Below are 57,632 nucleotides of genomic sequence, written 5' to 3'. Positions count from 1 at the left end.
CTCGCCATCAAACGCCCACGCTTATCGGCTGTATATTTTTAAGGATCCCAACAAAACAAATCAGACCAAAATCTTCTTCATTTTGCAAACCTCGCTGCGATCAGCGAAGCCTTGAATTCTAGCACAGTTTTTGAAGAACTGTCAAACTTTTGCTTTCTTTTTTCACCCTGCTTCAACGATCATCTGCAATCCGCAGCAACCATCTCCACCGAGCGAAGCCTTGTATTCTATACCGGTTTTAACCACCAAGAAGACAAAACCAAACTTTCTTCGCCAACCTTCCGGGCCATCTGCCGCAGCACCTAAGCACCACCACAAACCACCCCATCGACCCCAACACTTTTGCGCTCAGGTCTCAGTAGCGGAGCCTTCAACTATAGCACGACTTTCAGGGCCGGCGAGAAAAATCAGACTCGCCACTTTTCTAGCAGCTTCTCCGGACTCAGGCTGTCGTAGCCCTCAAAGGGCTGATGGATCCAAGGATTGCTCGGCAAAAACTCCACGGAGTAATCTGGGGAAAACGTCGATAGACCCTTCGTCCAGATCACGGCGCTACGTAGCTCGGTGATGGGCGCGTAGTTGGTCTTGAGCATGTTGATCACCGCGTGCAAGGTGTGCCCTGAGTCAGCCAGATCATCGACCAAGAGCACGCGCCCTGCAATTTCACCCTTGGGTGTGGTGATAAAGCGTGCAATATCAAGATGTCCTTGCACCGTTCCTGCCTCGGCACGGTAGGAGCTCGTAGACATGATGGCTAACGGCTTGTCAAAGATACGACTGAGAATGTCACCTGGGCGCAACCCACCGCGCGCGAGACAGAGAATGGTGTCGAACGCCCAACCCGACTGATGAACTTTCAGCGCCAGCTTTTCGATGAGGCTGTGGTACTCGTCATAGCTGACATAGAGGTGTTTTCCGTCTTCGGTCAACATAGTGGATGATTCCTGAATAGTTGGCGTTTACTTGATGGCAGCAAGGCAAAACTGCAGATCAGACGGCGACATAAGGATGGCGCATCATGATCGTATGGTCGCGATCAGGACTGGTTGAGATCATGTCGATCGGAACCCCCGTCACTTCTTCGATACGCTCAAGATAGCGGCGCGCACTTTCGGGCAGTTTGTCGTACTCGGTCACCCCGACGGTGGAATCACTCCAGCCGGGCAGCGTTTCATAAATTGGCGTGCACCGAGCGATGTCCTCAGCGCCCATGGGAAGCAAATCAATACGCTGACCGTCGAGCTCGTAGCCCGTGCACAGCAACAACTCGTTCAACCCGTCCAGCACATCCAGCTTGGTGATGCAAAGGCCAGTAAGACCATTGACTTGGGCGCTGCGCTTCAACAAAGCTGCATCAAACCAGCCACAGCGACGGCTACGCCCCGTTGTCACGCCCTTTTCAGCGCCCACCGTGCTCATGTGATAACCGGGCGTACCAGGCACTTCCCAATCCAACTCTGTAGGGAAAGGCCCGCCACCAACGCGGGTGCAATACGCCTTGGTGATACCGAGGATGTAATGAAGCATGCCCGGCCCCACGCCAGATCCCGCAGCGGCGTTCCCCGCCACGCAGTTACTGGAGGTGACATACGGGTATGTGCCATGGTCTACATCCAGCAGGGTCCCTTGAGCGCCCTCAAACAGAAGATTGGCACCCGCGCGATTGGCCTCATTGAGTTCACGCGACACATCAGCCATCATGGGCTTCAGCAACTCTGCATGGCGCATGGCTTCGGCGTACACGACATCAAACTGCACCTTGCCATCCTGGATGTATGGCTTCAGCGCATCGCCAAAAACGAACTTTGCAGAGCCCAGGTACGTGGTGAGCACATGGTTATGCAAATCCAGCAATTCGCGCAGCTTGGAAGCAAATCGCTCAGGGTACTTCAAGTCCTGTACGCGCAAGGCACGGCGGGCAATCTTGTCCTCGTAAGCTGGACCAATGCCACGGCCGGTGGTACCAATCTTCTCAGCCCCGCCCTGCTCTCGGGCCGCCTCACGCGCAACATCAATTGCCGCGTGGAAAGGCAGGATCAGCGGGCAAGCCTCGCTGATACGCAGGCGCGAACGAACCTCGACACCGGCTTTCTCAAGCCCCTCAATTTCCTCAAACAACTTCGCTGCAGAAAGTACCACGCCATTGCCGATGTAGCACTTGACCCCAGGGCGCATGATGCCGCTCGGGATCAAATGCAGCGCCGTCTTCACACCATTGATCACCAGTGTGTGGCCAGCGTTGTGCCCCCCCTGGAAACGCACAACCCCTTGAGCGCTCTCCGTCAGCCAATCGACCAACTTGCCTTTGCCTTCGTCGCCCCACTGGGTACCGACCACCACTACGTTGCGACCTTTGGTTGCTTTCATCTCAAACCCAATTCAAATGACAATTGCTCAAACAGCCTGCACGACCCAACGGCCCGCAACCTGAACCAGTTCACGATCACAGTGGAACTCATCCACCTCACTCTCGTGCCCTGGCAAAACACACACCACTGTTTCCCCGGCGGACCGAAGCTCTCCAATCGCAGCATTCACATCCGCGGCCTCGCCCCAAGGAGCACGAATGGCGGCTTTCAGCGCACGGGGGGGCACCACGCCAACCACCTGCTTGATGTCCAAACTGAATCCCGCCGCAGGACGATTTCGACCAAACACTGCCCCCACCTCGTCGTACCGGCCGCCGCGCACCAGGGCATCGCTGGCACCGGGCGCATAGATCGCGAAGCGCGCACCGCTGTAGTAGGCATATCCACGCAAATCAGCCAAGTCGAAAGTAACAGAGGCTCCGTCAAGACGCGACGCCAACCACTTCAAATTTGATAGCACTTGAGACACACCAGAAATGCGCTTCAGCGCATTTTCAGCCTCAGCCAGAACAGCGGAGTCTCCATATAACTGGACAAGAGCAAGAAGGCCTTGCCGAGAATCTTCAGGAAAGCCACGCGTCAAGACTGTCAACTCTCCCGCATCCTTGGCCGCCAAAGCAGAATGAATGCCGCTGAGCAGTTGCGGGCTCACGCTCACACCAGCCAACAGGCTGCGGACGATGCGCACGTCCGCAAGATCAATCGTTGTGTCGCGAACATTGGCAACTCGCAAACACTCCCGAGCTAACTGCAAAGCCTCAAGGTCGGCCTCCAGCCCGGTATGCCCATAGATTTCGGCACCAAACTGAAGAGGCTCGCGGGTGGCATGGGGGCGGTCAGGACGCGTGTGCAACACAGGACCACAGTAGCAAAGACGTGTCACACCTTTGCGATTGAGCAAATGCGCATCAATGCGAGCAACCTGCGGAGTCGTATCAGCTCGCAGCCCCATGGAACGACCAGATAGCTGGTCCACCAGTTTGAAGGTTTGCAGATCCAGCGCTTCGCCAGTGCCCGTAAGGAGAGATTCCAGATGCTCCAACAGCGGGGGCATCACCAACTCATAACCATAACAACGGGCTGTATCAAGCAGCCCGCGACGCAATTCTTCGATGTGCCGCGCTTCAGACGGCAAGACATCGGCAATGTGATCCGGAAGGACCCAAGCAGACATGGAGAAAAGGGGAGGCTGTTAAAACCGTGATTCTACCGGGACCGGGCGAGACTCCCCAAGGAATCTCCTAGTCGAGGGGTGTGACAGCGTTCAGAAACAAAGCATCAGGAGACCCGCAGCAAGGGCCAACAATGCGAAAAAGCGTATTTGGCCATCCTGCAATTGAGCGATCTGCGCAACCGTACGTTTCCAAACCTGGGGGGACAAAAAAGGCAAAAAACCCTCAATTACCAGGACCAAGGCAAATGCCGTCCAAAGACTGTCCCACATCATTCACCTCTCACAACCAGCGCCACTTGTTTACTTGCGTGGAGCAACAGGCGCCGATGCAGACGCTGAGCCGCGAAAGACCTTGAAGAAGTCAGAGGACGATGGGTCCAGCACCATCACATCGCTTTTCTTATTGAAACTGCCCTTGTACGCCTCGAGACTGCGATAAAACTGGGCAAATTGAGGATCTTTGCCAAACGCTTCGGCGTAGATGCGGGCCGCTTCCGCGTCGCCCTCACCTTTCAGCTTTTGGGCATCCCGATAGGCATTGGCGATTGTGATCTCGCGCTGACGATCTGCGTCTGCACGAATTTTTTCGCCTTCTGCAGCCCCTGTAGAGCGCAACTCATTGGCCACGCGCTTTCGCTCCGCTTCCATGCGCCGGTACACAGATTCAGTGATGGCTTCCACGTAATCAACACGGGTAATACGCACATCCACCACATCAACCCCCCAGGGCTTGGAACCACGAACTGTCTCCAAGACCTCGCGCTTGACATCAGCCATCAGCGCTTCGCGTTTGAGTGAGAGCAGCTCTTTCACCGTGCGCTTGTTGATTTCCTCCTGGAAAGCATTGCGAACCACCCGATTGAGCTGCATGGCGCCCGCCGTCTCATCCAGCCCAACGTTGCGAATGTACTCAGTGGGCTCGGAAATGCGCCAGCGCACATACCAGTCGATAACGACACGCTGCTTTTCAGCGGTCAACATGGGCTCGGTGTCCGTGCTGTCCAAGGTCAGCAAACGCTTGTCTATGTAGGTGACGTTCTGAAATGGAGGAGGCAGCTTGAAATTGAGGCCAGGCTCCGTGATCACTTCTTTGATCTGACCCAGTGCATACAACACTCCAAACTGCCGCTGGTCCACAACAAAAAGCATGGAGCTCATGAGAGCAAGCACCACCAGAAGGGTAGATGCAATAAAACCGACTCTGTTCACGAACTACTCCTAGCGGGATTCACGTTCACGGGTGCGGCTGGTGTCGCGCGCGCGAGCGTCATTCGAAAAGGTTGGTGCGGGTGTTGCTGGTGCCACCGCTGGAGGCGAGCTGGTGGCCGCAGGGGCATCCAGCGCTCCGGACCCGCTTGCTACGCCTTGCATAATTTTGTCGAGCGGCAGGTACAGCAAATTGGAGCCTTGACGCGACTCCACCAGCACCTTGGTCACGTTGCCATAAATCTGCTGCATCGTGTCCAGATACATACGATCACGGGTTACCTGTGGAGCCTTCTGGTACTCCGCCAAAATAGAAGCAAACCGTTGCGAGTCACCTTGAGCCTGTGCAACGATCCTCGCCTTGTACGCAGCAGCCTCCTCGTTCAGACGAGAGGCAGAGCCCACAGCGCGTGGAATCACATCATTCGCGTAAGCCTGTGCCTCGTTTTTGGCACGCTCGCGCTCCTGTCCAGCTTTGAGGACATCATCGAAGGAGGACTGCACCTGCTCAGGCGGCCGCACACCGCCCTGCTGCAAATTGATGCCAACAACTTCTACGCCAACTTTGTAACGGTCCAATATGGTCTGCATGAGCGCGCGAACGCGAGGCGCAATCTGATCTCGCTCTTCAGCCAATGCCGTGTCCATGCGCATCTTGCCCACCACCTCGCGAACGGCGGTCTCAGCTGCTTGAACCACTGCATCTGAGGGATTCTTGCTTTCGAAAAGCCATGCCCTGGCATCGCTCAGGCGATACTGAACAGCAAACTTGATCTCCACGATGTTTTCGTCTTCGGTCAGCATCGCGGACTCTCTCAAGCCCGTGCTTTTGATGACCGTGTCCCTCCCCACATCAGCGGAGCGAATTTGCGTCACAAAAACGAGCTCATGACGCTCAATTGGGTAAGGCAAGCGCCAGTTAAAACCTGCACCCACGGTGCTTTTGTACTTGCCGAATTGCGTAATGACGGCTTGCTGGCCTTCTTGCACTATGAAGAAACCTGTGCCCATCCAGATCACGAACGCAATGCCAGCAATCAAGCCAACCCCCACACCGGCGCTTTTCATATCAGGTTGAAAGCCACCGCCAGCCCCGCCTCCCGGGCCACGGCCAGAACCATTCTTTCCCCCGAACAGACTGCCAAGCTTGCGATTAAGGTCACGCCAGAGCTCGTCGAGATCAGGCGGCTGCTGGCCATTGCTTGGCCGCTGATCCCCACCCCTCTGACCTGCGGGTGGCGCTGCAGGTCGATCCTCAGGGCGCACGCTACCGTCCTCCGACTTATCATCCCCGCGACCCCAGCGTGGATCGTTCAGATTGAACATGCCCCGAATACGGTCCGGCAATGAAGCCCAGCGTAGGGTGCGAGTATGAAAATTCATGCGCAAAATCTCTGGTTCTCTGATGGCGTCATTCGATCATGCATTGTGCCCAATCAGGGCAACACATCCGGCAATTCAAGGGCGTCTGCTGGGGTCATATCCTCACGCGTAGCCAGCAACCTATCGGCCAAAGCGCGGCGCAGATCATCAAGACCTTCTCCAGATCGAGCACTTACGAACAGACGGGAAAGCGACTGTCCCCCCACTTCGTATTGGTCTACCAGCAGGGAGGGGCGTCGCTCTTCGGGCAATGCGTCAAGCTTGTTGAACACCAGTATCTGCGGGATATCCGACGCACCAATTTCCAGCAACACCCGCTCGACCTGCGCCATCTGCTCCGGGAAATCCGGGTTGGAAGCATCCACCACATGAAGCAGCAGATCTGCATCGACAGCCTCTTGCAGCGTAGCCTGAAAGGCATCCACCAATCCGTGCGGGAGATCCCGGATAAAGCCCACCGTATCGGACAGAGAAACAGATCGCGCCGCATCTGCCAGATACAACTGGCGTGTTGTAGTGTCTAGCGTGGCAAAAAGTTGATCCGCTGCATACGCTCGCGCTTTCACCAGAGCATTAAAAAGCGTGGACTTACCCGCGTTGGTGTACCCAACAAGCGAAATATTGAAGGTATCGCGCCTCTCGCGCTGGCGCCGCTGCGTGGAGCGCTGACGCTTGACCTTGATCAAGCGCTCTCTGGTGCGCTTGATCGCGTCACCAATCATGCGTCGATCCAGCTCGATCTGCTTTTCACCCGGACCGCCCCGGGCGCCGATACCGCCAGTTTGGCGCTCCAGGTGAGACCAGCGCCGCACCAGCCGTGTACTCACATACTGCAGCTTGGCGAGCTCAACCTGAAGCTTGCCTTCGTGGCTTCGCGCACGTTGCGCAAAGATCTCCAGAATCAACAGCGTGCGGTCATTGACTGGAAGCTCGATATGACGTTCCAGATTACGCTGCTGCGCGGGGCTGAGTGATTGGTCAAACAGCACCTCCAATGCCCCATGCATCTGGGCCAAGGTGCGAATTTCATCCGCTTTGCCAGAGCCAATAAAGAGTGCCGCGTCCGGCGCTTTCCGCTTGCACGTAATGCGAGCAACAGGCCGTAAACCCGCCGTCTGGGCGAGCAGTCCCAACTCTTCCAACTCAGCATCGAAGTGGGGGAGACCAAAATCAACGCCCACCAGCAACACCGGCGTCATAGCGGACGAGGATGCGGAAGCCGAACTCAAAGCCAACCACCCTCTCTCTGCTCTACCTCGCTCAGAAAGCGAGCCCCGCTACCAGACAACAACTCAAGAGTTGCTGTTGTCAGCATCAGGGGTTTCTGAGGTAGAGAAATTGACCGCCCGACCTGGAACGATCGTAGAAATCGCGTGTTTGTAAACCATCTGCGTCACCGTATTGCGCAGCAACACCACATACTGGTCGAAAGACTCGATTTGCCCCTGCAGCTTGATCCCGTTGACCAAATAGATGGACACTGGAACATGCTCCCGACGCAATGCGTTAAGGAAGGGGTCTTGCAAAAGCTGGCCTTTATTGCTCACGATATTCTCCGTGTTCAAGTGTTGTTGTAAACCAGCACCTTACCACAGCCAGACGCACGCTCTGGCTTTAACACACATGGCCCCTCGACTGAGGAGCCTTTGTCGTCAGGCCTCGTCTTTGTCCGCAAAAGGATTTTGCGAGGTTTTCATCTCAATGCGCAAAGGGGTCCCCACAAGATCAAACTCCTTGCGGAAGCGCCCTTCCAAGAATCGCTTGTAAGCATCAGTCACGTGCTCCAGCGAGTTACCATGGATCACGATCACGGGCGGATTCATGCCGCCTTGGTGCGCATACCGCATTTTGGGGCGGAACATCCCCGCCCTCTTGGGGCTTTGGAACTGAACGGCCTCCAGCAACAGTCGGGTGAGCACTGGCGTGGACATCTTGCAGGTGGCCGCCCGGTGGGCCTGGGCAATAGATGTCCATAGAGGGCCAAGCCCCTGACGCTTCTTCGCAGAAATGAAGTGCAACGAAGCAAACTTCAGAAACGCTAGCCGCGTCTCAATGGAGCGCTCCAAGAGCTGCCGTTGGTAATCATCCACGGCATCCCATTTGTTCACCGCCAGAACCACAGCGCGGCCACTCTCCAGAATATAGCCCGCGATATGGGCATCCTGGTCCGTTACCCCCTGGGTGGCATCGAGCAATAACAGCACCACATTTGCGGACTCGATGGCTTGGAGCGTTTTCACTACCGAGAATTTTTCGATAGCCTCAAACACCTTCCCTTTGCGGCGCAGTCCTGCAGTATCCACCAGCTCAAAGCGCTGGCCATTGCGCTCAAAAGGCACAGTGATGGCATCGCGGGTCGTGCCGGGCATGTCAAATGCCACCAGTCGCTCTTCGCCAAGCCACGTGTTGATCAGGGTGGACTTACCCACGTTGGGGCGCCCCGCCACGGCAAGCTTGATTACGCCCTTGTCCAACGCCGTATCCGAATCGTCAGGCTCAGGCAGATTGAGCGGCTCCAGCGCAATGTCAACCAAACTGCGTATGCCCTGCCCGTGCGCCGCAGACACAGGATAAACCTCGCCCAGCCCCAGCTCATAGAACTCCGCTAGTTGGACGCCCTGGAGCATGCCCTCCGCTTTGTTCGCGACGAGCACGCAAGGCTTGCCCAAGCGACGCAAGTAATTGGCAATGTCGTGGTCTTGCGCGGAGACACCTGCACGGGCATCCACCACAAAAATCACCACGTCCGCCTCGGCGACCGCCTGCTGAGTTTGTTTGGCCATCTCGCGGTAGATGCCGCTGGAAGCGTCGGGTTCGAAGCCACCGGTATCAATGACGATGTACTCGTGTTTTCCTTGCTTGCCGTTACCGTAGTGCCGGTCACGCGTAAGTCCCGCAAAGTCAGCGACGATAGCGTCGCGCGACTTGGTCAGACGGTTGAAGAGCGTGGACTTGCCGACATTCGGACGCCCCACGAGGGCGATAACTGGCTTCATTGAATAAGACCGATCAATCTGGACGGAATCCGTAAATGCCGCCATTGCGGGTAACAACCACCAGGGTATCTGCAGCCACGACTGGGGCAGCAGCGATGGCAGACCCATCTGTCGCCAGCCTGTTCAGGGGCGAACCATCTGTACGAGACAGCAAATGCACCAAACCCGAGTCGTCACCGACGACTACCGAGCGCCCTAGAAGCAGTGGCGCCGTGAGTTTGCGGTACTTGAGTCGATCGATACCCCACAAGCGTGAACCATCCGCGCGGCGCCACGCGACAAGAGTGCCATTGCTCTCAGAACCAAAAATGGCCTCTGCATCGCCGTGAACGCCTTCTGCTCCGCTAGCAGGCTGCGTCCAGACGGTCGTTCCCCTCGCCGTGTTCACACAACCCACAGCAGCTTGAAAGGATCGAGCGCACACTGTTTCGCCCACACGGCTGGTGCGCCCCACCAACTCGACAAGGCGCTCCACGTCATTGGTGCCCCGTGCGCTGGCAATGGGGGTCTCCCATCGCACACTGCCATTGTCAGGATTCAATCCGACCAAACGGCCTGACAACCCCACCACCAGCGTGTCACCCACAGCGGTCAAGACACCAGCCTGGCGCAATATCAAAGGCTCCCCGGGGCGCTGCTGGGCCCAGAGACGACGACCTGTCGACAGATCAAAGGCAGACACGGATCGATCTGCCGACAACACGAAAACACGACCGCCTGCAACCAGAGGTGGTGTGAATACCTGAGCAGCGAGCGTCTCGCGCCAGCGCTCACGCCCCCCATCAATAACGATCAGTGCATTGTTACGCGAGACCACCGCCGCGAACTTGCCATCGCTACCCACAGCTGCCGACAGAGGCTCAGCCAGCGCTGCTCGCCAGATATCCCCCCCCGTACGCGCATCCAGGGCTGCCACCGCACCATCAGCTGACGCGACGGTCACCACATTGCCAGCAACATGGACCTCCAATGGCAATCCAGCCACATTGCCAACGCGCGCAGTCCATGCTTGCCGCACGCCCAGAACGGCCACATTGGCTCCGAGGTCGGCAGGCACAGGCTTGGACTTGTCGGCGCTCCACAAAGAACAACCGGCCAACGTGGCAGCCACTAGTGCTACCACCAGACCGCGCACAAAAAATTGGTGCCCTGACCTTGCGTTGATAGGCGACGACATGGTTATTTGGACTCCGCAGGTGTTGCGGTTGAAGAGACAGCAGAAGCCACATTCACACCTTGCAGCGAGACACCCAGCGCGTTCAGCTTGATTTCCACCAGACGGCGGTACTCGACACTGTCTTCGAACCCCTTATATGCCTTGGTGTACTCAGCAATCGCGTCCTGACGCTTGTCCTGGAGCATCAGGACGTCACCCTTGCGGTCCGCCACAACAGAGGAGAATTCCGGCGCGAAACTGCTGGATAGTTGCTTGAGTGCTTCGTCATAGTTCTTTTGATCCATGAGCACACCAGCCAATCGCAACTTGGCCAAGGCCTTGAGACCCTCGTCTGACGATTGTTCTGCAACCCACAGAAGCGCCTCTTTGGCGCCTTCGACATTACCAGTGCCCTGCATGGCCTTGGCGAGGGTCAAGCCTGCCTGCCCGGCCTGGACAGTCCCTGCATATTTAGACTTCAGATCGGCAAAAGCTTGTTCCATGCGGACGTTATCGGCAGACCGCGCAGCCACATCCACAGCATCAAACAACGCAGCCGCCTGCGTGGCCTGCCGGGTTTGCCAGTACTGGTAACCGTTCCAAGCAGCCGCTGCACCTGCAACGACGATGACCACGGAGCTGATCAACGTGCCCCAGGTGTTCCAAAAATGCTTGAGCTGGTCTAGCTGCTCTTGTTCTTCAAGGTCGAGATGATTTGCCATGGAATGTGATTGGGTTAGCGGGTGGATTGTAGGGTGGCCGACCATTGGGCGACCAAGTCCAGCGGGCGCTCGGTTTGCTCACCTGCGCCATCACGCAAGGCTTTGACAGTCACCATGCCACGCGACAGCTCATCATCGCCAAACACCAGCGCGTGCATTGCACCACTGGCATCAGCCTTCTTGAATTGCGATTTCATACTGCCCATGCCCTCCAGCGAAGGGGCCGCGTGCATCTGGACACGAACACCATGTTGGCGCAATTGCTCGACAGTAGCCACAGCCCGAGGTAACGCGGCCGCCGAAGGGACAATGGCATAGACGTCCGGAACCAGCAAAGGGGTGGCACTTTGCTGCTCCTTGAGCAACTCCAGTACCCTTTCGACCCCCAACGCCCAACCCACCGCCGGTGCGGCCTTGCCACCGATTTGTTCGATCAAGTAGTCGTAGCGCCCCCCACCGCAGATCGTGCCCTGCGAGCCCAACTGATCCGTCACAAACTCGAACACAGTGAGGTTGTAGTAGTCCATGCCACGCACCAGGCGAGGATTGACAGTCCAAGCTATCCCGTTGGCATCAAGAATGGCCTTGACGGCATTGAAATGCGCCAAAGACTCCTGACCCAGAAAGTCAATCAAACGAGGCGCTGCTTCCACCAGCGACTGCATCGCGGGATTCTTGGTGTCGAGGATGCGCAGAGGGTTGCTGTGCAGCCGCCGACGCGCCTCCTCGTCAAGAGCATCGACGTGCTGTTCCAGATACGCGATCAATGCAGCCCGGTGAGCCTTGCGCTCGTCCGGCTGCCCCAAACTGTTGAGTTCGAGACGCACATTCTGCAGGCCAAGGTCGCGCCACAGGGCACTCGCCAGAAGAATCAACTCGGCATCGACCTCGGCACCCGGAAACCCCAGTGCCTCGGCGCCGATCTGGTGAAACTGGCGGTAGCGTCCGCGTTGGGGACGCTCATGACGAAACATGGGGCCCATGTAGTACAGGCGCTTGCCGCCGTCGTACAACATGGAGTGCTCTGCAACCGCACGCACCACACCAGCTGTCGCTTCGGGGCGAAGCGTCAGCTGCTCCCCATTGAGACGGTCCTCAAACGAGTACATCTCTTTCTCGACAATGTCGGTGACCTCGCCCAATCCACGTACAAACAGCGGTGTGGGTTCGACAATGGGTGTGCGGATATTGCGATAGGCGTAGCGCGCCATCAGGTCGCGCACCTTGGCCTCCAGCCACTCCCAACGGGCAGATTCCGGAGGCAGGATGTCGTTCATGCCCTTCACCGCAACCAGCTTCTCTGGTTTGGACGAGGGACTGCTTTTTTCGTTACTCACAGCGCTTCTTTTCTAGGTCTGGCGGAAATTTACATAAGCTGGACAGACCACCTCCCGAATGCTTCACGGTGAGGGTGGCTGCAGCACTACCGGTCAAGCAGCAGACACCCCGGCGCCAAAACGCTTTTCGATGTACTGCTCGACGATGCGATGGAATTCATTGGCGATATCGTCACCGCGCAGGGTCATTGCCTTCTCGCCATCAATGAAGACAGGGGCGGCAGGCGCCTCACCCGTCCCCGGCAGACTGATTCCAATGTCTGCGTGCTTGCTTTCACCCGGGCCATTGACGATGCAGCCCATGACTGCAACCCGTAGCGATTCCACACCCGGATAACGCACGCGCCACACAGGCATTTGCGCACGCAGGAAATCGTCGATCTGCTTGGCCAGGTCCTGAAAGGTGGTGCTGGTGGTACGGCCACATCCCGGGCAAGCGGTAACGCTGGGCACAAAAACCCGCATGCCCAACGCCTGCAAGATTTCGGATGCCACAACCACCTCTTGGGTACGCGCCTCGCCTGGCTGGGGTGTCAACGACACACGAATCGTGTCGCCAATACCCTCTTGCAACAGCACAGACAATGCGGCCGCCGAAGCGACCGTTCCCTTGGTACCCATACCGGCTTCGGTGAGACCCAGGTGCAAAGCGTAGTCGCAACGGCGTGCCAACTCGCGGTACACCGAAATCAGATCCTGCACTCCGCTGACTTTGCACGACAAGATGATCTGGTTGCCGTCCATCCCCATGGCCTCTGCACGACGCGCAGATTCAATGGCCGATGTGATGAGGGCCTCGTACATGACCTGACGAGCCTCCCATGGAGTGCTGCGGCGCCTGTTCGTATCCATTAGCTCAGCCAGCAACTCCTGATCGAGACTGCCCCAGTTGACACCGATGCGCACAGCCTTGTTCCAGCGCATGGCAGCTTCGATCATCTGCCCAAACTGCTTGTCGCGCTTGTCCCCCTTGCCCACATTGCCAGGGTTGATCCGATACTTGGACAAAGCCTGGGCGCAGTCCGGAAACTCGGTGAGCAGGCGGTGTCCGTTGTAGTGAAAATCGCCCACCAAGGGAACGTTCTCACCCATGCGATCCAGTTGTTCTCGGATGTGCGGTACCGCTGCAGCAGCTTCTGGCGTATTAACGGTGATGCGGACAAACTCCGACCCCGCCTGAGCGAGCTCCTTGACCTGAATCGCGGTCCCAATGGCATCGACGGTGTCGGTGTTGGTCATGGACTGCACGCGCACGGGAGCATCCCCCCCCACGGTCACCACACGCGAACCCCAGACAACTTTCGCTTGGCGCGAACGTCTAGGTAAGGGCGAAGCAATCGCCACCGGCCCAAAATCAATCGGGGAGTTTTCCACTATTTCACCTCGAAACGCGCCACGTTTTCACGGGCGACTGCCGTCAGATCAAACGGCTTTCCTCGAACAATCACTTCCGTCGCGTCCGCGCGACCGACAATCACTGCCAGGGGCGTGGGTGCCGACACCGATACAGACTCTCCCGCCGCCAGATTGCGTTGCAACGCCAGTGCACCATTGGCATCCCGAACTTGCACCCATGACGCACCGCGCGCACGCAGCACCAGGGGACCGGAGGGAGCATCTGCCGCGCCATCAGCGGCCGAAACAGCGCCCGCAGACACGCCACTGCCAGCGGCAGCAGGCGCTGGAGGTGCACCGGCAGGTGGCGCAGCAGACACGGGCACCGAAGCCGCCGAAGCAGCGGCGGGCGATGCAGAAATAGATGCATCGGCGGGGCGCTCCACCGTTGGTGGCACCACGGCAGGTGCAGGCTCGGAGGCATTGGCCGGCAAAGCATCTGGCACCGCAACGGGCACTGGATCGGAAGAATCCCCTGGCGTGGAATGCCGAGGGACAAAGAACAAAACCACCGCTCCCACCAACAGTGCAAGAACGACCAACACCACAGAACGCGAGCCGGAACCGGAACCTGCGAATGACGCCGAAGAGGACGACGAAGATTTGCCGGCACTACCCTTCACAGGTGCATTGATACCCGCACTGTCCACAGACAGACGAGGACTTTGACTTTGGGGAAGCAAAGACAAAATGGGCGCTGGGTCAATTTTGAGGGTACGGCAAACACTCGAAGCCAGCGCGCGCACAAATACGGTGTCAGGCAGCACTGTGTAGTTATCTGCCTCCAGGGCTTCCAACTTGCTGACGGGTACTTTCAACGCAACCGCCAGGGCTGCGATGTGCATGCCTGCCGCCTGCCGGGCCTCCTTGAGCAAGCCGCCCGCCGTCACTCCGCTCTCCACCACCTCACTCATTGAAAGCCCCACGTTCGTATGCACCCAGCTCCCTGGAATCCGGGAAGCGCTTGCGCAACTGAGCAGCCAGTTGCCTCATTGCCACGGTGTCGCCCAAAGCCCGCTCCACCTTGATGCCCAGCCACAACGATTCAGAGTTGGCGAAATCGCTGTTGTTGAGCCGTCGAATGTAAAACTGCGCACGCGACAACTCGTTGCGCCGCAGCAAGAGCGCTGCGAGGTGATAACCGACCACCGGATTCGCAGCATCGAATTCATAGGCCTTCAAGAAAGACTGTTCCGCTTCGGGAAACTGTCCCGCACCTGACTGGCACAGGCCACGGGCCATCCACGTTTTGCCACGCGCTGTATAGGCGGGGTTGGCGATGGCTCGGACAAAATATTGGTCGGCCTCCACATACTTTTGCTGCTGGCACATCAGCCAGCCATAGTTGTGCAGTACGTTGGAGTCATTTGCCCGTAGCGACAAGGCACGGCGGAAACTTTCTTCGGCCTGTGCATAGTCACTCAGGCGCATGTAAATCAGGCCACGCAGATTGAAAGCATCGGCATAAGAAGGATCTGCTGCCAACGACTGCTTGACTTCATCCAGTGCCACCGCCGTTTGCCCCAATTCAAAATAGTTGGAGGCCAACTCCAGCCGGATACGAGCGCGGCGCCGCGACTCAGGCTCATCGGACGGCGTGACCAGGCCTGCATCGGCGTCACTGACTGCAGACGAAGCGTTTGTTACACACCCCTGGAGCGCCCATATGCAAACCACCGCACTGCATGCCGTGAGTGTCCAGCGGCCAATATGCCGCCAGCGTCCAACCATTCCCGCCATGTAGAGCCTCCTTGAAGTTTGCCAACTGCCTGATCAAGTCACCGGTTTGAGCACGATTGTGCGCTGCTTTGCCATGCGTTCTGCGGCCCGGGTACGATCTTTGACATCCCCAGCCAATTGACCGCACGCCGCGTCAATGTCATCACCGCGCGTCTTGCGCACCGTGGTGATGATGCCCGCGTCACTCAGAATCTTGGCAAAGGCCTGCACCTGATTTTGCGGGGACCGCAACAGCCCTGATGCGGGAAACGGATTAAAAGGAATCAGATTGAACTTGCAGCGAATACCACTGCGCTTGACCAACTCGATCAGCTGGCGCGCATGCTCCGCCTGGTCATTGACACCATCAAGCATGCAGTATTCGAACGTGATGAAGTCACGGGGTGCATGCGCCAAATAGCGGTTGCAAGCGTCCAGCAACTCCTCGATCGGATACTTGCGATTGAGCGGAACCAGGTTGTCGCGCAGTGGGTCATTGGGTGCGTGCAGCGACACCGCCAATGCCACGGGACAGTCTTGCGCAAGGCGGTCCATCATGGGCACGACGCCCGATGTAGATACCGTCACGCGGCGGCGCGACAGGCCATACCCGTGATCGTCCAGCATTACTTTGAGCGCAGGGACTAATGCCGAATAGTTTTGCAGCGGCTCCCCCATGCCCATCATGACCACATTCGAGATCACACGGTCTTCAGTCTGCAAGCGCTCGCGCAGGGAGTGCTCTGCAAACCACAGCTGGGCGACGATCTCACCCGTCGTCAGATTGCGACTGAAACCCTGATGGCCTGTAGAACAGAAGCGGCAACCGACAGCGCAGCCCGCCTGCGATGACACACAGAGGGTTCCGCGATCATCCTCCGGAATGAACACGGCTTCCACCGCGTTGCCATCCCCCACATCAAACAGCCACTTCACAGTGCCGTCCGAGGACACATGCTCTGAAATAACGGGCAGTGCCTCGACCTGCGCGCAGCCCTTGAGCTTGTCACGCAAGGCCTTGGCCAAGTCGCTCATGGCGTCGAAATCGCTGGCACCGCGCTGATGAATCCAACGAAACAGCTGGGTGGCGCGGAAGCGCTTTTCCCCCAGCCGCTCGCAAAACGCCGCCAGACCGTCGAGGTCGAATTCCAGCAGATTCGTCGTGCTCATGGTGCCAAACCCACTGGAGACCAAGCATAGCTACCCCCATGACACGGGACTCCCACCAGGGTGGGTACGGGCATGGGGAGCATCACCATCTCAGCGCGAGTAGATATTCAGGCCGGGGAAGAAGAATGCCACTTCGGCCTGTGCAGTTTCAGCGGCGTCGGAGCCGTGCACAGCGTTAGCGTCGATGCTGTCAGCGAAGTCGGCGCGGATGGTGCCAGCTTCTGCCTTCTTGGGGTCGGTTGCGCCCATGAGTTCGCGGTTCTTGAGGATGGCGTTCTCGCCTTCCAGGGCCTGGATCATCACAGGGCCGGAGATCATGAAGTCCACCAGGTCCTTGAAGAAAGGACGCTCTTTGTGCACTGCATAGAACTGCTCGGCTTCCAGGCGCGACAGGTGGGCCATACGGGCTGCCACGACCTTGAGGCCGGCAGCTTCAAAACGAGCGTAGATCTGACCGATGACGTTCTTGGCCACTGCGTCGGGCTTGATGATGGAGAGAGTGCGTTCGATTGCCATGTTGATTTCCTGAATGGTTGTTGCTGTGATTCGTTTGTCCACCGGACAAAGCCCTCGATTCTAACCGGGGAGCGTGAAGGCAGGAGCACTCAGCGCCCACCACCTCCGCGCCGGGGACCGCCGCCACCGGGGCGTCGTTTGTCCTGGCGGTGGCGCGAGAGGCTGTCCATGCCGATGTAGCCCACAGACGTTTTCATCGGATCGGGCTGTGCCGAGCTCTCACGCTGGCGATCGCCCCCTGCAGCGTTGTTGCCACGGGCAGGGCCCTGGCCACCATCGCGGCGCGGCTTCTGGCCACGGGGGCCACCAGGGACGGCCGGCTGCGACATGTCCCGACGCGAGCCATCACCGCGTGGTCCACCACGGCCACGGTTGCGCGGCTTGCCATTGCGCCCGCCAGCACCAGCCCCTTCAGGACGTCCCTCCACAGGCTCGGGGCGCCCAGCACCTGCGGCCTGAACCAGTGCACGGATATCACTCTCGTCCAGTTCCAGCCAGGCTCCGCGCTTGAGGCCGCGCGGCAGCACCATGGCACCGTAGCGGATGCGGATCAGGCGGCTGACCGCATGACCCACCGATTCGAGCATGCGGCGTACTTCCCGGTTGCGGCCTTCGGAGATGGTGACCCGGTACCAGCAGTTGGAACCCTCTCCACCACCGTCCTCGATGGAGCCAAACGATGCCATGCCGTCATCCAGGCGCACGCCGTCCAGCAGTTTTTGTTTTTCCTCGTTGCTCAGAGCACCCAGCACACGAACGGCGTACTCGCGCTCCAACCCAAAGCGTGGATGCATCAGTTTGTTCGCCAGCTCGCCCGAGCTGGTGAACAGCAAGAGACCCTCCGTGTTCAGGTCCAGGCGTCCTACCGACTGCCACTTGCCCTGCATGAGTCGGGGCAGCTTGCGAAAGACGGTGGGTCGATTCTGGGGATCGTCATGGGTCACGACCTCGCCCACAGGTTTGTGATACGCGATTACGCGCGCCGGAGGGGGGTCGATGCGATAGCGGATCGGCTTGCCGTTAACCTTGACCTGATCCCCAAACTGAATGCGCTGTCCGATGTGAGCAGGTTCGTTGTTGACCGAGATCCGCCCCTCCAGGATCAATTGCTCCATCTCCAACCGCGATCCCAGCCCTGCCTGGGCCAGCACCTTGTGCAATTTAGGTGTCTCGACCTGCGGCAGCAGCACCCGCTTCTGCGGCACCACGTCTGCGGAGGCATCTTCTTCGTCGAAACGACCGGACACTACATCCTCAAACTGATAGCCCTCCACGACAGGGGCAGCTCTGCGCTTGTCACGCCCTGCCCCATCAGGACGCTGAGGTCGTTCACGAGATTCACCACGGTGGGGGTGCCCTGTCTGCCGAGTATTGCCCTCGCCTTCGGCCGCCGATACGGCCGCCTCAGGAGATATCGAGTCCATGGCGACCGCCTGCACCTGGGCCACAGGCACCTCTGGCGCTGCAGCTTCCAACACAGGCGCCGACGTACCGACCTGCATCGCCACCACGGCTTCAGGCACCGCTTCCTCGGCAAGGACAGCTTCCGCCTTTTTGCGAGGAGCCCGCTTGGCAGCCGGCTTTTTGGCAGCAGGCACCGTATCAGCGGCATTCAACCCAGGCACTTCGGCCGGATTTTCGGAGGTCGAGTCGTTCATCAAGTATTTCCCTGGATACCACCCGGGGTATCAACATGGTCGTCGCGGAGATCAGTCTCCACATTCTGAAAAAAATCATCCACGGGCCGCTTACTACCCGTATCAGTCACAGCCTCCACAGACTCCACTGGCTCTTGCCCACCGACTTCGTGCGGCAAAACCGCCAGCAGATCAGGCTCACCCCCAATGACTCCCTGGGCGGCGGCTGCCATGGCTTCCAGCACATTCGCATTGCCTGTCGGGTCATCGAGCACCGGCAGTTGGTCCAGAGACTGCAGGCCCATATCGTCAAGAAACTGGCGGGTCGTGGCGAACAACGCCGGGCGCCCCACCGTTTCTCGGTGGCCAATGACCTCCACCCAACCCCGGTCTTCCAACTGTTTGATGATCAGGCTGTTGACCGTCACACCCCGAATGTCCTCGATATCCCCACGCGTGACCGGTTGCCGGTAGGCAATGATGGCCAAGGTTTCCATGGTGGCCCGGGTGTAGCGGGGCGGTTTTTCGGGATGCAGACGGTCCAGGTATTCACGCATTTCAGGACGGCTCTGGAAGCGCCATCCCGTCGCCACCTGTACCAGCTCCACCCCACGCTGCGCCCAATCAAGCTGCAGTTCCTGCAACAGCACCTTGAGGGTGTCGGACCCCAGCGCGTCATTGAACAACACCCGCAACTCGCGCACGGGCACGGGCTGCTGCGCGCAGATCAACGCAGTTTCGAGGACCCTTTTGGCATCCACCGTGTTCATGGTTCAGCGATTCCTGGAAAAGTGCCACGCGTTGCAACGGGTGTCACATCAACAGCAGGGGCAATCATTGGTGCACCGCGCAATGGCGCTGGTGCGTTGGTAGAGCCCGGCGGGATTCCGGCTGCGGGCTAGGGCCGTCACGGCCGTTCAGGGCGCATTGTAGCCCAGGCCCCATTCCGACAGCGCCCGGCGAATATCGTCGGGTACAGGGGCACGGAACTCCAGAGGATCCCCCGTCACCGGATGCGCAAAAGCCAACCGGTAGGCGTGCAGGGCCTGGCGTTGCAAGGCCCCGACCGGCGCGCCACCGTACAAGGCATCGCCCACCAAAGGATGGCGCAGAGACGCCATGTGCACGCGAATCTGGTGCGTGCGCCCGGTGTGCAAGGTGCACTGCACCCAGCAACCACGCTCGCTTCCCTCCAGACACAGGAAATCCGTGCGGGCGGTTTTGCCAGGGTGTACCGCCAAGTCCACCACCGCCATGCGCAGGCGATTGCGAGGGTCCCGCCCGATGGGGGCATCCACCGAGCGGGTCGCCCCCCCCGTCCAGGCACCATGCGCCATGGCCACGTACTGGCGCTTGACCTTGCGCTCGGCAATCAGCGCCACCAGGGCGTCCATGGTCGCACGGTCCCGGGCGACCACCATGAGACCGCTGGTGTCCTTGTCCAGGCGGTGAACGATACCAGCCCGTGGCACCCGCAGTGCCTTGTCGTCGCGGGCCAGCAGGCCGTTGAGCAGGGTGCCGCTCCAGTTGCCTGGCGCAGGGTGCACAACCAAGCCTGCGGGCTTGTTCACCACCAGCAAGTGCTCGTCTTCGTACACCACATCAATCGCCATGGTCTCAGGCCGGAAGGCCTGGCTTTGGAGGGTGGGCCGCATCTCCAGCACCACCAGGTCACCGGCCTTGACCCGCGCGGCTGCCTTGAGAGCAGGCTTGCCATTGAGGCTGACCAGCCCCTGGGCAAGCAATTGCTGAAGATAGCTGCGGGAGAACTCGGGAACCAGCTCCACCAGCGCACGATCCAGCCGCTCGGCGTGCTGGCCTGGGCCCATCTGTAGCGAGCGCAGCTCGCTGTCCGCGTCGGCCAGGGCTTCCGACTCATCGGCCAGCAGGAGGGAATCGCCCTCCTGCGCTGTCGTCGCCTCAGACGCTTCGGGACCACCGCCCGGCGAGTGATCCGCCATCGGACTCAACGGGATGGCAGATAGCGTGTGGGATCGACAGGCTTGCCCTGCCGGCGGATTTCAAAGTGCAACTTGACGCGGTCTGCGTCGGTGTTGCCCATCTCGGCGATCTTCTGGCCCTTGCGTACCGCCTGGTCTTCCTTGACCAACAGGGTCTGGTTGTGTGCGTAAGCGGTGAGGAACGTGTTGTTGTGCTTCAGGATGACCAGGTTGCCATAGCCGCGCAGACCGGCTCCGGCATAGACCACGCGGCCATCCGCTGCCGCCAGTACCGGGTCACCCGCCTTGCCGGCAATATCGAAGCCCTTGTTGCGTGCCTCGTCAAACCCGGCAATCAGCGAACCCGATGCAGGCCAGATGAACGCCAACTCATCCTCGCCCGCTGGCGCTGCCGCAGGTGCCGGCGTGGCTGGCGCCACCGCCACCACCGTGCCCGACGCAGCAGAGGCAGCAGGCTTGGCGCCGCTGGCGGCCGATGCAGGAGCCGCAGCGGGCGTGCTGGCTGGAGCGACGGAGGATGATGTGACCGGGCGTGTCACCACCCCGCTCTCAGAGGCCACCACCGCCGGGGCAGCGGACGGAGGAAGTACGCGCAGCACCTGACCGACTTCGATCAGGTTGGCGTTTTCCAGATTGTTCCAGCGGGCGATGTCTTTCCAGCTCTGCCCAGACTCCAGGCCGATGCGAATCAGGGTATCCCCAGGCTTGACCGTGTAGTAACCCGGCTTGCCGGCGTTTTCTGCACCAGGCAGAGGCTTGACGGGGGTACCCACCACCACGCCCGGCTGTGCTGCGGGCGCTGGGGCAGAAGACGACGAAGAGGTGCCCCGATCTTCCACAGGAGCCTTGTTCATGCGGGTGCCACAGCCGGAGAGCACCAGCCCCGCCATTGCCACGGTAAAACCCACCACAAGACCACGCGATACGAACATAAGCAATTCCCTTTACGCAATCCCCGATTTTAGGGGGACAAAATGCACGGGTTCGAGCACGTTTTGTTTCAATCCGTGCGGGGTTTTGTCGATCACCAGCAACATTTGCTGCCCGCCCGTCAGTGCCATGGGTGCCACCAGACGCCCCCCCACGGCCAATTGATCACACCAGGCCAGGGGCACAGCATCGCCCCCGGCTGCGGCAATGATGGCCGCGTACGGAGCACCTTTGGCATAGCCGAGCATGCCGTCGCCAAACAGCAGGTGCACGTTGGCCAGGCGGAACGGCCGCAAGTTGTCGCGCGCCTTGTCGTGCAGGCCACGCAGGCGCTCCAGCGTGTACACCTCGCGGGCCAGCAGGCTCAGCACTGCAGCCTGGTAGCCGCAGCCCGTCCCAATTTCCAGCACACGGCCCAGCCCGCCATGGCGTGCGCTCTCTGCGCCCAGCAGCAGCTCACACATGCGAGCCACCACGCTGGGCTTGGAGATGGTCTGGCCCAAGCCTATCGGCAGGCTGGTGTCTTCGTAGGCCTGGTTGACCAGGGCACTGTCCACAAACCGGTGGCGCTCCACAGCGCCCATGGCCTGCAGCACGGGGGCCAACGTGATGCCGCCCGCCGCCAGTTTTTGCACCATCCGCGCCCGGACGGCCGACGAATCCAGCCCCACTCCGGCAGGTGCCGCGGCCACCGCCGGCTTCCGCTGTGCGGGGGAAGACGGCGCTACCGCTGGCTTACCCATGGCGGCGTTACCGGACACCGGCAGCTTGGCCGGAAACCCCGGGCGGCGCTGCATCACGCCCCGGGGGCGGCAGCCGCCCCCGCCGCCAAACGGGCGGCGGTCTGCGCCCAGTAGCCGAGGTTGTCGTGATCGGTCAGATCCACCTTGAGGGGCGTGATGGACACATGGCCCTGGGCCGTGGCGTGAAAGTCCGTGCCTTCTGCATCGTCCTTGGCAGCACCGGCACCGCCGATCCAGTACATGGCTTCGCCCCGGGGGCTTTCCTGCACGATGACCCGTTCCGCCGCATGGCGGCGCCCCAGGCGGCACAGCTTGGCTGGGCGCAAGGCCTCCAGCGGCATGTTGGGGATGTTCACATTGAGCAGCCAGGGGGTTTCGTTGACCAGTTGCTGCGCACGCATCTGCGCCACCAGTTCACGCGCCTTGGCCGCGGCGGCCTCCAGCTCGGCCCAGCCCTTGTCCACCTGCGAAAAAGCGATGGCCGGAACGCCAAAAAGATATCCCTCCATGGCAGCACCCACCGTGCCGGAATAGATGGTGTCGTCGCCCATGTTGGCGCCATTGTTGATGCCCGATACCACAAGGTCGGGCCGGTAGCCCAGCAAGCCAGTCAGAGCGATGTGCACGCAGTCTGCCGGGGTGCCGTTCACATAGCGAAAACCATTCGCCGCCTTGTGCACATACAGCGGTGAATGCAGTGTCAGCGCGTTGGACTTGGCACTGTTGTTATGTTCTGGCGCAACGACCTCCACCTCAACACCGTCGAGGGTCTTGAGCGCATCATGCAGCGCGACGATGCCGGGGGCCTGGAAGCCGTCGTCATTGGAAATCAGGATCTTCATGGTCTGAGTAGGGGTTGCAACGGATTGTAGGTGGGCAGGCCATTGCTGCGCCCGAGGGCGCCAGAGAAGCCGCCGCCGCCGCCCGTCGCTCGTGGGACATCCGGCACGCCAGCGCCCCACCTATCATGCGGGCCATCATTGACAAGACCGACCGACAGGAGACTTCCCCATGCATGCCTGGCTTTGCACCAACCCCACCGGCGTCGAGGCACTTGCCTGGACGGAGCTGCCCACCCCCACCCCCAAGGCGGGCGAGGTGCTCATCGAGATCAAGGCCGCCAGCCTGAACTTCCCCGACCTGCTGATCGTGCAGAACAAGTACCAGATGAAGCCGCCGCTGCCCTTTGTGCCCGGCTCGGAATACGCGGGCGTGGTGGCTGCCGTAGGCGAAGGCGTCACGCACCTCAAGGTCGGCCAGAACGTGGCCTGCCTGTCGGGCACCGGCGGCTTTGGCACCCACACCATTGCCCCCGCAGCCCTGTGCATGCCGTTGCCAGACGGCTTTTCGCATGTCGATGCAGCCGCTTTCATCATGATCTACGCCACGTCGCACCATGCGCTGGTAGACCGCGCACAGCTCAAGGCGGGCGAGACCGTGCTGGTGCTGGGCGCTGCCGGGGGCGTGGGCACGGCCGCCATTCAGATCGCCAAGGCCATGGGCGCACGTGTGATTGCCGCCGCATCCAGCGACGAAAAGTGCGCGCTGTGCACTTCCATCGGAGCCGACGCGACCATCAACTACAGCAAGGACAACCTGCGCGAGGCCATCAAGACCCTCACGGACGGCAAGGGCCCCGACGTGATCTATGACCCCGTGGGTGGCGACTTTGCCGAGCCCGCGTTCCGCTCCATCGCCTGGCGCGGCCGCTATCTGGTGGTCGGGTTTGCGTCCGGCCCCATCCCGGCCCTGCCGTTCAACCTGGCGCTGCTCAAGGGCGCGTCCATCGTCGGCGTGTTCTGGGGCGACTTTGCCAAGCGCGAACCCAAGGCCAACGCCGCCATGATGGGCGAGCTGGCACAGTGGTATGCCCAGGGCAAGATCAAGCCCGTGATCGACCGCACCATGCCCATGGCCGAGCTGCCCGCCGCCTACGCCCACATGGGCTCGCGCGGGGTGATGGGCAAGCTGGTCATGGTGAACTGACGGCCAGCCGCCCCCTTTGGAACGTGTGGACAGATCTCGCAAGGGGTCCTCCCCATGTTCCTGGCTGGCATACCCGTGTGGCCCGGTGTGCCAGCACGCACGGCGCCTTGCCTGTGTCACACTTGTGCATTCCAGCCTCCTGACACTGGTGCCCGCCCATGGCCGACCGACCACCTTCCGAGATCGCGCGCGAGACGCTCAAACAACTGGCCGCTCGCCGACTGGCCCCCACGCCAGACAACTACCTTGCGATCTACGATGAAATAGCGGGCATCCGCAGCCCGCAGCCTTTCCCCGAGGGACCGCTGAGCAGCATCCAGCGTGTGCTGCCCGGCCAGACACCTGCGCAAAAACGCCTGCTGGGTCAGTTCGAACGCGCCATCATCACCAAGGACTGGACATCGCTGCAAAGCGTGATGGTGGGTTACGCCAACCTGGGGCTGCACCCGGCCACTGCCTCCAAACCCATCGAGGTGGCCGATGCGCCCACCGCACTGGGCGAACTGCCCGCCGAGTTTGCCGAAGCCCTGGCCCGCCTCATCGACAACACCCTGCCCGCCCTGGGTGACGACGATCCCCGCGTCATCGACATGGCGCAGCAGCTCATCACCTTTCTGCGCGAACCCACGCCCCTGGTGACCACCGCGCAACTCATGCTGGGCAACTTCAGCTACCGCCTGTCGTTCGCCACCGAAGAACAAGCCTCCATCCGCGCGAGCCTGCTCGAGCTGCTGCACATGATCTTCGAGAACATCGCCGTGCTCAGCGTGGACGACCGCTGGCTGCAGGGCCAGGCCGAGGCGCTGATGAGTGCCTCGACCCCGCCCCTGACGCTGCGGCGGCTGGACGATGTGCAGCGCCGGCTCAAGGACGTGATCTTCAAGCAGACCGAAGCCAAGGCGCGGTCGCTGGAGGCGCAAGAGCAGATGAAGGAAATGCTGGCCACCTTCATCGAGCGGCTGGCGCGCATCACCGCATCCAGCACCAGCTACCAGGGCACCATGGAGCGTTGCGCGGACCTGATCGGCAAGGCCAGCACGCTGCAGGAGATCGCCCCGGTGCTGCAGGAGGTGATGAGCGCCACCCGCGCCATGGCGCTCGACAGCCGCGTGACCCACGATGAGCTGCAGGACCTGCGCGAGCGCACCGAGGCCAAGCGCGCCGAGGTCGCCAAGCTGCAGGAAGAGCTGGACCGCGCCAGCGCCCAGGCCCGCCACGACCCGCTGACCGGCAGCCTCAACCGCAAGGGCCTGGACGAGGCCGTGGAACGCGAGATCGCCCGCGCCCGCCGCCTGGGCTCGTCCCTGTGCCTGGCGCTTCTGGACGTGGACAACTTCAAGACCATCAACGACCGGCTGGGCCACGCGGGGGGCGACGCTGCCCTGGTGCACCTGGCGCAGGTCACGCGCGAGGTCATGCGGCCGCAGGACTTGCTGGCACGGTACGGCGGCGAAGAGTTCGTCATCGTGCTGCCCGACACCACCGTCGAAGCCGGCGTGGCGGCCATGACCCGCTTGCAGCGCGAACTGACCACGCGCTTCTTCTTGCAAGGCACCGAGAAGGTGCTCATCACCTTCAGCGCGGGCGTGGCCCAGTTGGTCGAAAGCGAGAGCGCCACCGACGCCATCGTGCGGGCCGACCAGGCGATGTATCTGGCCAAGCGCTCGGGTAAGAACCGGGTGATGGCGGCGTGAGCAGGAACACCCCCCTGAGGCGCTGCGCGCCTTCCCCCCGCTCTCGCAGCGCTACGCGATGCGGGCAGGGGGACGCCGCCAGCGCGGCGGGGCGGCCCTTGCGCGGCGGCCACTGGTCTGGGCTGCGTCAGTTGCTAAGCACGGCTGCCCGACGCAAAGGGCAGCTGAATTGACATCCGAGCAAAGACGGCAGTTCCTGCGCAACGCAGCCCTGGCTGCCTCCGTCGCCACCCTCCCCCGCTGGGCCTGGAGCAATCCGCCCGCGCTGCAAAACAACCCCTTTGCCCTCGGCGTCGCCAGTGGTGACCCAGCGCCTGATGGCGTGGTGCTCTGGACGCGGCTCTTGCTCGTCGATCCAGCGCAGATCCTGAGCACCCACACCGTGCGGTGGGAGGTGGCGCACGACGCTGGGTTTGCCCAGATCGTGCAAAAGGGCGAGGCCACTGCGCTGCCCGCGCTGGGCCACAGCGTGCATGTGGAGCTGCAAGGCCTGCAACCCGCGCGCTGGTACCACTACCGCTTCATGCTGGGCGACGCGGTGAGCGCCACGGGCCGCACGCGCACCGCGCCTGCGGCGGGCGACATGCCGGGGGCGCTGCGGGTGGCATTTGCCTCGTGCCAGCGCTGGGAGCATGGGCACTACGCGGCGTGGCGCCATCTGGCCGCTGACCAGCCGGACCTGGTGCTGTTCCTGGGTGACTACATCTACGAATACGCCACACCCAAAACCACCACTGATCTGGCGCGCACCCACAGCCTGCGCCACGCCACCACGCTGGCCGACTACCGCGACCGGTACGCCCTGCACAAGAGCGACCCGGCCCTGCAGCTGGCCCACGCCACCTGCCCGTGGGCCGTGACCTGGGACGACCACGAGGTGCAAAACGACTATGCCGCCGAGGCAAGCCGTGGCGAGAGCCCGGGCAGCGCCGCCTTTCTGGCCCAGCGCAGCGCGGCCTGGCAGGCGTTTTACGAAAACATGCCGCTGCGCACGACCAGCCTCCGGGGCCCCGCGTCCGCCACCGGCTGGGACACGCTGCAGATCTACCGCCGCCTGCGCTGGGGCCGGCTGGCGCACGTGCACCTGCTCGACAGCCGCCAGTACCGCAGCTGGCAAGCCTGCCGCACGCCCGAGGCCAGCAGCGCACCCGCCGTGCGCCCCGCCGACTGCGCCGAGCTGGCCCAGCCACAGCGCAGCCTGCTGGGCAGCGCGCAAGAGCGCTGGCTGGACGCGGGCATGGCCGCCGACACAGCCAGCGCACAGGCCACACGCTGGAGCGTGATCGCACAGCAGACGCTGTTCTCGCCGCGCCACTACCCCTCTGGCACTGTGCCCACCGACGCCTGGGACGGCTACCCCGCTGCACGCCAGCGCCTGCTGCAATCGGTGGCCCGGCACACGCCGCGCAACACGGTGCTGCTGGGCGGAGACATCCACCAGAACTACGTCAGCCGCGTGCATGCCGATGCCGCTCGCGCCGACTCGGCCGTGGTGGCCAGCGAGTTCTGTGGCACGTCCATCAGTTCGCGGTCGGGCACCACGCAGGCCAAGGTGGACGCCATCGTCCGCCACAACCCGCATGTGCTGCTGGCACGCTGCGACCAGCGCGGCTACGGCCTGGCCGACATCACCCCCACGCGCTGGTCCACCACGCTGCGTGTGGTGGACGACCCGCTGCGCGCTGACAGCGGCGCCTCCACGCTCGCCCGGTTTGTGGTGGAAGACGGCCGCGCGGGACCCCAGGCAGGCTGAGGCAACCTGGGAAGGCGTGACCCGACCCGCCGGGCAGGCGAGCCCCCGGTCGTTGCGCCCCGCCAGGGCCCCGGGATGGCCTGTGAACAGCCGCTGACGGTCGGTAACAACTATCTTTTTGATAGCTGCTCAGGCATATTGCACTAGCGCTACCGCCGCAAAACACCTTCAATCGGTGCACAAACCCCAGGGGCAGCCTCCTGCACGCCCTCGCAGGCTGCAGCAAGGCCCCTTACCATGGCCGCTTCGCTGCTTGCACCCACAGGAGACCCGCATGTCACCCACTGCCCTGCCTGCCACGTCGCACCTGCGCCGCCCGTTCAGTCGCAACCTGCTGGCCCCTGCGGCCATCGCCACCCTGATGGCCCTGACAGGTTGCGCCGGTGCGCCATCCCAGTTCGCCTACACCGTGCCCGCCCAGCCCGAGGGTTCGTCCGGCTACACCGAAAAACCGGGCTGGGCCACGGAGAAGTTTGCCGTGGCTGCTGCCAACCCGCTGGCCACCGATGCGGGTTACCAGATCCTCAAGGCCGGCGGCTCGGCCGTCGATGCGGCCATTGCCGTGCAGATGGTGCTGACGCTGGTGGAGCCACAGTCCAGCGGCATCGGCGGCGGCGCCTTCCTGCTGCACAGCAACGGCAAGGTGGTGGAGGCCTACGATGGCCGCGAAACCGCGCCCGCTGCCGCCGATGAAAAACTCTTCCTGGGTGCCGACGGCAAGCCCGTGCCCTTCTACGACGGTGTGGTGGGCGGCCGCTCGGTGGGTGTGCCCGGCACCGTTCGCATGCTGGAGATGGCGCACAAGCAGCACGGCAAGCTGCCCTGGGCCACGCTGTTCCAGCCCGCCATCACGCTGGCCGAGGGCGGCTTCAAGGTCAGCGCGCGGCTCCACACCCTGGTCAAGGCCGACGCCCACCTCAAGAAGGACCCCGTGGCCGCCGCCTACTTCTACAAGGCCGATGGCGACGCGCGCGATGTGGGCGTGAACCTGCGCAACCCCGAGCTGGCCGCCGTGCTGCGCAAGATTGCCGCTGAAGGCGGCAAGGCCCTGCACGAAGGCGAGGTCGCCCAGGCCATCGTGGACAAGGTGCAAAAGCACCCCACCAACCCCGGCAAGCTCAGCCTGGCCGACCTGGCGGGCTACCAGCCCAAGAAGCGCGAGGCGCTGTGCCACGACTACCAGGTGGCCAGCAAGGACTACCGCGTGTGCGGCTTTCCACCACCCAGCTCCGGGGCCATCGCCATCGGGCAGATCCTGGGCATCCTGAAAAACACCGACGCCGCCGCCAAGCCGCTGCAGGACGGCATCCCCTCGGCCGACTGGCTGCACCTGTACACCGAAGCCGCCCGCCTGGCCTTTGCCGACCGCGCGCTGTATGTGGCCGACCCCGACTTTGTGCAGCCGCCCGCCGGCAGCTGGACCAGCCTGCTCGCGCCCGCCTACCTGGCCGAGCGCGCCAAGCTCATCGGCACGCAGAGCATGAAGATCGCAGCGCCCGGAAACCCGGCCGTCATCCGCATCAACCACGGAGCCATGCCCGACCAGCCTGAATACGGCACCAGCCACATCAGCATCGTCGATGCGTTTGGCAACGCGGTCGCCATGACGACCACCATCGAAGACCAGTTCGGTGCGCGGCAGATGGTGAAAGGCTTCCTGCTCAACAACGAACTCACCGACTTCAGCTTTGCCCCCACCGACGCCCAAGGCCAGCCCATTGCCAACCGCGTGCAGCCCGGCAAGCGCCCGCGCTCGTCCATGGCGCCCACGCTGGTGTTCGACAAAGCCACCGGCGAGCTCTTGATGAGCGGCGGCAGCCCCGGCGGCGCGGCCATCATCCACTACACCGCCAAGACGCTCTACGGCGTGCTCAACTGGGGCCTGATGCCCCAGCAGGCCATCAACCTGCCCAACTTCGGCTCGATGAACGGCCCCACGCTGCTGGAAGAAAAGCGCTTCCCGCCCGCCACGGTCGAAGCCCTGCGCGCCCGGGGCGCAGAAGTGCGCGAGATGAACATGACCAGCGGCCTGCAAGCCATCACACGCGGCCAGGCACATGGCAAGAAGCTGTGGATGGGCGGGGCCGATCCACGCCGCGAGGGCGTGGTGATGGGCGACTGAAAGCCAGCCTTGCGCGGCCCACCACGGGGCTGCGCGCCGAGTGCGCGGCCGCCTGGGCGGGCATGGCGCGCGCCAAGGACGGACCCCGCTACAGTCTTGCCCCATGGATCTCCGAAGCCTGCGCTACTTCATCGCCGTGGTCGAGGCCGGCAGCCTCTCGCGCGCGGCGGGCAGCCTCTACATTGCGCAGCCCGCCCTCACTGCCCAGATCAAGAAGCTGGAGTCCGAGCTGGGCGCGCAGCTGCTGGAACGCTCGCACGCGGGCGTCACGCCCACACAGGCTGGCGTGCAGCTCTACCAGGACGCCCGGCGGCTTTTGAGCGACGCCTCGGCCATGCGGGAGCGCATCCAGCGCCTGCCGCAAGGGCCAGAGGGATCGGTCACGATTGCCGTGCCGTTTCTGCTGTCATCGCTGCTCATGGGCCCGTTGCTGGCGCACCTGAAGGACACGCACCCGCGCATTCGGGTGTTCGTGCTCGACGACCTCAGCCTCATGGTCAGGAAAGCCATGCTGGACCGGCGCGCGGACATCGGCGTACTGGTCGACGCTGCGCAGGTGGAGGGCCTGCACTGCCGTCCCCTGGTGCGCGAGGCCATGTACTTTTGCGGGCACGATCCCGGCGGCACGGTGCGTGCGCTGCTGCGACCAGCACCTGACGCAGCGGCCACGGCCCAAGCGCCTGCTGCGCGCCGGGCCGGCGCGCGCGCCACGGCAGCGCGCGCCAGCCCCACAATGCGCCCCACCATCGACTTTGCCGATGCGGCCGCACAGCCCCTGGTGCTGCAGTCGCGCCGCTACACCATCCGCCAGCGGGTTGAAGAAGCCGCCGCCGCGCGCGGTGTGGCCCTGAACATCGCCCACGAACACGACTCCGCGCGGGTGATCCGCTCGCTGTATGCGTGCGGGGGCGGCTTCACCTTCACCCCTGCCTGCGCGCTGGGGGATGCCCCTGCCTCTGGCACCGACTGGATGGTGGCCCGCGTGGTCAACCCGGAGATGACGCGCAGCTACACCCTGGCCACCGCTGCGAACCGCGAGGTGGACGGGGTGATGCAGGTGGTGATGGACGCGCTGGAGGCCGTGGTGCGGGAGCTGGTGGCATCGGGCAGGTGGGAGGCCGCAGTGTGACCCGAGTGACCCGAGTGACCGCAGTGACCTTGCTCGAATCCGCGCAGTACCAGGACGACGCCACAGCCACGTTTGCCGCGGTGGCCGCGGTGGCCGCCCAGGTGGCTGCAATCGTGCCGCAGGCGCGCATCGAACACATCGGCGCCTCGTCCATTCCCGGTGCAGTCTCCAAGGGTGACCTCGATATCTGCGTGCTGGTGCCGCCGCAAGACCATGCACCGGGCGTGGCAGCGCTCGAAGCCGCAGGCTGCAGCGCCAAGGCCGACACCCTGCGCGCGCCCGATCTGTGCATGCTGCTGTGGCCCGGCGCCACGATGCACGTTGCACTGCAGGTGGTGGCCAGCGGCTCGCCGTTCGAATGCTTTCTGCACTTTCGCGATGCCTTGCGCGCCGACCCCGCCCTGGTGGCAGAGTACAACCGGCTCAAGCAGCGATTCGCACCTGAGGGGGTGGACCGCTACCGCGAGGAGAAGGCCCGCTTCATCGCGCAGGTGCTGCAGGCGGCGGGCAAGCCCCTGGCTGCCGACTGATCACATTCCCATAAAGGCTCTAACGATTCCTCTTCAGGAGACACCGCCATGGCATCCACAACCACTGCATCGCCCCAACCCGCCTCCACCCTCATCGATCAGCGCATCGCAGACCTGGCCGACTGGCGCGGCCCGGTGCTGGCACGCATGCGTGCGCTCATTCATGAGGCCGCCCCCGGCGTGGTGGAGGAGTGGAAGTGGATGGGAACGCCCGTATGGTCGCTGGGCGGCATCCTCTGCACCGGCGAGAGCTACAAGGCCGCAGTGAAGCTCACCTTTTTGAAGGGTGCCTCGCTGCCGGACCCGGCGCGGCTGTTCAACGCCAGCCTGGACGGCAATGCGCGGCGCGCCATCGACATCCACGAGGGCGACATGGTGGATGCAGAGGCGTTCAAGTCGCTCATCCGCGCGGCAGTGGCACTCAACGCCGCCAAGCCCGCCAGATCCGCCGCCAAAAAGCCCGCCACCCGGGCGAAGGCGGCATAACACTGTCGCAGCCGCGCACGCAGCGTGTGCGGAAGGCACGCTACGGCACGGGCATCAATTTCAGTGATGCCTGCCCATCAGCAATCGGTATTTCCCTGATACCCCGTCTTCTGGAACAGTGACCCCATGCCCCGCGCTCGACAGGGCCAGTGTTTCAGGAGACAGCCATTACCACCTCGCCCCCCATTTCCCCGCGCGTGGTCGCCAACGTCGGCGCCCTCGTGGCGCGCAGCGCCCGTGCCCATGCCCGCCGCATGGCGGTCAAGAGCCCCGCACGCAGCATCACTTATGCCGATCTGGAGCAGCGCACCAACCGCCTGGCCAACGCCTTGCTCGGCCTGGGCCTGCAGCGCGGTGACCGCGTGGGCATCTACCTGCCCAACTGTGTCGAGGTCGTCGAGATCGAGATCGCCTGCTACAAGGCCGGGCTGATCAAGGCGCCGTTCAACGCCCGGCTCTCGCCCACCGAGGTCGGCGCCATTGCCGCCAACAGCGGTGCGGCGCTGATCGTGACCACCGCCGAGCGCGCCGAGACCATCCGCCCGCATGTGGAGCAATGCATGCCCGGCGCCATGCCCCGGCTGCTGCTGACCGACGATGCGGGCCCTGCAGGGTATGAAGCGGCACTGGCCCAGGCCAGCGACACGTTCACCCCGGTGGTCGTGTGCGAGGACGAAGTCGCCGTGCTGCACTACACCTCGGGCTCGTCCGGCGTGCTCAAGGCGGCCATGCAGACCTTCGGCAACCGCCTTGCGCAGCTGCGCAAGTTCCTCACGCGTTCGGACGGGCAGCAGCCCGGCCACATCCTGGGGCTGGTGGGCCCGATCACCCACGCATCGGGCATGCAGATGGTGCCGGCGCTGTGCCAGGGGGTCACCATCCGCCTGTTCAACGGCTTCGAGCCCCCGCGCTTCATCGCCGACATGCGGGCCGACCGCGTGACCCACACCTTCATGGTGCCCACCATGATCAACATGCTGCTGACCGAGCTGGAGGGCCAGTACCGCCCCCTGCCCGACCTGCTGCGCCTGGGCTACGGCGCCGCCCCGATGGCCCCCGCGCGCATCCTGCAGGCCATGGACGTGTTCGGGCCCATCCTGCAGCAAGGCTACGGCGCGGGCGAGACGACCTCGGGCGTGTGTGGCCTGTCGGTGGAGGACCATCTGTTTGCCCGCGCTGCGCGGCCTGAGCGCCTGGCATCGTGCGGACGCCCGTTTCTGGAATGCGATGTGCAGATCCTGGGCGACGACGGCCTGCCCGTGGCCACCGGCGAGATCGGCGAGATCGTGGTGCGTGGCGACGACATCTTTGCGGGCTACTGGCGCGCCCCCGAGCTGACGGCCGAGGTGCTCAAGGACGGTGCGTACCACACGGGCGACCTGGCCCGCATGGATGACGAGGGCTACGTCTACATCGTGGACCGCAAGAAAGACATGGTGATCAGCGGCGGCTTCAACGTGTACCCATCGGAGGTCGAGGCCGTGCTGTACCAGCACGATGCCATTGCGGACGCCTGCGTGTTCGCCGTGCCCGATGACAAGTGGGGCGAGGCCGTGGCCGCGCATGTGGTGCTCAAGCCCGGCCGCGCGGCCGGCGCCGACACCACCGCTGCGATCGACGCGTTCTGCGCCCAGCACCTGGGCGGGTTCAAGCGGCCCCGGCGCATTGAGTTCGTCACCACCCTGCCCAAGAACCCCAACGGCAAGGTGATGCGCCGTGCCGTACAGGCCCCGTACTGGGAAGGGCGTGGGCGGATGGTGAACTAGGTACATCCCCCTGAGGCGCTGCGCGCCTTCCCCCTTCTCTCGCATCGCTGCGCGCTGCGGGAAGGGGGACGACGCCCTCGCTGCGGGGCGGCCCTTGCTCGGCGTCTCTCGCCTGGGCCTGCGCCAGTTTCCAGAGCCCGCTGTCACAGCCAACGACAAGGAATCCTGACATGAACAACGACATCACATCCCCCCTCCCCGCGCCGCTGTTTCCCGGCATGCCTTTTGAGGGCTCGCCACAGGCGGCCGAACTGATTGCGCGCATCAACGAGTTTCTGTACGGCGAGCTGGCCGCGCTGGCGCGCGAGCATGGCATCGACCACGAGCACGCGCCCGACAAGGCCTTGCTGCAGCAGGTGTGGAAGCGCTCGCACGCGCTGGGCTTTTACGGCATGACGCTGCCGCAGAAGATGGGCGGCCTGGGCCTGTCCACGCTGGACCATGTGCTGGTCAAAGAGGCCATCTACGCCAGCGGCTCGCCGTTCGCCCCCCATGTATTTGGCGAGCTGAGTGGCCCGCCACGCGTGGGCGCGCTGGCGCGCATGGCCACGCCGCACCAGATGCAGCAGTTCATCCTGCCGGTGGCCCGGGCCGAAATGGCCATCTGCTTCGCACTGACCGAGGCCGAGGCCGGATCGGACGCTGGCAACGTGCAGACACGCGCCGTGCGCGATGGCGACGACTACGTCATCACGGGCGCCAAGCGCTTCATCTCGGGCTCGCCGTTTGCCGACTACGCGGTGCTGATGGCATCCACCGCCACACACGACGACCCCGACCCGAAAAAGCGCGAGGTCACGGCCTTCTTTGTGGACCTGCATGCGCCCGGCGTGCGCGTGGAGTCGGGCTACAAGACCATGGCGGGGCAGACGAGCACGGGCAACATCGTGCTGGAGGGCACGCGCGTACCCGCCGCCAACCTGATCGGTGAGGCCGGGCGCGGCCTGGCGCTGGCGCTGGGCCGCATCAGCGTGAACCGGCTGCTGCACTGCCCCGCCATGCTGGGCCTGGCGCAGGTGGCCCTGCGCGATGCGCGCGACTACGCACAGCAGCGCCACCAGTTCGGCCGCGCCATCGGGCAGTTCCAGGCCATCCAGCACATGCTGGCCGACATGGCGACCGACTGGGCTGCCGCGCGCGGGCTGATGCTGGCCACGGCCCGCGCAATTGATGCGGGCGCCGAGCCGCGCGCCGAGTCGTCCATGGCCAAGCTGTTCTGCTCGGAGGCAGCCTTTCGCATCGCCGACCGCGCGGTGCAGATCCACGGCGGCGAGGGCATCGTGCAAGGCCGGCGCGTGGAGTTCCTGTTCCGCATGTTGCGCATGTACCGCGTGCTCACCGGCACCAGCGAAATCCAGCGCAACACCATCGCGAAAGAACTCATGGCATCCCCCTGAGCGGCTGCGCCGCCCACAGCGCGCCACAACAACCCTCACAGAAAATGACACGGAGACAAGACATGACGAATCAACCCATCCCCCACCTGCGCCGCCGCGTACTGCTCGCTGCAAGCCTGCTGCCACTGCTGGCCAGTACATCCGCCATGGCCGCCGAGCCGTGGCCCGCGCGCCCCATCAAGTGGGTGGTGCCCTACCTCGCCGGCACGGGCCCGGACACCACGGCCCGCATCGTGGCCGAAGCGGTGTCGAAGGAGCTGGGCCAGCCCGTGGTCATCGAAAACAAGGGCGGCGCAGGCGGCAACCTGGGTGCGCGCCAGGCGGCCAAGGCCGCGCCCGACGGCTACACCTGGGTGTACTCCGCCTCACCCATGGCGGCCAGCATGCGCATGTACAAGCAGCCCGGCTACGACGCACTCAAGGACTTTCGCCATGTGATCGGCCTGACGAGTTCGGACACGGTGGTCATCGTCAACGCGCAAAGCGATATCCGCAGCCTTGCCGACCTGCTCACGCGCATGCGTGCGCAGCCCGGCAAGCTGGACTACGCCTCGGGCGGTGTCGGTACGCCCTCGCACCTGGGGGTGGAGATGGTGCTCAGCGTCAGCCAGGCGCAGGCCACGCATGTGCCGTACAAGGGCGCGTCGGAAATCGTCAATGCGGTACTGGGCCAGCAGGTGGCCTTTGGCGCGCCCATCACCGCCGTGGCGTACTCGAACATCGTGGCTGGCAAGCTGCGCGCACTGGCCGTGACCGGGCCCGCGCGCAATCCCAAGCTGCCCAGTGTGCCCACGCTGGCCGAGGCGGGCCTGCCCGGGGTGGAGCTGACCTCCTGGGGCGGAGTCTCCGTGCCCACCGGCACGCCCGATGCCATCGTGTCCCGCGTGCGCGCCGCGTTCGAAGCCGCCTTGCGCCAGCCCGCCGTGGTGACCGCGCTCGAAGAACAAGGCGGCATGGTCAACCCGCAAGACGGCGAGACCTTCACACGCGCCTTCGGCAAGGAAATCGGCTTCACCGAGGCGATGATGAAACGCATCAGGCTGGAGCCGATGTGATGGCGCGAAGGGGTGATCGCACCCACGTGCGCGGGCCCTACCTGTCCATACCAGGCAACGCATTACTTCAATTTTGATAGCTGCCAGCGCATATAAATTGTGCGCTTGAGGCCTTTTTCATCTCAAAGAGGTTCCAAACCCCCATGCGAAACCTCCCAACGCTCGCGGCACTCGCCTTGCCGCTTCTGCTGGGCCTGGCACCTGCAACCCTGGCCCAGGTGGCCGATGTTCGGCAGGACGCAACCGCCGCCACGCGTGCGCGCCAGGCCGTATCCCTGGGCACACTGGACGTGAACGCGCCCGCCAGCTTCGAGGACGCGCGCCGGGGCCTCATCGCCAGCCCCAGCGGCCAGGTGCGCAACGCGCAGGGCCAGGTGGTGTGGGACTTTGATGCGCTGCAGTTTGCACAGGGCGAGGCCCCCGCCACCGTGCACCCCAGCCTGTGGCGCCATGCGCGCCTGAACCAGACGCCCGGCCTGTACCAGGTGCGTGAGGGCATCTGGCAGCTGCGCGGGTTCGACCTGGCCAACCTCACGCTCATCCAGGGCCGCACGGGCTGGATCGTGGTGGACCCGCTCACCACGCAGGAGACGGCGGCGGCCGCCCTCGCCTTCGCGCGCCAGCACCTGGGCACGCAGCCGGTGTCGGACCTGGTGTTCACGCACAGCCATGTGGACCACTTCGGCGGCGCATTGGGCGTGCTGACCGCGCAGGACGCCAAGGCACGCAGCGTGCCCATCGTGGCGCCGGTGGGCTTCATGGAGGAGGCGACCAGCGAGAACCTGCTGCTCGGCCCCGCCATGTCGCGCCGCGCGGGCTTCATGTATGGCAGCCAGTTGCCACGCGATGCGCGCGGCGTGGTGGACAACGGCCTGGGCATGGCCGTGGCGGTCGGGCGCATCGGCATCCTGCCGCCCACCGTGCTCATCGACCAGCCCACGCAGGCGCTCGACATTGATGGCGTGCGCTTCGTGTTCCACAACGTGCCAGGCTCCGAAGCCCCGGCCGAGATGGTGTTCGAGCTGCCCGACCTGCGCGCGTTCGGTGCGGCAGAACTGGTCTCGCAGACACTGCACAACCTCTACACCCTGCGCGGCGCCAAGGTGCGCGACGCGCTGGCGTGGTCGCGCTACATCGACGGCGCCATTGCGCACGCACGCCGTGCAGATGTGGTCTTCCTGCAGCACGGCTGGCCCGTGTGGGGCCGCGAGCGCATCGACACCTTCTTGACCACGCAGCGCGACACCTACCGCTACCTGCACGACCAGACGGTGCGCCTGCTCAACGCCGGGCTGACACCCGGCGAGATCGCCGAGGCCGCGCAACTGCCCTCCACGCTGGCGGCGCAGTGGGCATCGCGCGGGTACTACGGCACCGTCAAACACAACGTGCGCGCGGTGGCGCAGTTCTACCTGGGCTGGTTCGACGCGCACCCCGCCACGCTCGACCCGCTGCCGCCTGTGGAGGCCGCGCGCCGCTACGTGGCCCTGGCAGGCGGCGCGGGCGCTGCAGTGGCCGCCGCGCGCCAGGCCTTTGACGCGGGCGACTACCGCTGGGCGGCTGAATTACTGCGTCATGTGCTGCTGGCGGACAGCAACAACGCAGCGGCCAAAGACCTGATGGCGCGCAGCTTTGAGCAGATGGGCTACGCCGCTGAATCGGCGCCCTGGCGCAACTTCTACCTGACAGGCGCGCAGGAACTGCGGCATGGCACTGCACAGCGCAACGCTTCAGGCCCGCGCGCTGCAGTGGCCGACATGCTCATGCAGACCCCCATCCCGCAGTTCCTCGATGCAATGGCCGCCTCGCTCAACGGCCCGCGCGCGGACGGCGTGCGCCTGGCCGTGGCACTGCGCTTTACCGACGCCGAAGAAAACCATGGTCTGTGGATTGAGAACGCGGTGCTGCACCACCGCCCGGGCACACCACCCTGGCCCGCCGACGCCACGCTGCTGCTCACCAAACCCGCCTTCCTGCGCCTGATGAACGGCCAGGCCACACCGCAGGAGCTGGCCGCCTCTGGCGCGCTGCGCATGGAAGGCGATGCGCAGGCTCTGCGGCAGCTGATGGGCATGCTGGACCAGCCGGTGCGTGACTTTCCGATCATGACGCGGTGATTTGAATGAAACAGGCCGCTAGCGCCTATACATAATGCGCTCAATGCTCCCAAATGAGGAGCGCAACACCAGAGCCATCCCTCGATGGCTGGCTCCTCGTCAGCCCGGTGGACCTGCAACACCGTCATCGGCCAGCGGGCTCAGTGCGGTGTCGATGTTGAAGCGGTTCTTGCCTGCCTGCTTGGCCGCATACATCGCAGCATCGGCCTGGGCGAGCAGCGCATCGGCATCGGTGCCATGGCGCGGGTAGAGCGCCGCGCCCACGCTGGCCGAGATGTGGGCAACAGCGCCCTCCAGCACAAAAGGCTGCTCCATCGCAGACAGCACCTTGCCCGCCACGACCTCGCAGTGGTCTGCCCGCTCGATGGTGGCCAGCACGATGCCGAACTCGTCGCCGCCCAGGCGCGCCACGGTGTCTTCGGCGCGCACGCAGTCTTCCAGCCGCCGAGCCACCTGCTGCAGCAGCAGGTCGCCCGCTGCATGGCCCCACTGGTCGTTGACGGACTTGAACCCGTCCAGGTCCACATAGAGCACTGCGGCGTGCCGCCCGTGGCGCCGGGCCGTTTCTAGCACACGCGCCAGGCGGTCGTGGAACATCACGCGGTTGGACAGGCCTGTGAGCGCGTCGTGCAGCACATCGTGCGACAGGCGCATCTCCAGCTCCTTGCGTGCGCTGATGTCCTGCGTCACCACCACCAGAAAGTCCGGGTGACCCTGGGCGTCCTTGACGAGGCCCAGCGCTTCGTACACCCACAACAGGCCGCCGTCCTTGCGCCGGTAGGCCTTTTCCATCTCGGGGGAGAACACGGGCGAGTGCGCCACCAGGCGCCGCGCCAGAAAGCGGCGCAGGGCTTCACGCTCGCCCTCGTCGCTCAGCGCAAACAGGTCGCGCTGGCGCAGCTCCTCCAGCGAATAGCCCAGCATGCGGCAGAACTTGTCGTTGGCACGCAGGATGCGGCCTTCGGGCGTGATGTGGGCGATGCCGGTGGCCGCCTGGTGAAAGGTGGCGCGGAACAAGCCTTCGCTGGACGCCAGTGCATCGGCCACGGCCCGCTGGCGTGCCAGCACCACAATGAGAAGCGCGCCAAAACACAGCAGCGCCACACTGGCCCCCGCGGCCAGGGCGAGGTAGTCAACGCGCCGCTGCATCACCGGTGCCAGCACCTCGTCGGAGGTCGACCCCACCGTCACCATCAACGGGTAGCCCGCCATGCTGCGGTAGCTGAGGATGCGCGGCACACCGTCCACCGCGCCGTTCTCATCGATCAGTTCGCCTTCAGGGTCTTGCGCGCGGAGCTGAAACCAGGGCAGGCCTCGCGCATCGCCGCCAAAGCTGATCTTGCCCCCTGCCTTGCGGCCGCGCACCACGCCGTCCAGCCCTGTCAGCTCCAGCAGCCCCTGTGCGCCCAGGTCGGCCTGGCGGTAAAAGTCGGTGAAGTTCGTCGGGTCCACCGACATCACCACCACACCACCAAAGCGGCCTCCCTCGCTCACGATGCGCAGCGCCATCGGAATGCGCCACTGCCTCGACACACGGCCCAGCACAGGCTCGCTCACAAACAGGTCATCGCGATCGCTGGCACGCAGCGCCTTGAAAAAGGCGCGGTCGCTGTAGTTGACGGCCCCGGTCTCCTGGCTGCTGCTGACGATGTCGCCCTGCTCGTTCACCACGCTGATGATGGTGAACATGGGCTCGCGGATCACCCCCCGCTCCACCCAGTCGCGCAGGTCAATGTCGGTGCCCTGCTGCAGGTACTGCTCGCGCACAAAGGCGGCGACCTGCTCGGCCGCCTTGAGGGTGCGGAACACCTGCTGCTCGAAGGCGATGGCCAGGTTGGCATTGGACTGCATGGCGGAGGCCACGGCCTGCTCGCGCTCGAACGCCACACGCTGCAGCGTGACCAGCCACAAGCCCGCCACGGCAACGATGCAGCCCAGCGCAATCGCCAGGCTCAGCGGCGTGACAAGGCGATAGCGGCGACGCGGGGCCCCGGCCTCAAGACGGTCGTCCGCGTCCGGTGGCCGCGTGGTGTCATCTTTTTGCTCCATGCCCCTCGAAATGTAGCGGGGCATGTGCGGCAAGTCGACAACAGGATGGCCACCGGGCGCGGCCCACGCAAATGGAACCCTACGCGAGCCGCGCCAGCACCTTGGGCAGGCTGGCCACCAGCATCGCCACGCCCGACAGGGTCAACATGCCCAGCACGATCTGCCGGAACCGCGCATCGCTGATACCGTGGTACAGCCGCGCTCCCAGCAGCACGGGCACCAGCATGGCGGGCACGACGATGGCCAGCAGCGGCAGCGCCTCGCGGGTGACCAGACCGGTGGCCAGGTAGGTGATGAAGGTCACCAGCAGCATGGCCAGGTTGAAGTTCTGGATGATGGCGCGCTGCACGTCCTTGTCCAGACCGCGCAAGGTGCACCACAGGGTGGGCAGCACGCCGGTGAAGCCGCCCAGGCCGCCCATCACGCCGCCGGCCATGCCCACCAGCGCGTCGGCCACGCGCCCGCCGCGCGTGATGCGGGGCAGCTGCTTGGCCATCAGCATCGCCGGGCACCACAGCACCAGCAGCGTGCCCAGGATGACCTTGAACGCGTCCATGTCAAGACGGGGCAGCACGGCCACGCCGATGGGGATACCCACCAGGCCACCCAGCACAAAAGGCAGCAGGCGCACCCGGTCAAAACCCCGGCGCACCGTGGCCGCCGCCACCAGCTGGCCGGTGAGCGCGCCGCACACCGCCAGCAGCGCGGCCAGGCGGGGCTCCAGCGTCCAGGCCCAGAACGACATGGCCACCATGCCAAAGCCAAAGCCCGACAGCCCCTGCACAAACCCGGCGGCCACTGCGCCCAGGGCCACGATCAACAGCACGGAATCCATGTCTCCCCCTCAATTGGTATGAACGTGCGCGGAGGCTCGCATCACGCCCCACGGAGCCCCACGCTCCTTAGCTCCTTACGCTCCTCACGTGTACGCGCGTTCGGCCGGTGAGTCCATGAAGCGCAAGCCCTGCGCACCCAGCCGCCATTGTGTGCGCTGGCGGCAGGGGCAACGCTGTGGCGGCGAGTCGCAGCGCCCGTTCAATACAGCGTGGCCTGCTGGCGCGCTGGCAGCTCGCGGTCGTAGGCGACGCCGTCAAACGCGCCCTGCGTGATGGAGGCCAGGATGGCGCCGGGGGTAGGCACGGGGCGCGGGGTGCCGGGCGGCACGGCGTCCCACAGGCGCGAGCGCTGGATGGCGCGCGCGCACTGGAAGTACACCGCCTGCACATCCACCACGATCACACACTTTGGCGGCTGGCCGTTGACCACGAAACGCGCCAGCAGGTCGGGCGCGACGCTGATGCGCGCGTTGCCGTTGACGCGCAGCGTCTCGCCCACGCCGGGGATGAGGAACAGCAGCGCCACGCGCGGGTCGGCCACGATGTTGCGCAAGCTGTCGGCGCGGTTGTTGCCACGGCGCTCGGGCAGCAGCAAGGTTTTGTCGTCCAGCAGTTGCACAAAGCCGGCGGGGTCGCCACGCGGCGAGGCGTCCAGCCCGCCGGGGCCGGTGGTGGCCAGCACGGCAAAGGGCGACGCCGCGATCATGGCGCGGTAGGCGGGGTGCACATACGGCAGCTCTTTGTGGACGGAGGCATCGCTCAGCGTGCCCAGCAGGGCCTCCAGGCGTGGCAGGGTGTCGATGGCGTGCTCGTCGCGGGCGGGGGTCATGGGGCGGCTTCCTTCGGGTGGGTGGGCAAGGGAGCGGCCATGGTGCAGCAGGCCTGCCGCGCTGACAAACGACTTTGCAGCCGGTTATGCGTGCAAAAAATGCACGCATGGATCTTCGCGAAGGACTGCCTGCGATGGCTTCGCCACAGGACCGCGCCAGCAGCAACAGAAGCGGCGCGCATCCAGCCCACCGGCCAGACGCGCGCCGCCCCCTCGTTCAACGCGCCGGGCGCAGCTTGACGCCAGGGAAGTCCACCGGCACGGCCAGCGCCACGTTCACGTAGTTGGTGAACAGGTTGAGCGCCACATGGGCCACGATCTCGACGATCTGCTCGTCGTTCACGCCCTGGTCGCGCAGGGCCTGCACATCGGCCGCATCGACCTGGCCGCGTTCGTTGACCAGTTGCAGCACAAAGCGCAGCACGGCGGCCGTGCGCGGGTCGGCCGATTCGCCCGCCTGCGCGGCGGCCAGGGCCTCGCCACTCACGCCCGCCTTGCGGCCCAGTGCGGTGTGGGCGGCCAGGCAATAGTCGCAGGCATTGCGGTTGGCCACGGCCACGGCGATCTGCTCGCCCAAAGCTGCGCCGATCACGCCGCCTCCCAAGGCGCCAAACGCACCCCACATGCTTTGCAGCGCAGCGGGCGAGTTGGCCACGGCGCGGAACATGTTGGGCGTGGCGCCAAAGGCTCCGTGGACCTGGTCGAGCACGGCGCGCACAGTGCTGGTGGCGGCGGTGCGGTCGACGAGGGGGACGCGGGCGATGGAAGAAGAAGTAGCGGACATGGTGTGTTCCTTGAAGGTCATGAAGGGTTGGTGAGAACTTGTGCCTGTTCTCGGCACCCCTGCAGTGTCCGGCGCCAGCGTGTACCATTTGGCACATAAAATCCACAATTCATACCCAATCATCCAAAACTATGCCACCAAGCGTTCCCGCACCCGCGCAGGCCTCCACCCCGCTCGACCGGTTGTCGCCGCTGCTGGAGCGGTTTCGGGTGCGGGCGCACCTGTTCCACAACGGGCCGCTGTGTGGCGTGACGCACTTTGCGGCGGCGCCGGGCCGGGGCTTTTTGCATGTGCTGCGCCAGGGCGAGATGGTGGTGACGCACCAGCCCCAGGCCGGCCCGCCCGAGCGGCTTCAGGTGTGCGAGCCCAGCCTGCTGTTCTATGCCCGGCCGCTGGAGCACTTCTTTCACAACGCGCCCACCGAGGGCTCGGACTTCACCTGCGCCGCGCTGGACTTTGACGGCGGCGCAAGCCACCCGCTGGCCCGCGCCCTGCCGCCGCTGGTGGTGCTGCCGCTGGGCGCGGTGGACGGGCTGCAGCAGTCGCTGGACCTGCTGTTTGCCGAAACCGACCGCCTGCGCTGCGGCCACCGCGTGCTGGCCGACCGCCTGTTTGAAGTAGTGCTGCTGCAGTTGCTGCGCTGGCTGCTGGACCACCCGCAGCAAGCACAGATGCCCCCCGGCCTGCTGACGGGCCTGGCCGACCCGCAACTGTCGCGCACGCTCACGGCCCTGCACGAGGCACCCGGCGAGCCGTGGAGCCTGGCGCAGATGGCCCAGCAGGCGGGCATGTCGCGCAGCGCGTTTGCCGCCCGCTTCAAGGCCGTGGTGGGGGACACGCCAGCCGACTACCTGGCGCACTGGCGGCTCACGCTGGCGCAGGCGCATTTGCGTGCAGGCCGGTCGCTCAAGTCCATCGCCCATGAACTGGGCTACGCCAACCCCTCGGCGCTGTCGCGCGTGTTTGCGCAAAAGCTGGGGATGTCAGCGCGGGACTGGCGGGAGGCGGTGGACGAAGGGCGTTGACACCCAGCCCGGGCAGCGCCGCAGGGGCACCCAGGAGCCCCTGGCCCCGGTTTTCAAGCCAAAAGCGGCGGATGCGCTAGTGGAATATGCACCAGCAGCTATTAATTACATAGCAAATAGCCACCCACCGCGCGCGCCCCCTCCACTAGGCGCGTCACGCCTTCTCAGACGTTGATGGCCGCTGCCGACCCGGCCTGCTTGCGCAGCTCGAACTTCTGGATCTTGCCGGTGCTGGTCTTGGGCAGCTCGCCAAACACCACGGCGCGTGGCACCTTGAAGCCCGCCAGGTGCTTCTTGCAGTGCGCCACGATGTCTTCGGGCGTGGTCTGGGCACCGGCCTTCAGCTCGACAAACGCGCAGGGCGTCTCGCCCCACTTGGGGTCGGGCTTGGCCACCACGGCAGCGGCCAGCACGTCGGGGTGGCGGTAGAGCACGTCTTCGACCTCGATGGACGAGATGTTCTCGCCGCCCGAGATGATGATGTCCTTGCTGCGGTCCTTGATCTTGATGTAGCCGTCGGGGTACTGCACGGCCAGGTCGCCGCTGTGGAACCAGCCGCCCGCAAAGGCCTCGTCGGTGGCCTTGGGGTTCTTGAGGTAGCCCTTCATGGCGATGTTGCCCTTGAACATGATCTCGCCCATGGTTTCGCCGTCCTGCGGCACGGGCAACATGGTCTCGGGGTCCAACACGCGCACGTCGCGCTCCAGGTGGTAGCGCACGCCCTGGCGGGCGTTGAGGCGGGCGCGCTCGCCAATGTCGAGCGCATCCCAGGCCTCGTGCTTGGCGCACACCGTCGCGGGGCCGTACACCTCGGTCAGGCCGTACACATGGGTCAGGTCAAAGCCCATCTTTTCCATGCCTTCGATCATCGAGGCCGGTGGCGCGGCGCCCGCCACCATGGCCTTGACGCCTGCAGGAACGCCCGCCTTCATGGCCTCGGGCGCGTTGACCAGCAGCCCGTGCACGATGGGCGCACCGCAGTAGTGCCTAACGCCGTGGGTGCGGATGGCGTCGAAGATGGCCTGCGCGTCCACACGGCGCAGGCACACGTTGACGCCCGCACGCGCCGCAATGGTCCACGGAAAGCACCAGCCGTTGCAGTGGAACATGGGCAGCGTCCACAGGTACACCGCGTGCTTGGGCATGTCCCACTCCAGCACGTTGCTGATAGCGTTGGTGGCGGCGCCCCGGTGGTGGTAGACCACGCCCTTGGGGTTGCCGGTGGTGCCGCTGGTGTAGTTGAGCGCAATCGCATCCCACTCGTCGGCAGGCAGGCTCCAGGCAAAGGTGGCGTCGCCACTGGCCACAAAGGCCTCGTACTCGGTGCCGCCCAGGCTTTGCACGGCGGGGCCGTAGAGCGCGTCCTGCACCTCGATCACGCGGATGGGCGTGGTGCCCGTGCGCAGGGCCAGCGCCTTGGCCATGGTGCCAGTGAATTCCGGGTCCACGATCACGGCCTTGGCCTCGCCGTGGTCGAGCATGAAGGCGATGGCCTCCGGGTCCAGCCGGGTGTTGAGGGTGTTGAGCACCGCGCCCGCCATGGGCACGCCAAAGTGCGCCTCCACCATCGGCGGCGTGTTGGGCAGCATCACGGCCACGGTGTCGTTCTTGCCGATGCCGGCCTGGGTCAGCGCGCTGGCCAGCTGGCGGCAGCGCGCGTAGGTCTGGGCCCAGGTCTGGCGCAGCGCGCCGTGCACGATGGCCAGGCGGTCGGGGTAGACCTCGGCCGTGCGTTCGATGAACGACAGGGGCGACAGGGCGGCAAAGTTGGCTTCGTTGCGGGGCAGGTGCTGGTCAAAGATGGAGGTCATGGGTCGGTGCAAGAAGGTGAACTACACACAGCCTAGCGCCGCAGGCTGACACGAAAGCAACACGGGCCAGCGCAAGCGCGGTGTGGACTGCGGTGCGCAGCCTCACAACCTTCGCTTGTGGCTCTGCTTGATGCGGTACATGGCCGCGTCGGCGCTGGCCATGAGTGTGCGCGCATCCTGCGCGTCGCGGGGGAACAGGCTCAGGCCAATGCTGGCGCGCACGGCCAGGGGCTCGCCATCGATGTCCAGCGGTGGCTCGAACGCGTGCTGCAGCTTGGTCACGATCTGCAGCGCAGCCTCTTCGGAATCCACGTTTTCGCACAGCACCGTGAACTCGTCCCCGGCGAGCCGGGCCACGGTGTCCACCTGCCGCACGGCGCCGACGATGGTGCGTGCCACCGCCTGCAGCACCAGGTCGCCCACGGCATGCCCGCGCGTGTCATTGATGGCTTTGAACTCATCCAGGTCCACGAACAACAGTGCACAGCTGCGGCCGCTGCGGCGCGACAGCTCCAGCACCTGGGCCAGGCGCTGCTCGAACATGCGGCGGTTGGGCAGGCCGGTGAGTGCGTCGTGGTGCGCCAGGTGGGCCATGGCGTCACGGCTCAGGTTCAGCTCGGCCAGCTGGCGGCTGATCTGCTGCTCCATATCCTGGAAGCTGCGGGCCAGCTCGCCCACCTCGTCGCCCCGGTGCACCGGCAGCGCGCCGTGGGCCTCCCCGCGTGAAAACGCCTGCGCCGCCTTCACCATGGCCTGCAGCGGCTGGGTCACCAGGCGCGATACCCCAGCCGCCAGGGCCACACCCACCACGCTGAGCACCAGCAGGATCTTGAGGATGCTGCGCCCCAGGTCCAGCACCTCGCCCTGCACCACGGCCAGCGGCTGCGAGAGCCCCACGACCATGAAACGCCCCTCGTCCGCGTTGCCAAAGGGCATGCGCACAAAGGCAAAAACACGCGCCTCCTCGTCGTCGGTGCCGGACTGGCTGAGTACCGCCTCTTCGGCACGGCCATCGACCAGCGCGGCCACCTGCGGGAACGACTCCTGGATCAGGATGCGCTGGCCCCGGTCAAAGCCAAAGGTCTGCGCGGCGTCCGGGTGCACCAGAAAGTCACCCCAGCGGTTGCTCAGATAAAACCCGTAAGGGGTCGGCAGCGCCGCATTGAAGTTGTGCAGGAACGGCGCGGCCGCCACCCGCACCACCACTACGCCCCGCAGCTGGCCCCCCTGCACCACGGGCGATGCCATGTTGAACACGGGCACGGCCGCCTCCTGCGCGGCGTCTTCGTGGTTGATGCCGAACTCGGACACATACACCTCCCCATCGGGCAGGCTGAGGGCCTCGAACACAAACGGAAAGTGCGACTTCTCCTGTAGCTGGTCATCGGGCACGCGCACCAGCTTGTCGCCCTGGCGGTCGATGCGCACCAGCTCCAGCCCGTAGTCGCTGGCGCTGATGAAGCGGATCTGCAGATAGGCGGGATGGGCCTGCAGGTTGGCCTTGAACAGGTCGGCCAGCCGTCCCTGGTCTTGTTCGACGGCAGCGGCGTCGGCCAGAAAGGCCGTGTCGCGCGCCACCGTGCCAAAGCCCGCCTGCATGTGGCGCGCCAGCACCTGCGTGGTGGCCAGCAGCGAGCGCTCGGCCCGCCCCTGCAGGCGTTCGCGGCTCGAGTCAAAGGTGTAGTAGCCCGCCAGAACGGCCGCGAACACACTGAACGAGGCCAGCAGGGCCCCCAGCCTCAGCGCGATGCTCCATTTCACGCGTGCCATCGGTCAGAACCGGTTGGGTCGGTCGCCCGACACGATGCGTTGCCAGAGGCGGGCGCGCAGGGCTTCGTCTTCCACCGGCTCCAGCCACACGATGGGGCCCATGGTCCCCCCGGGCACATCGCCCGCCAGCGCTGGTGGCTCGTCCAGGGTGTTGGCCAGCCCTTGGCGCCGCGTGAACTCGCGGCTCACGGCCGGGTCGAGCATGTAGTTGATCCACTCGGCAGCCAGCGCGACCTGGGTGGAGCGGCGGGTGATGGCCCAGCAATCCAGCCAGGCGAGCGCGCCCTCCTTGGGCACCACGTAGCCCACATCCAGTCCCGCATCGCGCAGCTGCTTGAGCTGCTGCTGGCCGTAGTTGGCGTGCATTACCGCCACATTGTGCTTGCGAAACAGCTCCACCGACTCCTCGGGCAGGCTGTAGAACGACCGCACATTGCGCCGCAGGGCCACCAGGTCCTTGGCCAGTGGGCTGAAACGGGCGGCGTCGATGCGAAACGGCGGCAGGCCCCGGCGCATGGCGGCCAGCGAAAAACCGTGGCTGCTGCCGTCAAACGCCAGCACCTTGCCCTGCCAGCGTGGGTCCCACAGCACGGCGATCGACTGCGGTGGCGTGCTGAACTGCTGGCGGTCGTACACCAGCCCCATCTCGGAGTAGGTGAAGGGCATGGCATAGACCTCGCCCCGCCAGCCAATGCCCGAGATGGTGTGCAGCTGGCGAAACCGGGGCAGCTGCCCTGCGGTGTTGCGGATGTTGCTCAACGGCAACGGCGCGAGCTTGTCATGGAGGATCAGCCGCGCAATTTCCGCCGTGTTGGCAGCCACCAGGTCAAAACCCGGCCCGTCGGTGCTGTCCATCTTGGCGCGCAAGACGTCATCCGATGCCACGATGGTGATCTCCACCTTGACCCCATGGCGCTTCTCGAACACCGCGACAAAGTCCGGGTCGGCATAACCCGGCCAGGCCAGCACCCTGAGGACCGTCGCGGCCTGCGAGGCCCCCGGCAGCCATGCGAGCCCCGCCAGCGCGAACAGCAGCACGGGCAGGCTGGCGCGCCACCCGTGCAGCGCCCTACCCGCCAACGCCCGCCCACATGCCGCGAACCCCATGCCAAAAGCCTTTCCAGCAATAACTGGTTACAAAGAGTTTACGCGGACAATAGGGCGCGTGACGATCCCTCAGTCTTTCATTCAGGAACTGCTCACCCGTGTGGACGTGGTGGACATCGTGGGGCGCTACGTCCAGCTGAAAAAAGGTGGCGCCAATTTCATGGGGCTGTGCCCCTTTCACGGAGAGAAGTCGCCCTCTTTCAGCGTCAGCCCCGCCAAGCAGTTCTATCACTGCTTTGGCTGCGGCAAGAACGGCAATGCCATCAGCTTTCTGATGGACCACGCGGGCATGGGGTTTGTCGAGGCCGTCCAGGACCTGGCCCAGAGCGTGGGCCTGCAGGTGCCCGATGACGACATCTCCCCGCAGGAAAAGGAACGCGCCGCCGCCGCGCGACAGAAACAAGCCACGCTGAACGAGGTGCTGGAGAAAGCCGCCGACGCCTACCGCCGCCACCTGCGCGAGTCGCAGCGCGCCATCGGGTACTTCAAGGGCCGGGGTGTCTCGGGCGCGGTGGCCAAGCGCTACGGCCTGGGCTACGCGCCCGAAGGCTGGCGCAGCCTGGCCAGCGTGTTCCCAAGCTATGACGACCCGCTGCTGGAGGAAAGCGGCCTGGTCATCGTCAACGACGAAGACGGTGGCAAGCGCTATGACCGGTTCCGCGACCGGGTGATGTTCCCCATCCGCAACGTCAAGGGCGAGTACATCGGCTTTGGTGGCCGGGTGCTGGGGGACGACAAGCCCAAGTACCTCAACTCCCCCGAAACCCCGGTGTTCCATAAGGGGCGCGAGCTGTACGGCCTGTTCGAGGCCCGCACGCCCATCCGGGAGGCGGGCTACGCGCTGGTCACCGAGGGCTATATGGACGTGGTGGCCCTGGCGCAGCTGGGTTTTCCGAACGCGGTGGCCACACTGGGCACGGCGTGCACGCCAGAGCATGTGCAAAAGCTGCTGCGGTTTACCGACGCGGTGGTGTTCAGCTTTGACGGCGACAACGCCGGGCGGCGCGCCGCGCGCAAGGCCCTGGACGGCGCCCTGCCCCATGCCACCGACACGCGCAGCATCAAGTTTCTGTTCCTGCCCGCAGAGCACGACCCGGACAGCTTCATCCGCGACCATGGCACCGACGCCTTTGCGCGCCATGTGAGCGACGCCATGCCGCTGAGCCGCTTCCTGGTCGAATCGGCCAGCGAGGGCTGCGACCTGGCCACCGCCGAAGGCCGCGCCCACATGGCCAGCAATGCACGCCCGCTGTGGACGGCGCTGCCCGACGGCGTGCTCAAGCGCCAGCTGCTGGGCGAGCTGGCCGAGCTGACCCAGCTCAATGCCCGCGACCTGTCCGACCTGTGGGGCCAGGCCGCCGCCCGCGACGGCCTGCGCGCTGTACACCATGCCCCCCCGCAGCGCCACCCGCCCCGTACCGCCCCTGATGACGCCCCCAGTTGGGATGCCCCGCCCGACACCGATGGCTGGCAACCCCACAGCGAGTCGACAGGCACGGCCTACGACCCCGGCTACGGCAGTTACGGCAACCAGGGAGGCTACGGAGGCCAAAATGGCTATGGCAGCGGCGGCAAGCCCCCGTTCCGCAAGGGAGGCGACTGGAAAAGCGGCGGAGGCTGGAAAAAGCGCGACAAGGACGCTCCCTGGCCGCCCCAGCCCCGTTTGCCCCGCACGCCGGCCATGGGCCGGGCGGACCACGCGGCGCGGCTGCTGCTGTCGCACATGGCGTTTCTGGAAGAGCTGACGCACGACGACCACACCACACTGGCGGCCCAGCCTGCGCCCCATGGGCCACTGTTTGCGTGGCTGGAGGCGCAGTTCCACGAACATGGCCCCCTGGCCTGGGCCGTGCTGCGCGAAAGCCTGCGCGATCACGAGTGCGAAGAGCTGGCCGTCAAGGTGATGACCGGCTCGCATGCGCAGACCGAGGGCGAACTGCACGAATTGCGGCTGGAGCTGCGCGACCTGCTCACCCGCATGCAGATCGAAGACATCAAGGAGCAGCAAAAAGTGCTGGTGCTGCAGGTGGCACAAGACCCCTCTGCCCTGGAGCGTTACCGGGCGCTGGCCGAAAAGCGCAAGGAACTGGAGCAAATAGCGCCAAAAACCACTTGAATAGGGTCTGGGCGGTATAATATAAGGTTAGTTATTGGCAAGAGCGACAGCAGCACCTCCGAGCCGGGCCACCGTGACAAACGCGCACCTATGCGCTGATGGGCCCACTTATCGCAAGGACTGCACACCAAATGATCGCCCAGACATCTTGCCGCTGAGGGTGTCCCCTCCAGGCGCAAAGCCCTCGTTGCTTTGCGTTGCCACCCGCGCCGGGATCTGAGGCGCTTGCGTTTTCTTTGTGTCCGTTTTTGATTCTGAGGTTGCTCCATGCCCGCTCAAAAGTCCGCGAAGTCGCCCAAGTCTGCCCCAGGCACCGCCGCAAAGGCTGTCTCCAAAACCGCGGCCAAAGCGCCGGCCAAGGCGGCCCCCAAAAAGGCCGCTGCCGCCGCGCCCGCCCCGGTCGCCAAGAAAGTGAAAACTGTGCCCGTGAAAAGTACCGCCGAGCTGATCAAAGCTGCCGATGAGTTGCTGAAGAAGAAACCTGCCCGCGCCAAGGCCGTCGCCGCAGCCGCCGACGACGAAGAAGCGCCCAAGAAAAAGCCTGGCCGCCCCGCCAAGGCTGCTGGTGCCGCCGAAGCCAAAGCCCCCGCCAAGCGCGGCCGCAAGCCCAAGGCAGCCGCCGGTGGCGATGAGAGCGTGGACGATACCGACCTGTCGGACATCGAGGCCGATCTCGAAGGCGAGATCGAAGAGACCCCCGAGGCAGCCGCCACGGTCGAGAAGGTCAAGCCCCTGCGCATGAAGATCAGCAAGGCCAAGGAACGCGCCTTGATGAAGGAATTCGGCCTGGACGAAACCGTCCTGTCCGAAGAGGACATGCAAAAGCGCCGCCAGCGCCTGAAGGCCCTGATCAAGCTGGGCAAGACCCGCGGCTACCTCACGCACGTTGAAATCAACGACCACTTGCCCGACAAGCTGGTCGATGCCGAAACCCTCGAAGCCGTCATCACCACCCTGAACGACCTGGGCGTGGCGGTGTACGAGCAGACGCCCGATGCCGAAGCGCTGATCATCACGGACAACGCTCCCGCTGGCGCCACCGAGGAAGAAGCCGAAGAAGCCGCCGAAGCCGCGCTGTCCACCGTGGACTCGGAATTCGGCCGTACCACCGACCCCGTGCGCATGTACATGCGCGAAATGGGCACCGTGGAGCTGCTGACCCGCGAAGGCGAAATCGAAATCGCCAAGCGCATCGAAGGCGGCCTGATGGCCATGATGGAGGCGATCAGCGCATCGCCCGCCACCATCGCCGAGATCCTCAACATGGGCGAGGAAATCCGCGAAGGCAAGGTCGTCATCTCGACCATCGTGGACGGCTTCTCCAACCCCAACGAGGCCGACGACTATGTGGCCGAAGAAGACTTCGACGAATTCGACGAGGCCGATGACGACGACGGCAAGGGCGGCTCCAAGGCGCTGACCAAGAAGCTGGAAGAACTCAAGAAGCAGGCACTGGAGCGCTTCGACAAGCTGCGCGAGCTGTTCGAGAAAGTGCACAAGGTCTACGACAAGGAAGGCTACGGCACGCCCGCCTATGTCAAGGCGCAAGCCGCTTTGTCGGCCGAGCTGATGACCATCCGCTTCACCGCCAAGACCATCGAGAAGCTGTGCGACATGGTGCGCGGCCAGGTGGACGACGTGCGCAAGAAGGAACGCGAGCTGCGCCGCATCATCGTGGACAAGTGCGGCATGCCCCAGGAGACCTTCATCAAGGACTTCCCGCCCAACCTGCTGAACCTGCAGTGGGTCGAGAAGCAGGCCACCGCCGGCAAGCCCTGGTCGGCCGTGATCGCGCGCAACATCCCGCCCATCCAGGACCTGCAGCAAAAGCTGATCGACCTGCAGTCGCGCGTGGTCGTGCCGTTGGCTGAGCTCAAAGGCATCAACAAGCGCATGAACGAAGGTGAAGCCACCTCGCGCGATGCCAAGAAGGAAATGATCGAGGCCAACCTGCGCCTTGTGATCTCCATTGCCAAGAAGTACACCAACCGTGGCCTGCAGTTCCTCGACTTGATCCAGGAAGGCAACATCGGCCTGATGAAGGCAGTGGACAAGTTCGAATACCGCCGGGGCTACAAGTTCTCGACGTACGCCACCTGGTGGATTCGCCAGGCCATCACCCGCTCGATCGCCGACCAGGCGCGCACCATCCGTATCCCGGTGCACATGATCGAGACGATCAACAAGATGAACCGCATCAGCCGCCAGCACTTGCAAGAGTTTGGTTTCGAGCCCGATGCGTCCATACTGGCGGCCAAGATGGAGATCCCCGAGGACAAGATCCGCAAGATCATGAAGATCGCCAAGGAGCCGATCTCCATGGAAACGCCGATCGGCGACGACGACGACAGCCACCTGGGCGACTTCATCGAGGACGGTGCCAACACCGCGCCTATCGAAGCGGCCATGCAGGCCGGCCTGCGCGACGTGGTCAAGGACATCCTGGACGGCCTCACGCCGCGCGAAGCCAAGGTACTGCGCATGCGCTTCGGTATCGAGATGACCAGCGACCACACGCTGGAAGAAGTGGGCAAGCAGTTTGACGTGACCCGCGAGCGCATTCGCCAAATAGAAGCCAAGGCGCTGCGCAAGCTCAAGCACCCCAGCCGCTCTGACAAGCTGCGCAGCTTCATCGACTCGCTGTAAGCCTCGCGACCCAGCCTTTACTGGCTCCAACGCCCTGCCCCGCACCTGCGGCGCAGGGCGTTTTTCATGCTGCGCTGATCGGCGCACCGCTCTGCACGGGGCCATAAACCCCGCGTTTACCCTGATGCCAGCGACAGCAGACTGACAGCTTGGCTGGCGACCATTGCGCGCAGCCCAGGTGGTGCGCAGGTCCCTTCCCTGTGCATGCCGCCACAGGCTGACTGCGTTGCTTCGGCGTGGCAACGCGCAAGCAACCCAGTCAGGGCGCTCCCGCAGCGGCCTGAGATCTGGTTCCCGACGCCCTTCCTGCCTTCCCTCTTGTCAAAGGACTTTCCATGTCTGCAGCCATCGACCGCCGCCGTGCCCTTGCCCAATCCGTTGCGACCGCCCTGGCCTGGACTGCGCTCGGCCCCTCCGCCTGGGCGCAGAGCGCTGCGACAGCAGCCCGTCCTGCCCCTGCAGCCGCCAAGCCTGCCAAGCTGGCGGGCACCGTGCGCATCGTGATCCCTGCCAATGCCGGTGGCGGCTGGGACCAGACAGGCCGAGCCCTCGGAGCAGCCATGGTCGCAGCCGGCGCTGCGGACCAGGTGGAATACGAAAACATCGGCGGCAAGGGGGGCACCATCGGCCTGGCCAAATACGCCGAAAAGTACAGCAACGACCCCAACACGCTGCTGATGGGTGGCATGGTGATGGTGGGCGCCGTGGCACTGCAAAAGCCTGCAGTGGACATGACACAGATCCAGCCCCTGGCGCGGCTCACCAGCGACTATCTGGTGGCCGCAGTGGCCGCCAACTCGCCCATCAAGACCACCAAGGACCTCGCCGATGCGCTGCGTGCCGACCTCAAGGCCGTGCCGATTGCCGGCGGTTCGGCCGGTGGTGTGGACCACATCTACGCAGGCGTGCTGGCCCGCGCCGCCAAGGCCAACCCGGAGGGGCTGGTCTACAAGCCCTTCCCTGGCGGTGCCGAGGTGGTCGAGGCCGTGCTGTCGGGCAACGCGGCCCTGGGTTTGTCGGGCTACAGCGAGTTCAACGATGCCATTGCCAGCGGCAAGCTGCGCGCCGTGGGCGTGTCGTCGCGCCGCAGCGTCTTTGGCCTGCCGTCGTTCCGCGAACAAGGGCTGGATGCCGTGATGGCGAACTGGCGCGGTGTGTTCACCGGCAAGGGCGTGTCCGCCGCACGCACGGCGGAGATGCTGGCCGCCGTTGAGGCCGCCACCCGCCACGAATCCTGGCTGCGCACGCTCAAGCAGAACCGGTGGGAACCCTCTTGGCTCACCGGCAAGGATTTGGCAGAGTTCATGGAACTGGACCTCACGACCGCCCGCGTGATGGTGTACCTGCTCAAGCTGAAGGCCTGAGAAGGTCTGAACACCCCCGCCGCAAGCGCCTCTGAGCACCAGCCGACCGGCCTGCTGCAGAACCTTTGGAGCCTCTGATGAAAATGTCCAACTACTCCATCGGCGCACGCATGGCCACGGCCCTGGGCCTGGTGCTGGCCCTGCTGCTGGGGGCCGCGCTGTTCGGCATTGCGGCTCTGTACCAAACGCTCGGCACCTACGACACCACGGTGCAACAGCGCGTGGCGCAGGAGCGCGCCGTGAGCCGCATGGAAAGCGAGTTCAAGACCCAGGTGCTGGAGTGGAAGAACACCCTGCTGCGTGGAGAGGACTCGCGCAAGCGCGAGCTGCACTGGAACGCCTTCCAGGCCAGTGAAAAACGGGTGGCCGATGCGGCCAAGGCGCTGGAGCCCCAGCTGACCGACGCGCAGGAAAAGGCGGCGCTGCAAAAGTTCACCCAGGCCCATGCCCAGATGGCGCAGGGCTACCGCAAGGGCTTTGAGGTGTTCCAGTCGCTGGGCTTTGTGCCCTCGGCGGGTGATGCGGACGTGGCCGACATCGACCAGGGCCCGGCCAAGCTGCTCACCGAGCTGAGCCAGCAGGTGGCCGCCAGCAGCGCGGCCATTGCCCAGGAGGCCGCGCAGGACGCCCGGCGCGCACTGTTCAGCAGCCTGGTGGCACTTGCACTGGTCACGGCGCTGGGCGCCTGCGCGGGCTGGCTGCTCACCCGCTCGGTGGTGCGCCCCCTGGGGGTGGCGGTGTCGGTGGCGCACAAGGTGGCGGCGGGCGATCTCACCACCCGCATCGAGGTGGAGGGCAAGGATGAACCCGCGCGCCTGCTGGAGGCGTTGCGCGCCATGCAGGACAACCTGGAAAACGTGGTCTCTGGCGTGCGCAGCAATGCCGAGGGCGTGGCCAGCGCCAGCGCCGAAATTGCGCAGGGTAATGCCGACCTGAGCATGCGCACCGAAGAGCAGGCATCGTCGCTGGACGAAACCACCTCGTCGATGCAGCAGCTGCAGTCCACCGTGCAGCAGAACGCCTCCAACGCCCAGCGCGCGAACGAGCTGGCGCGCAACGGCGCCACTGTGGCGCAGCGGGGGGGTGACGTGGTCACGCAGATGGTGGAGGTGGTGCAGGGCATCCAGGACAGCTCGCGCCGCATTGCCGACATCATTGGCGTCATCGACGGCATCGCATTCCAGACCAACATCCTCGCGCTCAATGCCGCCGTCGAGGCCGCGCGCGCCGGTGAACAGGGCCGGGGCTTTGCCGTGGTGGCCAGCGAGGTGCGCAACCTCGCCACCCGCAGCGCCAGCGCCGCACGCGAGATCAAGCAGCTCATCCAGACCAGCGTGGAGCGCGTGCAGGCCGGCTCGGACCTGGCGCGCAATGCAGGCACCACCATGGCCGAGGTGGTGTCGTCCATCCAGGGTGTGAGCGCGCTGATGGAAGAGATCAGCCAGGCCAGCGCCGCACAGACCAGCGACATGCTGCGCGTGACACAGGCCATCGTGCGCATGGACGAGGCGACACAGCAGAACGCCGCCCTGGTCGAAGAAAGCGCCGCTGCTGCAGGCAGCCTGAGCGGGCAAGCGCAGCAACTGGTGGAGGCCGTGGAGGTGTTCCGCCTGCGCCACGCCCATCCCGCCCACCCCGCGCTCCCCGCGCCGCGCGCCTGACGCGGGTTGCCGCAAGGCAGTTGTGCATCACACCGCCCCCGCGATGGCACCGCAGCCCTGCGGGCGCAGGGCCACGGCGGCCATGCAAATGCTATCAATAAGATAGCCGCTCAGGCATATTGCACTAGCGCAAGCGCCCGAAAACCCTCAAAGCCTGCCTGATGCTGCGCGAAAACACGCTGCAGGCAGACCCCTGCGCTGCGTCAGTCGATCTTCACGTTCGCGTTCTTCACCACCTGCGCCATGCGCACTGCTTCGCTGCGGAAGAAGGCGGCGGCCGGCTCGGGCGGCGTGAGCTTGATCTCGTAGCCCTGCGCAATCAGCGCATCACGGGCCTCGGGCATCTCCATGGCGGCCTTGAAGCCGTTGTACAGCCGCGCCAGCTCGGCTTTGGGCAGGCCCGCAGGCGCCACGGGGGCGATCCACCCGTCCAGCTCGTAGCCTGGCAGGCCTTGTTCGGCAATGGTGGGCACGCCCGGCAGTGCCGCCACGCGGGTGGCCGTGGTCACCCCCAGGGCCCGCAAGGCGCCTGCCTTGATGTGCGCAGCCGCCGGTGCCACTGCCACCACCCCCAGCTGCACCTGCCCACCCAGGATGTCGTTCATCAGCGGGCCCATACCCCGGTAGGGGATGTGCTTGATGTCGATCTTGGCCTGGTCCACGAACATGGCCGCACCCAGGTGCAGGATGGTGCCGTTGCCCGACGAGCCATAGTTGAGCACGCCGGGTTTGGACTTGGCCAGCGCGATCAGCTCCTGCACCGTCTTGGCGGGCACCGCAGGGTGCGCGACCAGCACAAACGGCGTGGCACCCAGGATGGTGATGGGGGTGATGTCGGCCAGCGAGTCGAACGGAATGTTCTTGTACACGCTGGGGTTGACCACGTGGTTGTTGGACACCACGCCGATCACCGAGCCGTCCTTGGGTGCGCGCACGATTTGCGTGGTGCCGGTGATGCCACCCGCGCCCGGCAGGTTCTCGATGACGACGGGCTGGCCCAGCGCCTTGGCCAGGCTGGTGCTGATGGCGCGGATGGCGCCGTCGGCCCCTGAGCCCGCCGACAGCGGCAGGATCACGCGCAGCGGCTTGCCGTCGCCCTGGGCACGCGCCATGCGGGGCAGGCCCCAGGCTGCGGCGCCCAGCGCGGCCGCGCCGGTGGCCAGCGCCTGGCGGCGCGTGAGCACG

Annotated in this window: 47 protein-coding genes (1 of these 47 running past the window's edge); 16 read left to right on the top strand and 31 right to left on the bottom strand. The window is 64.5% G+C overall.

From position 1 onward, the window contains the following. Positions 1-407: 407 nt before the first annotated feature. The 23 genes from IB236_RS03915 to surE form a co-directional block, all read right to left on the bottom strand. The gene (locus IB236_RS03915) at positions 408-932 is read right to left on the bottom strand and encodes a phosphoribosyltransferase (protein WP_056062011.1); all 525 of its coding nucleotides are present in this window, start codon (positions 930-932) and stop codon (positions 408-410) included. A gap of 58 nt (positions 933-990) precedes the next feature. Then, positions 991-2,367, bottom strand: coding sequence for an adenylosuccinate synthase (locus IB236_RS03910; RefSeq protein WP_056743262.1), 1,377 nt, complete (start codon positions 2,365-2,367; stop codon positions 991-993). A gap of 27 nt (positions 2,368-2,394) precedes the next feature. Next, positions 2,395-3,543: an ATP phosphoribosyltransferase regulatory subunit gene (locus IB236_RS03905; RefSeq protein WP_116749455.1), complete on the bottom strand. Its 1,149-nt coding sequence runs from the start codon at positions 3,541-3,543 to the stop codon at positions 2,395-2,397. Positions 3,544-3,633: 90 nt separating this feature from the next. Further along, positions 3,634-3,813: a DUF2065 domain-containing protein gene (locus tag IB236_RS03900; RefSeq protein ID WP_347707488.1), complete on the bottom strand. Its 180-nt coding sequence runs from the start codon at positions 3,811-3,813 to the stop codon at positions 3,634-3,636. A 30-nt stretch (positions 3,814-3,843) separates the two neighbouring features. Next, the gene (gene hflC / locus IB236_RS03895) at positions 3,844-4,752 is read right to left on the bottom strand and encodes a protease modulator HflC (RefSeq protein ID WP_056061999.1); all 909 of its coding nucleotides are present in this window, start codon (positions 4,750-4,752) and stop codon (positions 3,844-3,846) included. 9 nt (positions 4,753-4,761) lie between these two features. Beyond that, complete coding sequence (gene hflK, locus IB236_RS03890) at positions 4,762-6,132, bottom strand: FtsH protease activity modulator HflK (RefSeq protein WP_192418923.1); 1,371 nt, start codon at positions 6,130-6,132, stop codon at positions 4,762-4,764. A 53-nt stretch (positions 6,133-6,185) separates the two neighbouring features. Further along, a complete protein-coding gene (gene hflX, locus IB236_RS03885) occupies positions 6,186-7,331 on the bottom strand; it encodes a GTPase HflX (RefSeq protein WP_192418921.1) in 1,146 nt (381 codons plus the stop codon). Between the two features lie 93 nt (positions 7,332-7,424). Continuing rightward, positions 7,425-7,679, bottom strand: a complete 255-nt coding sequence (gene hfq, locus IB236_RS03880; RefSeq protein ID WP_056743269.1) for an RNA chaperone Hfq — start codon at positions 7,677-7,679, stop codon at positions 7,425-7,427. Between the two features lie 105 nt (positions 7,680-7,784). Further along, positions 7,785-9,128 carry a ribosome biogenesis GTPase Der gene (der, locus tag IB236_RS03875; protein WP_192418919.1) on the bottom strand — a complete coding sequence of 448 codons (1,344 nt, stop codon included), beginning with the start codon at positions 9,126-9,128 and terminating at the stop codon, positions 7,785-7,787. A gap of 13 nt (positions 9,129-9,141) precedes the next feature. After that, positions 9,142-10,305: an outer membrane protein assembly factor BamB gene (gene bamB / locus IB236_RS03870; RefSeq protein ID WP_192418917.1), complete on the bottom strand. Its 1,164-nt coding sequence runs from the start codon at positions 10,303-10,305 to the stop codon at positions 9,142-9,144. A gap of 2 nt (positions 10,306-10,307) precedes the next feature. After that, on the bottom strand, positions 10,308-11,006 hold the full coding sequence (locus IB236_RS03865; RefSeq protein ID WP_192418915.1) for a tetratricopeptide repeat protein: 699 nt from the start codon (positions 11,004-11,006) through the stop codon (positions 10,308-10,310). A gap of 14 nt (positions 11,007-11,020) precedes the next feature. After that, positions 11,021-12,283 (bottom strand): histidine--tRNA ligase, encoded by a 1,263-nt coding sequence (hisS, locus tag IB236_RS03860; protein ID WP_056061987.1) that lies wholly within the window; start codon positions 12,281-12,283, stop codon positions 11,021-11,023. Positions 12,284-12,436: 153 nt separating this feature from the next. After that, positions 12,437-13,717, bottom strand: a complete 1,281-nt coding sequence (gene ispG / locus IB236_RS03855) for a flavodoxin-dependent (E)-4-hydroxy-3-methylbut-2-enyl-diphosphate synthase (protein ID WP_192418913.1) — start codon at positions 13,715-13,717, stop codon at positions 12,437-12,439. Continuing rightward, on the bottom strand, positions 13,717-14,652 hold the full coding sequence (locus IB236_RS03850; RefSeq protein WP_192418911.1) for a RodZ domain-containing protein: 936 nt from the start codon (positions 14,650-14,652) through the stop codon (positions 13,717-13,719). Before IB236_RS03850 ends, ispG begins: the two co-directional genes overlap by 1 nt. Beyond that, on the bottom strand, positions 14,645-15,478 hold the full coding sequence (gene pilW, locus IB236_RS03845) for a type IV pilus biogenesis/stability protein PilW (protein ID WP_192418909.1): 834 nt from the start codon (positions 15,476-15,478) through the stop codon (positions 14,645-14,647). Before pilW ends, IB236_RS03850 begins: the two co-directional genes overlap by 8 nt. A 33-nt stretch (positions 15,479-15,511) precedes the next feature. Beyond that, on the bottom strand, positions 15,512-16,627 hold the full coding sequence (gene rlmN / locus IB236_RS03840; protein ID WP_192418907.1) for a 23S rRNA (adenine(2503)-C(2))-methyltransferase RlmN: 1,116 nt from the start codon (positions 16,625-16,627) through the stop codon (positions 15,512-15,514). A 90-nt stretch (positions 16,628-16,717) separates the two neighbouring features. Further along, entirely contained in the window at positions 16,718-17,143 is a 426-nt protein-coding gene (gene ndk, locus IB236_RS03835) for a nucleoside-diphosphate kinase (protein WP_008905954.1), read from the bottom strand. Positions 17,144-17,232: 89 nt separating this feature from the next. Continuing rightward, positions 17,233-18,801 (bottom strand): pseudouridine synthase, encoded by a 1,569-nt coding sequence (locus IB236_RS03830; RefSeq protein ID WP_192418905.1) that lies wholly within the window; start codon positions 18,799-18,801, stop codon positions 17,233-17,235. Then, complete coding sequence (scpB, locus tag IB236_RS03825) at positions 18,801-19,550, bottom strand: SMC-Scp complex subunit ScpB (protein WP_060986454.1); 750 nt, start codon at positions 19,548-19,550, stop codon at positions 18,801-18,803. Before scpB ends, IB236_RS03830 begins: the two co-directional genes overlap by 1 nt. A 147-nt stretch (positions 19,551-19,697) precedes the next feature. Continuing rightward, a complete protein-coding gene (locus IB236_RS03820) occupies positions 19,698-20,741 on the bottom strand; it encodes an RluA family pseudouridine synthase (protein WP_192418903.1) in 1,044 nt (347 codons plus the stop codon). A gap of 5 nt (positions 20,742-20,746) precedes the next feature. Continuing rightward, positions 20,747-21,673: a peptidoglycan DD-metalloendopeptidase family protein gene (locus IB236_RS03815; RefSeq protein WP_192418900.1), complete on the bottom strand. Its 927-nt coding sequence runs from the start codon at positions 21,671-21,673 to the stop codon at positions 20,747-20,749. Positions 21,674-21,685: 12 nt separating this feature from the next. Further along, positions 21,686-22,468 carry a protein-L-isoaspartate(D-aspartate) O-methyltransferase gene (locus tag IB236_RS03810; protein ID WP_146869765.1) on the bottom strand — a complete coding sequence of 261 codons (783 nt, stop codon included), beginning with the start codon at positions 22,466-22,468 and terminating at the stop codon, positions 21,686-21,688. Next, positions 22,468-23,256, bottom strand: coding sequence for a 5'/3'-nucleotidase SurE (gene surE, locus IB236_RS03805; protein WP_099729832.1), 789 nt, complete (start codon positions 23,254-23,256; stop codon positions 22,468-22,470). The genes IB236_RS03810 and surE overlap by 1 nt, the downstream gene beginning before the upstream one ends. Positions 23,257-23,425: 169 nt before the next feature. Between surE and IB236_RS03800 the strand changes: the two genes are divergently transcribed. The 11 genes from IB236_RS03800 (at position 23,426) to IB236_RS03750 (ending at position 38,449) form a co-directional block, all read left to right on the top strand. Then, the gene (locus IB236_RS03800; protein ID WP_056743289.1) at positions 23,426-24,400 is read left to right on the top strand and encodes an NADPH:quinone oxidoreductase family protein; all 975 of its coding nucleotides are present in this window, start codon (positions 23,426-23,428) and stop codon (positions 24,398-24,400) included. A 158-nt stretch (positions 24,401-24,558) separates the two neighbouring features. Continuing rightward, positions 24,559-26,094 carry a diguanylate cyclase gene (locus IB236_RS03795; protein ID WP_056061952.1) on the top strand — a complete coding sequence of 512 codons (1,536 nt, stop codon included), beginning with the start codon at positions 24,559-24,561 and terminating at the stop codon, positions 26,092-26,094. A gap of 169 nt (positions 26,095-26,263) precedes the next feature. After that, positions 26,264-27,847 carry an alkaline phosphatase gene (locus tag IB236_RS03790; RefSeq protein ID WP_192418898.1) on the top strand — a complete coding sequence of 528 codons (1,584 nt, stop codon included), beginning with the start codon at positions 26,264-26,266 and terminating at the stop codon, positions 27,845-27,847. Between the two features lie 274 nt (positions 27,848-28,121). Beyond that, positions 28,122-29,969, top strand: coding sequence for a gamma-glutamyltransferase family protein (locus IB236_RS03785; protein ID WP_192418896.1), 1,848 nt, complete (start codon positions 28,122-28,124; stop codon positions 29,967-29,969). 103 nt (positions 29,970-30,072) lie between these two features. Beyond that, positions 30,073-31,098, top strand: a complete 1,026-nt coding sequence (locus tag IB236_RS03780) for a LysR substrate-binding domain-containing protein (RefSeq protein ID WP_192418894.1) — start codon at positions 30,073-30,075, stop codon at positions 31,096-31,098. A gap of 14 nt (positions 31,099-31,112) precedes the next feature. Next, positions 31,113-31,628, top strand: a complete 516-nt coding sequence (locus IB236_RS03775; protein ID WP_192418892.1) for a GrpB family protein — start codon at positions 31,113-31,115, stop codon at positions 31,626-31,628. 48 nt (positions 31,629-31,676) lie between these two features. Further along, positions 31,677-32,114 (top strand): DUF1801 domain-containing protein, encoded by a 438-nt coding sequence (locus IB236_RS03770; protein WP_192418890.1) that lies wholly within the window; start codon positions 31,677-31,679, stop codon positions 32,112-32,114. A 197-nt stretch (positions 32,115-32,311) separates the two neighbouring features. Beyond that, positions 32,312-33,880: an AMP-binding protein gene (locus tag IB236_RS03765; RefSeq protein WP_192418888.1), complete on the top strand. Its 1,569-nt coding sequence runs from the start codon at positions 32,312-32,314 to the stop codon at positions 33,878-33,880. Positions 33,881-34,050: 170 nt separating this feature from the next. Continuing rightward, positions 34,051-35,277, top strand: a complete 1,227-nt coding sequence (locus tag IB236_RS03760; RefSeq protein ID WP_056061937.1) for an acyl-CoA dehydrogenase family protein — start codon at positions 34,051-34,053, stop codon at positions 35,275-35,277. Positions 35,278-35,339: 62 nt separating this feature from the next. After that, positions 35,340-36,332, top strand: coding sequence for a tripartite tricarboxylate transporter substrate binding protein (locus tag IB236_RS03755; protein WP_056061934.1), 993 nt, complete (start codon positions 35,340-35,342; stop codon positions 36,330-36,332). 143 nt (positions 36,333-36,475) lie between these two features. After that, a complete protein-coding gene (locus tag IB236_RS03750; RefSeq protein WP_192418886.1) occupies positions 36,476-38,449 on the top strand; it encodes an alkyl/aryl-sulfatase in 1,974 nt (657 codons plus the stop codon). Between the two features lie 99 nt (positions 38,450-38,548). On the opposite strand, the gene IB236_RS03745 is transcribed toward IB236_RS03750, so the two are convergent. The 4 genes from IB236_RS03745 to IB236_RS03730 form a co-directional block, all read right to left on the bottom strand. Further along, positions 38,549-40,498 (bottom strand): diguanylate cyclase domain-containing protein, encoded by a 1,950-nt coding sequence (locus IB236_RS03745; RefSeq protein WP_192418884.1) that lies wholly within the window; start codon positions 40,496-40,498, stop codon positions 38,549-38,551. Positions 40,499-40,577: 79 nt separating this feature from the next. Then, positions 40,578-41,333: a sulfite exporter TauE/SafE family protein gene (locus tag IB236_RS03740; protein WP_056743307.1), complete on the bottom strand. Its 756-nt coding sequence runs from the start codon at positions 41,331-41,333 to the stop codon at positions 40,578-40,580. 200 nt (positions 41,334-41,533) lie between these two features. Next, positions 41,534-42,163, bottom strand: a complete 630-nt coding sequence (locus IB236_RS03735; RefSeq protein ID WP_192418875.1) for a pyridoxamine 5'-phosphate oxidase family protein — start codon at positions 42,161-42,163, stop codon at positions 41,534-41,536. Positions 42,164-42,380: 217 nt separating this feature from the next. Then, positions 42,381-42,926: a peroxidase-related enzyme gene (locus tag IB236_RS03730; RefSeq protein WP_192418981.1), complete on the bottom strand. Its 546-nt coding sequence runs from the start codon at positions 42,924-42,926 to the stop codon at positions 42,381-42,383. A gap of 152 nt (positions 42,927-43,078) precedes the next feature. Between IB236_RS03730 and IB236_RS03725 the strand changes: the two genes are divergently transcribed. Then, positions 43,079-43,972: an AraC family transcriptional regulator gene (locus IB236_RS03725; RefSeq protein ID WP_192418873.1), complete on the top strand. Its 894-nt coding sequence runs from the start codon at positions 43,079-43,081 to the stop codon at positions 43,970-43,972. A 164-nt stretch (positions 43,973-44,136) separates the two neighbouring features. Here the strand turns inward: IB236_RS03725 and IB236_RS03720 are convergent, their stop codons facing one another. The 3 genes from IB236_RS03720 to IB236_RS03710 form a co-directional block, all read right to left on the bottom strand. Then, on the bottom strand, positions 44,137-45,783 hold the full coding sequence (locus tag IB236_RS03720) for an acyl-CoA synthetase (protein WP_192418871.1): 1,647 nt from the start codon (positions 45,781-45,783) through the stop codon (positions 44,137-44,139). Positions 45,784-45,885: 102 nt separating this feature from the next. Further along, the gene (locus tag IB236_RS03715; RefSeq protein WP_225580921.1) at positions 45,886-47,553 is read right to left on the bottom strand and encodes a GGDEF domain-containing protein; all 1,668 of its coding nucleotides are present in this window, start codon (positions 47,551-47,553) and stop codon (positions 45,886-45,888) included. Between the two features lie 3 nt (positions 47,554-47,556). Continuing rightward, on the bottom strand, positions 47,557-48,660 hold the full coding sequence (locus tag IB236_RS03710) for a PotD/PotF family extracellular solute-binding protein (protein WP_225580920.1): 1,104 nt from the start codon (positions 48,658-48,660) through the stop codon (positions 47,557-47,559). A 58-nt stretch (positions 48,661-48,718) separates the two neighbouring features. Between IB236_RS03710 and dnaG the strand changes: the two genes are divergently transcribed. The 4 genes from dnaG (at position 48,719) to IB236_RS03690 (ending at position 56,447) form a co-directional block, all read left to right on the top strand. Further along, positions 48,719-50,776, top strand: a complete 2,058-nt coding sequence (dnaG, locus tag IB236_RS03705; RefSeq protein WP_192418869.1) for a DNA primase — start codon at positions 48,719-48,721, stop codon at positions 50,774-50,776. A gap of 267 nt (positions 50,777-51,043) precedes the next feature. Further along, positions 51,044-53,422, top strand: a complete 2,379-nt coding sequence (gene rpoD / locus IB236_RS03700; protein WP_192418867.1) for an RNA polymerase sigma factor RpoD — start codon at positions 51,044-51,046, stop codon at positions 53,420-53,422. Between the two features lie 335 nt (positions 53,423-53,757). After that, positions 53,758-54,786 (top strand): tripartite tricarboxylate transporter substrate binding protein, encoded by a 1,029-nt coding sequence (locus tag IB236_RS03695; RefSeq protein WP_108498251.1) that lies wholly within the window; start codon positions 53,758-53,760, stop codon positions 54,784-54,786. A gap of 77 nt (positions 54,787-54,863) precedes the next feature. Beyond that, positions 54,864-56,447, top strand: coding sequence for a methyl-accepting chemotaxis protein (locus tag IB236_RS03690; protein WP_192418865.1), 1,584 nt, complete (start codon positions 54,864-54,866; stop codon positions 56,445-56,447). A gap of 203 nt (positions 56,448-56,650) precedes the next feature. Here the strand turns inward: IB236_RS03690 and IB236_RS03685 are convergent, their stop codons facing one another. Next, positions 56,651-57,632: the 3' portion of a tripartite tricarboxylate transporter substrate binding protein gene (locus IB236_RS03685; protein ID WP_192418975.1), read on the bottom strand. It continues 29 nt past the right edge of the window; the window shows 982 of its 1,011 coding nt (coding positions 30-1,011); its start codon lies off the right edge, out of view; its stop codon occupies positions 56,651-56,653.

The sequence above is a fragment of the Acidovorax sp. ACV02 genome (assembly GCF_014851475.1).
Classification (GTDB): Bacteria; Pseudomonadota; Gammaproteobacteria; order Burkholderiales; family Burkholderiaceae_C; genus Acidovorax; species Acidovorax delafieldii.
This window is presented reverse-complemented; position numbering and strand designations above follow the sequence as displayed.

Bases quoted from the DNA above. Each gene is read 5' to 3' on its own strand.
- IB236_RS03910 (WP_056743262.1), bottom strand. From the start codon at position 2,367: ATGAAAGCAACCAAAGGTCGCAACGTAGTGGTGGTCGGTACCCAGTGG.
- IB236_RS03795 (WP_056061952.1), top strand. From the start codon at position 24,559: ATGGCCGACCGACCACCTTCCGAGATCGCGCGCGAGACGCTCAAACAA.
- IB236_RS03725 (WP_192418873.1), top strand. From the start codon at position 43,079: ATGCCACCAAGCGTTCCCGCACCCGCGCAGGCCTCCACCCCGCTCGAC.
- IB236_RS03690 (WP_192418865.1), top strand. From the start codon at position 54,864: ATGAAAATGTCCAACTACTCCATCGGCGCACGCATGGCCACGGCCCTG.
- IB236_RS03785 (WP_192418896.1), top strand. From the start codon at position 28,122: ATGTCACCCACTGCCCTGCCTGCCACGTCGCACCTGCGCCGCCCGTTC.
- IB236_RS03905 (WP_116749455.1), bottom strand. From the start codon at position 3,543: ATGTCTGCTTGGGTCCTTCCGGATCACATTGCCGATGTCTTGCCGTCT.
- IB236_RS03750 (WP_192418886.1), top strand. From the start codon at position 36,476: ATGCGAAACCTCCCAACGCTCGCGGCACTCGCCTTGCCGCTTCTGCTG.
- bamB (WP_192418917.1), bottom strand. From the start codon at position 10,305: ATGTCGTCGCCTATCAACGCAAGGTCAGGGCACCAATTTTTTGTGCGC.
- IB236_RS03755 (WP_056061934.1), top strand. From the start codon at position 35,340: ATGACGAATCAACCCATCCCCCACCTGCGCCGCCGCGTACTGCTCGCT.
- IB236_RS03900 (WP_347707488.1), bottom strand. From the start codon at position 3,813: ATGTGGGACAGTCTTTGGACGGCATTTGCCTTGGTCCTGGTAATTGAG.
- hflX (WP_192418921.1), bottom strand. From the start codon at position 7,331: ATGACGCCGGTGTTGCTGGTGGGCGTTGATTTTGGTCTCCCCCACTTC.
- IB236_RS03820 (WP_192418903.1), bottom strand. From the start codon at position 20,741: ATGGCGGATCACTCGCCGGGCGGTGGTCCCGAAGCGTCTGAGGCGACG.
- surE (WP_099729832.1), bottom strand. From the start codon at position 23,256: ATGAAGATCCTGATTTCCAATGACGACGGCTTCCAGGCCCCCGGCATC.
- IB236_RS03710 (WP_225580920.1), bottom strand. From the start codon at position 48,660: ATGGGGTTCGCGGCATGTGGGCGGGCGTTGGCGGGTAGGGCGCTGCAC.
- rlmN (WP_192418907.1), bottom strand. From the start codon at position 16,627: ATGAGCACGACGAATCTGCTGGAATTCGACCTCGACGGTCTGGCGGCG.
- IB236_RS03915 (WP_056062011.1), bottom strand. From the start codon at position 932: ATGTTGACCGAAGACGGAAAACACCTCTATGTCAGCTATGACGAGTAC.
- IB236_RS03865 (WP_192418915.1), bottom strand. From the start codon at position 11,006: ATGGCAAATCATCTCGACCTTGAAGAACAAGAGCAGCTAGACCAGCTC.
- IB236_RS03800 (WP_056743289.1), top strand. From the start codon at position 23,426: ATGCATGCCTGGCTTTGCACCAACCCCACCGGCGTCGAGGCACTTGCC.
- IB236_RS03695 (WP_108498251.1), top strand. From the start codon at position 53,758: ATGTCTGCAGCCATCGACCGCCGCCGTGCCCTTGCCCAATCCGTTGCG.
- ndk (WP_008905954.1), bottom strand. From the start codon at position 17,143: ATGGCAATCGAACGCACTCTCTCCATCATCAAGCCCGACGCAGTGGCC.
- IB236_RS03780 (WP_192418894.1), top strand. From the start codon at position 30,073: ATGGATCTCCGAAGCCTGCGCTACTTCATCGCCGTGGTCGAGGCCGGC.
- IB236_RS03715 (WP_225580921.1), bottom strand. From the start codon at position 47,553: ATGGCACGCGTGAAATGGAGCATCGCGCTGAGGCTGGGGGCCCTGCTG.
- scpB (WP_060986454.1), bottom strand. From the start codon at position 19,550: ATGAACACGGTGGATGCCAAAAGGGTCCTCGAAACTGCGTTGATCTGC.
- IB236_RS03735 (WP_192418875.1), bottom strand. From the start codon at position 42,163: ATGACCCCCGCCCGCGACGAGCACGCCATCGACACCCTGCCACGCCTG.
- rpoD (WP_192418867.1), top strand. From the start codon at position 51,044: ATGCCCGCTCAAAAGTCCGCGAAGTCGCCCAAGTCTGCCCCAGGCACC.
- IB236_RS03720 (WP_192418871.1), bottom strand. From the start codon at position 45,783: ATGACCTCCATCTTTGACCAGCACCTGCCCCGCAACGAAGCCAACTTT.
- IB236_RS03810 (WP_146869765.1), bottom strand. From the start codon at position 22,468: ATGCAGCGCCGCCCGGGGTTTCCGGCCAAGCTGCCGGTGTCCGGTAAC.
- hisS (WP_056061987.1), bottom strand. From the start codon at position 12,283: ATGAACGACATCCTGCCTCCGGAATCTGCCCGTTGGGAGTGGCTGGAG.
- IB236_RS03815 (WP_192418900.1), bottom strand. From the start codon at position 21,673: ATGTTCGTATCGCGTGGTCTTGTGGTGGGTTTTACCGTGGCAATGGCG.
- IB236_RS03830 (WP_192418905.1), bottom strand. From the start codon at position 18,801: ATGAACGACTCGACCTCCGAAAATCCGGCCGAAGTGCCTGGGTTGAAT.
- IB236_RS03740 (WP_056743307.1), bottom strand. From the start codon at position 41,333: ATGGATTCCGTGCTGTTGATCGTGGCCCTGGGCGCAGTGGCCGCCGGG.
- pilW (WP_192418909.1), bottom strand. From the start codon at position 15,478: ATGGCGGGAATGGTTGGACGCTGGCGGCATATTGGCCGCTGGACACTC.
- hflK (WP_192418923.1), bottom strand. From the start codon at position 6,132: ATGAATTTTCATACTCGCACCCTACGCTGGGCTTCATTGCCGGACCGT.
- IB236_RS03770 (WP_192418890.1), top strand. From the start codon at position 31,677: ATGGCATCCACAACCACTGCATCGCCCCAACCCGCCTCCACCCTCATC.
- IB236_RS03745 (WP_192418884.1), bottom strand. From the start codon at position 40,498: ATGGAGCAAAAAGATGACACCACGCGGCCACCGGACGCGGACGACCGT.
- IB236_RS03760 (WP_056061937.1), top strand. From the start codon at position 34,051: ATGAACAACGACATCACATCCCCCCTCCCCGCGCCGCTGTTTCCCGGC.
- IB236_RS03850 (WP_192418911.1), bottom strand. From the start codon at position 14,652: ATGAGTGAGGTGGTGGAGAGCGGAGTGACGGCGGGCGGCTTGCTCAAG.
- der (WP_192418919.1), bottom strand. From the start codon at position 9,128: ATGAAGCCAGTTATCGCCCTCGTGGGGCGTCCGAATGTCGGCAAGTCC.